This window comes from Azospirillum sp. Sh1, from assembly GCF_008365135.1.
GTDB lineage: Bacteria > Pseudomonadota > Alphaproteobacteria > Azospirillales > Azospirillaceae > Azospirillum > Azospirillum oryzae.
Window position 1 is genome coordinate 1 of record NZ_VTTK01000038.1, and the last position, 57,671, is coordinate 57,671.

General features: G+C 68.1%; 47 protein-coding genes (1 of these 47 running past the window's edge). 21 read left to right on the forward strand and 26 right to left on the reverse strand.

The genetic code is table 11. The features are described 5' to 3' along the window. Positions 1-229: 229 nt before the first annotated feature. Both FZ029_RS26920 and FZ029_RS26925 read right to left on the reverse strand, forming a co-directional pair. On the reverse strand, positions 230-1,156 hold the full coding sequence (locus FZ029_RS26920) for a dihydrodipicolinate synthase family protein (RefSeq protein WP_149272746.1): 927 nt from the start codon (positions 1,154-1,156) through the stop codon (positions 230-232). Between the two features lie 35 nt (positions 1,157-1,191). After that, positions 1,192-2,073 (reverse strand): SMP-30/gluconolactonase/LRE family protein, encoded by an 882-nt coding sequence (locus FZ029_RS26925; protein WP_149272747.1) that lies wholly within the window; start codon positions 2,071-2,073, stop codon positions 1,192-1,194. A gap of 103 nt (positions 2,074-2,176) precedes the next feature. Between FZ029_RS26925 and FZ029_RS26930 the strand changes: the two genes are divergently transcribed. The 8 genes from FZ029_RS26930 (at position 2,177) to FZ029_RS26965 (ending at position 14,116) form a co-directional block, all read left to right on the forward strand. Then, positions 2,177-3,253: a LysR family transcriptional regulator gene (locus tag FZ029_RS26930; protein WP_247892521.1), complete on the forward strand. Its 1,077-nt coding sequence runs from the start codon at positions 2,177-2,179 to the stop codon at positions 3,251-3,253. Between the two features lie 165 nt (positions 3,254-3,418). Beyond that, positions 3,419-4,507 carry a multiple monosaccharide ABC transporter substrate-binding protein gene (gene chvE, locus FZ029_RS26935; RefSeq protein ID WP_149272749.1) on the forward strand — a complete coding sequence of 363 codons (1,089 nt, stop codon included), beginning with the start codon at positions 3,419-3,421 and terminating at the stop codon, positions 4,505-4,507. Between the two features lie 85 nt (positions 4,508-4,592). Next, entirely contained in the window at positions 4,593-6,188 is a 1,596-nt protein-coding gene (gene mmsA, locus FZ029_RS26940; protein ID WP_149272750.1) for a multiple monosaccharide ABC transporter ATP-binding protein, read from the forward strand. After that, entirely contained in the window at positions 6,185-7,384 is a 1,200-nt protein-coding gene (gene mmsB / locus FZ029_RS26945; RefSeq protein ID WP_149272751.1) for a multiple monosaccharide ABC transporter permease, read from the forward strand. The genes mmsA and mmsB overlap by 4 nt, the downstream gene beginning before the upstream one ends. 29 nt (positions 7,385-7,413) lie before the next feature. Then, complete coding sequence (locus FZ029_RS26950; protein WP_149272752.1) at positions 7,414-8,352, forward strand: Gfo/Idh/MocA family oxidoreductase; 939 nt, start codon at positions 7,414-7,416, stop codon at positions 8,350-8,352. A 39-nt stretch (positions 8,353-8,391) separates the two neighbouring features. After that, on the forward strand, positions 8,392-10,413 hold the full coding sequence (locus tag FZ029_RS26955; protein ID WP_149272753.1) for a methyl-accepting chemotaxis protein: 2,022 nt from the start codon (positions 8,392-8,394) through the stop codon (positions 10,411-10,413). A gap of 78 nt (positions 10,414-10,491) precedes the next feature. Continuing rightward, complete coding sequence (locus tag FZ029_RS26960; RefSeq protein WP_149272754.1) at positions 10,492-12,318, forward strand: IlvD/Edd family dehydratase; 1,827 nt, start codon at positions 10,492-10,494, stop codon at positions 12,316-12,318. A gap of 277 nt (positions 12,319-12,595) precedes the next feature. Then, entirely contained in the window at positions 12,596-14,116 is a 1,521-nt protein-coding gene (locus FZ029_RS26965) for a ribonuclease J (protein WP_247892522.1), read from the forward strand. A 95-nt stretch (positions 14,117-14,211) separates the two neighbouring features. Here the strand turns inward: FZ029_RS26965 and FZ029_RS26970 are convergent, their stop codons facing one another. The 3 genes from FZ029_RS26970 to FZ029_RS26980 all read right to left on the reverse strand — a co-directional run bounded on the left by FZ029_RS26970 (position 14,212) and on the right by FZ029_RS26980 (position 18,193). Then, the gene (locus tag FZ029_RS26970) at positions 14,212-16,017 is read right to left on the reverse strand and encodes a carbon starvation protein A (RefSeq protein WP_149272755.1); all 1,806 of its coding nucleotides are present in this window, start codon (positions 16,015-16,017) and stop codon (positions 14,212-14,214) included. 184 nt (positions 16,018-16,201) lie between these two features. Further along, positions 16,202-16,963, reverse strand: a complete 762-nt coding sequence (locus tag FZ029_RS26975) for an SDR family oxidoreductase (protein ID WP_149272756.1) — start codon at positions 16,961-16,963, stop codon at positions 16,202-16,204. Between the two features lie 30 nt (positions 16,964-16,993). Continuing rightward, positions 16,994-18,193, reverse strand: coding sequence for an MFS transporter (locus FZ029_RS26980; protein WP_149272757.1), 1,200 nt, complete (start codon positions 18,191-18,193; stop codon positions 16,994-16,996). A 161-nt stretch (positions 18,194-18,354) separates the two neighbouring features. Between FZ029_RS26980 and FZ029_RS26985 the strand changes: the two genes are divergently transcribed. Both FZ029_RS26985 and FZ029_RS26990 read left to right on the forward strand, forming a co-directional pair. Beyond that, on the forward strand, positions 18,355-19,251 hold the full coding sequence (locus FZ029_RS26985) for a LysR substrate-binding domain-containing protein (protein WP_149272758.1): 897 nt from the start codon (positions 18,355-18,357) through the stop codon (positions 19,249-19,251). 143 nt (positions 19,252-19,394) lie between these two features. After that, positions 19,395-19,589 (forward strand): YbdD/YjiX family protein, encoded by a 195-nt coding sequence (locus FZ029_RS26990; protein ID WP_149272759.1) that lies wholly within the window; start codon positions 19,395-19,397, stop codon positions 19,587-19,589. Here the strand turns inward: FZ029_RS26990 and FZ029_RS26995 are convergent. Further along, a complete protein-coding gene (locus tag FZ029_RS26995; protein WP_149272760.1) occupies positions 19,537-20,484 on the reverse strand; it encodes a YihY/virulence factor BrkB family protein in 948 nt (315 codons plus the stop codon). The genes FZ029_RS26990 and FZ029_RS26995 overlap by 53 nt on opposite strands. Before the next feature lie 168 nt (positions 20,485-20,652). Between FZ029_RS26995 and FZ029_RS27000 the strand changes: the two genes are divergently transcribed. After that, the gene (locus FZ029_RS27000; protein ID WP_247892523.1) at positions 20,653-21,378 is read left to right on the forward strand and encodes an aspartate/glutamate racemase family protein; all 726 of its coding nucleotides are present in this window, start codon (positions 20,653-20,655) and stop codon (positions 21,376-21,378) included. Here FZ029_RS27000 and btsR read toward each other — a convergent pair. The 4 genes from btsR to FZ029_RS27020 all read right to left on the reverse strand — a co-directional run bounded on the left by btsR (position 21,353) and on the right by FZ029_RS27020 (position 26,612). Continuing rightward, a complete protein-coding gene (btsR, locus tag FZ029_RS27005; protein ID WP_149201483.1) occupies positions 21,353-22,069 on the reverse strand; it encodes a two-component system response regulator BtsR in 717 nt (238 codons plus the stop codon). The genes FZ029_RS27000 and btsR overlap by 26 nt on opposite strands. 8 nt (positions 22,070-22,077) lie before the next feature. Beyond that, positions 22,078-23,775, reverse strand: a complete 1,698-nt coding sequence (locus tag FZ029_RS27010; protein ID WP_149272761.1) for a sensor histidine kinase — start codon at positions 23,773-23,775, stop codon at positions 22,078-22,080. Positions 23,776-24,160: 385 nt separating this feature from the next. Further along, the gene (locus tag FZ029_RS27015; RefSeq protein WP_149272762.1) at positions 24,161-24,958 is read right to left on the reverse strand and encodes a polysaccharide deacetylase family protein; all 798 of its coding nucleotides are present in this window, start codon (positions 24,956-24,958) and stop codon (positions 24,161-24,163) included. 133 nt (positions 24,959-25,091) lie between these two features. Beyond that, positions 25,092-26,612, reverse strand: coding sequence for a malonyl-CoA synthase (locus tag FZ029_RS27020; RefSeq protein WP_149272763.1), 1,521 nt, complete (start codon positions 26,610-26,612; stop codon positions 25,092-25,094). 341 nt (positions 26,613-26,953) lie between these two features. Between FZ029_RS27020 and FZ029_RS27025 the strand changes: the two genes are divergently transcribed. Then, complete coding sequence (locus tag FZ029_RS27025) at positions 26,954-29,953, forward strand: LodA/GoxA family CTQ-dependent oxidase (RefSeq protein WP_149272764.1); 3,000 nt, start codon at positions 26,954-26,956, stop codon at positions 29,951-29,953. Then, complete coding sequence (locus FZ029_RS27030) at positions 29,950-31,089, forward strand: NAD(P)/FAD-dependent oxidoreductase (protein ID WP_149272765.1); 1,140 nt, start codon at positions 29,950-29,952, stop codon at positions 31,087-31,089. Before FZ029_RS27025 ends, FZ029_RS27030 begins: the two co-directional genes overlap by 4 nt. A 159-nt stretch (positions 31,090-31,248) precedes the next feature. Here the strand turns inward: FZ029_RS27030 and FZ029_RS27035 are convergent, their stop codons facing one another. Then, a complete protein-coding gene (locus tag FZ029_RS27035; RefSeq protein ID WP_149272766.1) occupies positions 31,249-32,148 on the reverse strand; it encodes a LysR family transcriptional regulator in 900 nt (299 codons plus the stop codon). 103 nt (positions 32,149-32,251) lie between these two features. Here FZ029_RS27035 and FZ029_RS27040 point away from each other — a divergent pair, with 103 nt between their 5' ends. Beyond that, positions 32,252-33,685 carry an aldehyde dehydrogenase family protein gene (locus tag FZ029_RS27040; protein ID WP_149272767.1) on the forward strand — a complete coding sequence of 478 codons (1,434 nt, stop codon included), beginning with the start codon at positions 32,252-32,254 and terminating at the stop codon, positions 33,683-33,685. Here the strand turns inward: FZ029_RS27040 and FZ029_RS27045 are convergent. Together FZ029_RS27045 and FZ029_RS27050 are read right to left on the reverse strand one after the other, a co-directional pair. Then, the gene (locus FZ029_RS27045) at positions 33,682-34,605 is read right to left on the reverse strand and encodes a ParB/RepB/Spo0J family partition protein (RefSeq protein WP_149272768.1); all 924 of its coding nucleotides are present in this window, start codon (positions 34,603-34,605) and stop codon (positions 33,682-33,684) included. The genes FZ029_RS27040 and FZ029_RS27045 overlap by 4 nt on opposite strands. Beyond that, positions 34,595-35,608, reverse strand: coding sequence for an AAA family ATPase (locus FZ029_RS27050; RefSeq protein ID WP_149272769.1), 1,014 nt, complete (start codon positions 35,606-35,608; stop codon positions 34,595-34,597). Before FZ029_RS27050 ends, FZ029_RS27045 begins: the two co-directional genes overlap by 11 nt. A 1,040-nt stretch (positions 35,609-36,648) precedes the next feature. Between FZ029_RS27050 and FZ029_RS27055 the strand changes: the two genes are divergently transcribed. Beyond that, positions 36,649-37,578, forward strand: coding sequence for a replication protein RepA (locus FZ029_RS27055; protein WP_109074722.1), 930 nt, complete (start codon positions 36,649-36,651; stop codon positions 37,576-37,578). A gap of 89 nt (positions 37,579-37,667) precedes the next feature. On the opposite strand, the gene FZ029_RS27060 is transcribed toward FZ029_RS27055, so the two are convergent. Then, positions 37,668-38,516, reverse strand: a complete 849-nt coding sequence (locus FZ029_RS27060) for a LysR family transcriptional regulator (RefSeq protein WP_149272770.1) — start codon at positions 38,514-38,516, stop codon at positions 37,668-37,670. Positions 38,517-38,630: 114 nt separating this feature from the next. Between FZ029_RS27060 and FZ029_RS27065 the strand changes: the two genes are divergently transcribed. Then, positions 38,631-39,638, forward strand: a complete 1,008-nt coding sequence (locus FZ029_RS27065; protein WP_211104230.1) for a zinc-dependent alcohol dehydrogenase family protein — start codon at positions 38,631-38,633, stop codon at positions 39,636-39,638. 354 nt (positions 39,639-39,992) lie between these two features. Here FZ029_RS27065 and FZ029_RS27070 read toward each other — a convergent pair whose 3' ends face one another. Further along, positions 39,993-41,183: an HPP family protein gene (locus tag FZ029_RS27070; protein ID WP_149272771.1), complete on the reverse strand. Its 1,191-nt coding sequence runs from the start codon at positions 41,181-41,183 to the stop codon at positions 39,993-39,995. A gap of 163 nt (positions 41,184-41,346) precedes the next feature. On the opposite strand from FZ029_RS27070, the gene soxR reads away from it, so the two are divergent. Together soxR and FZ029_RS27080 are read left to right on the forward strand one after the other, a co-directional pair. Further along, on the forward strand, positions 41,347-41,802 hold the full coding sequence (soxR, locus tag FZ029_RS27075) for a redox-sensitive transcriptional activator SoxR (RefSeq protein WP_149272772.1): 456 nt from the start codon (positions 41,347-41,349) through the stop codon (positions 41,800-41,802). A gap of 138 nt (positions 41,803-41,940) precedes the next feature. Then, complete coding sequence (locus FZ029_RS27080; RefSeq protein WP_188052066.1) at positions 41,941-43,116, forward strand: D-alanyl-D-alanine carboxypeptidase family protein; 1,176 nt, start codon at positions 41,941-41,943, stop codon at positions 43,114-43,116. A gap of 45 nt (positions 43,117-43,161) precedes the next feature. Here FZ029_RS27080 and FZ029_RS27085 read toward each other — a convergent pair whose 3' ends face one another. The 7 genes from FZ029_RS27085 to FZ029_RS27115 are packed head-to-tail and all read right to left on the reverse strand — an operon-like array spanning position 43,162 to position 49,045. Beyond that, on the reverse strand, positions 43,162-43,899 hold the full coding sequence (locus FZ029_RS27085; protein WP_149272774.1) for a fumarylacetoacetate hydrolase family protein: 738 nt from the start codon (positions 43,897-43,899) through the stop codon (positions 43,162-43,164). Next, on the reverse strand, positions 43,896-45,035 hold the full coding sequence (locus FZ029_RS27090; protein ID WP_149272775.1) for a LacI family DNA-binding transcriptional regulator: 1,140 nt from the start codon (positions 45,033-45,035) through the stop codon (positions 43,896-43,898). The genes FZ029_RS27085 and FZ029_RS27090 overlap by 4 nt, the downstream gene beginning before the upstream one ends. Before the next feature lie 12 nt (positions 45,036-45,047). Beyond that, positions 45,048-45,986, reverse strand: coding sequence for a 2-hydroxyacid dehydrogenase (locus FZ029_RS27095; protein WP_149272776.1), 939 nt, complete (start codon positions 45,984-45,986; stop codon positions 45,048-45,050). Positions 45,987-46,016: 30 nt separating this feature from the next. Continuing rightward, the gene (locus FZ029_RS27100; RefSeq protein ID WP_188052067.1) at positions 46,017-46,805 is read right to left on the reverse strand and encodes an amino acid ABC transporter ATP-binding protein; all 789 of its coding nucleotides are present in this window, start codon (positions 46,803-46,805) and stop codon (positions 46,017-46,019) included. Between the two features lie 37 nt (positions 46,806-46,842). Then, positions 46,843-47,652: a transporter substrate-binding domain-containing protein gene (locus FZ029_RS27105; protein WP_149272777.1), complete on the reverse strand. Its 810-nt coding sequence runs from the start codon at positions 47,650-47,652 to the stop codon at positions 46,843-46,845. A 35-nt stretch (positions 47,653-47,687) separates the two neighbouring features. Beyond that, entirely contained in the window at positions 47,688-48,341 is a 654-nt protein-coding gene (locus tag FZ029_RS27110; RefSeq protein WP_149201460.1) for an amino acid ABC transporter permease, read from the reverse strand. A 29-nt stretch (positions 48,342-48,370) separates the two neighbouring features. Next, positions 48,371-49,045: an amino acid ABC transporter permease gene (locus FZ029_RS27115; RefSeq protein WP_149201461.1), complete on the reverse strand. Its 675-nt coding sequence runs from the start codon at positions 49,043-49,045 to the stop codon at positions 48,371-48,373. A 312-nt stretch (positions 49,046-49,357) separates the two neighbouring features. Between FZ029_RS27115 and FZ029_RS27125 the strand changes: the two genes are divergently transcribed. Further along, positions 49,358-50,842 carry an MFS transporter gene (locus tag FZ029_RS27125; RefSeq protein WP_149272778.1) on the forward strand — a complete coding sequence of 495 codons (1,485 nt, stop codon included), beginning with the start codon at positions 49,358-49,360 and terminating at the stop codon, positions 50,840-50,842. Between the two features lie 13 nt (positions 50,843-50,855). On the opposite strand, the gene FZ029_RS27130 is transcribed toward FZ029_RS27125, so the two are convergent. Genes FZ029_RS27130 through FZ029_RS27140 form a run of 3 tightly spaced genes read right to left on the reverse strand, consistent with a single transcriptional unit; the run spans position 50,856 to position 52,274 of the window. Continuing rightward, positions 50,856-51,254: a type II toxin-antitoxin system VapC family toxin gene (locus FZ029_RS27130; RefSeq protein WP_149272779.1), complete on the reverse strand. Its 399-nt coding sequence runs from the start codon at positions 51,252-51,254 to the stop codon at positions 50,856-50,858. Further along, positions 51,254-51,505, reverse strand: a complete 252-nt coding sequence (locus FZ029_RS27135; RefSeq protein ID WP_149272780.1) for an antitoxin — start codon at positions 51,503-51,505, stop codon at positions 51,254-51,256. The genes FZ029_RS27130 and FZ029_RS27135 overlap by 1 nt, the downstream gene beginning before the upstream one ends. Positions 51,506-51,557: 52 nt before the next feature. Then, complete coding sequence (locus tag FZ029_RS27140) at positions 51,558-52,274, reverse strand: TetR/AcrR family transcriptional regulator (protein ID WP_247892524.1); 717 nt, start codon at positions 52,272-52,274, stop codon at positions 51,558-51,560. 369 nt (positions 52,275-52,643) lie between these two features. Here FZ029_RS27140 and FZ029_RS27150 point away from each other — a divergent pair, with 369 nt between their 5' ends. Both FZ029_RS27150 and FZ029_RS27155 read left to right on the forward strand, forming a co-directional pair. Continuing rightward, positions 52,644-53,846 (forward strand): efflux RND transporter periplasmic adaptor subunit, encoded by a 1,203-nt coding sequence (locus FZ029_RS27150; protein WP_149272781.1) that lies wholly within the window; start codon positions 52,644-52,646, stop codon positions 53,844-53,846. A 31-nt stretch (positions 53,847-53,877) separates the two neighbouring features. Further along, entirely contained in the window at positions 53,878-57,021 is a 3,144-nt protein-coding gene (locus tag FZ029_RS27155) for an efflux RND transporter permease subunit (protein ID WP_149272782.1), read from the forward strand. Between the two features lie 143 nt (positions 57,022-57,164). Here the strand turns inward: FZ029_RS27155 and FZ029_RS27160 are convergent, their stop codons facing one another. Continuing rightward, positions 57,165-57,671: the 3' portion of a PAS domain-containing protein gene (locus FZ029_RS27160; protein WP_149272783.1), read on the reverse strand. 2,262 nt of this gene lie beyond the right edge of the window; 507 of the gene's 2,769 nt are visible here — the last part of the coding sequence; its start codon lies beyond the right edge, outside the window — the gene reads right to left on this strand; its stop codon occupies positions 57,165-57,167.

Sequence of the window (57,671 nt, forward strand, 5' to 3'; positions counted from 1 at the left end):
ACCCGCCCTGGCCGCCGCGGTGGGCGCTGGCGCCGATCAGCATCTCGCCGGTGATGGTCATGTGGGGTCTCCTTTTTGGAGGGCGTTTTGCCCCCTCCCTAACCCTCCCCCACCTTCGGTGGGAGAGGGGACTGCCGCCGCTTCGGCATTCAAGCCACGCCACCGAGCATCCCGCCCCCTCTCCCGCGAAGCGGGGGAGGGATGGGGAGGGGGCACCCGTTACGACGACCTAACGCCCCCAGCGCAGTACCAGCGGATCGAGCCGCCGCGCCGCGTCCAGCAGCCCTTCGCGGCTCATCGGATGCGGATTGGCCGTCGGGTGGCGCATCGCGTCGGACGTGATGATGCCGCCCTCCTTCATCAGGATCTTCGCGGTGGCGATGCCGCACTGGCGGTTCTCGTGGTTGATCAGCGGCAGCCAGCGCCCATAGGCCGCCACCGCCGCCTCGCGGTCCCCCGCCAGATAGGGATCGACGATCTGCCGGATGCCGTCGGGATAGCCGCCGCCGGTCATCGCCCCGGTCGCACCGGCGTCGAGGTCGGCCAGCAGCGTGATCGCCTCCTCGCCGTCCCACGGGCCTTCGATGGCGTCGCCGCCCAGTTCGATCAGCGTGCGCAGCTTTGCCGCCGCCTGCGGCACCTCGATCTTGAAGTAGGAGACGTTGGCGATCTCCCGCGCCATCCGCGCCAGCAGTGGCGCGGACAGCGAGGTGCCGCTGACCGGCGCGTCCTGGATCATGATCGGGATGTCGATGGCGTCCGACACCCGCTGGAAGAACTCGACGATGCCGGCCTCCGGCACCCGGATGGTGGCGCCATGATAGGGCGGCATCACCATCACCATGGCGGCCCCCAGATCCTGGGCGCGGCGGCTGCGGTCGGCGCAGGCGCGGGTGCTGAAATGGGTGGTGGTGACGATCACCGGCACCCGGCCGGCGACATGGGCCAGCATCGTCTCCATCAGCACCGTGCGCTCGTCGTCGGTCAGCACGAACTGTTCGGAGAAGTTGGCGAGGATGCACAGGCCGGTGGAGCCGGCGTCGATCATGAAGTCGACGCAGCGCTTCTGACCGTCGAGGTCCAGCTCTCCCGCTTCGGTGAAGATGGTGGGGACGACGGGGAAGACGCCGCGATAGGGGCGTGCGCTGGGCGGCATGGCGAAAGTATCCTTCATCGAAATCCAGTCGGCGGTCAGCGCGAGGCGGGTCCGAACCCGCAAGCCGGCAGGCCGCGCACGCCGGGGTCGCACTCGAAAAGCGCGCCGGCCAGCGGTTCCTCGTCCCGGCCATGCGCCGCGGTGGTGATGAACATCCGGTCCAGATCGGGACCGGCGAAGACGCAGGAGGTGACGCGGGACACCGGCAGCGCGATGGCGCGATCCAGCGCCCCGTCGGGGCGGAAGCGGCTGACGCGCGCGCCGTCCCAATGGGCGATCCACAGCCCGCCCTCGGCATCGCAGGTCATGCCGTCGGGATAGCCGTCGGCCTCGGCGAAGCGGATGTGGACGCGCTTGCCCGACAGGCCGCCGTCGGCGCCGATGTCGAAGGCGTAGACCGTCCGCGCCGCGCTGTCGGTGTGGTAGATCGTCCGCCCGTCCGGTGACAGCGCCGGCCCGTTGGCGACGGTGTAGCCCTCATCGACCCGCGTGATCGAGCCGTCGCCGTCGATGCGGTAGAAGCTGCCGGCCGGCGCCTCCTCCGCATCGTCCATGCTGCCGACCCACAGCCGGCCGTCGCGGTCGGCCTTGCCGTCGTTCAGGCGGTTGCCCGGCATGTCCGGCTCGATCCGCGCGATCTCCTCGGCAACCGTCGCCTGCCCCGGCTCCAGCCGCAGCCGGACCACCCGGCGCGAGCGCAAGCCCACGATGAAGCCGTCGCCGTCGGCGCTCTCGACCAGCCAGCAGGCGGCGTCATCCAGTTCCCACCCCGCTTGCGAACCATCAGACAGGCCGTGGCGCAGAATGCGGGAGCCGCGGATATCGACGAAATAGACGGCATCCTGCCGCGGGGACCAGAGCGGACCTTCCCCCAGCAGCGCCCGAGCCTGCCAGACGCACCGCGCTTCCTGCGCCATACCGCTCGACCCCCCTCACCCTGGCGGACCGCCTTTCGCCGGCGGCCATTTCAAAATTTGTTGACGGCCCAAACGATAAGGGGCCACTTGATAATCGTCCAATATGAAGATCGGCGTTTGCGATATCAAATGTCGTATCCCGACATCCCCTATCCCGGCGCCGCTGCCCCACCGGAGGCATACCCCCTTGACCCCGCAACGCTTTTCACCGAACTGGTTCCAGAAGGCGCGGCTGAAGCTGCGCCATCTCCAGCTGTTCGCGGCGCTCGACGAACACCGCAACCTGCACCGCGCCGCCGCCAGCCTGAACATGTCGCAGCCCGCCGCCTCCAAACTGCTGGGCGACCTGGAGGAAACGCTGGGGATCGAGCTGTTCGACCGCCATGGCCGCGGCATCGAGCCGAACTGGTACGGCAGCCTCATGATCCGCCACGCCCGGATGATCCTCAGCGAGCTGCAGGAGACGGGGGAGGAGCTGAACGCCCTGCTCGCCGGCCACAGCGGCCGGGTCTCCATCGGCACGGTGATGGCCCCGGCGGTGGAACTGGTGGTGCCGGTCATCAGCAGCCTGACCCGTGAGCATCCCAACCTGAAGGTCGCGGTGGCGGTGGAGACCAGCGACGTGCTGGCCGACCGTGTCCACCAGGGAGTGATGGATTTCGCCATCGGCCGCCTGCCCGGCCATTTCGACCCCACCGCCTTCGAATATCAGGAGATCAGCAGCGAGGAGCTGTGCTTCATCTGCCGCGAGGGCAACCCCCTTCTGCAACTGGGCCGTCCGCTGACCGCCGCCGACCTGTCCGACGCCACCTGGATCCTGCAGCCCGTCGGCACGCTGCTGCGCGACCGGGTGGAGGCGCTGTTCCGGGCCGAAGGCGCCCGGCTGCCGCACCGGGTGATCGAAAGCGCCTCTCCCGTCATCTCGATGGCGATGGTGGCGGAAACCGAGTCGATCACCGTCTTCGCCCGCGCGCTCGCCCAGGTGTTCTCGCCCAGCGGCTGCTGCGCCATCATGCCCTTCCACAAGCGTTTCAGCGTCGAGCCCTACGGCATCTTCTGGCTGAAGGACCGGCCGCTGTCGCCGGGTGCCCGCACCGTGCTGTCGGCGGTGCGCGCGGCGTCGGAACTGAAGATGCGCCTCGTCGCCGCAGCCTCTCCCACCACTGCCGCTGCACAGTGACGAGCGATATCGAAATGCATATCGATTTGCCGAATAATCATATTTGACAGTTATGGGAAAAGGGAGGATTGCTAGGGACACCAACCATCGCGTCCAACGCCATCCGCGCCACAGAACGCGGGGGCGGCGTATCGCGTGCCGTAGTAACGGGGAGGATTCCGGTCCATGTCGTCTGCCAAGCGCACTTCCTTCAGCTCCAAACTGGCCGGCCTCGCCGTCGGCCTGATCGTCGTCGCCGGCGCCGCCGTCCCGGCCATGGCCCAGGACAAGCCGACCGTCGGCATCGCCATGCCGACCAAGTCGTCGGCGCGCTGGATCGACGACGGCAACAACATGGTCAAGTATTTCCAGGAGAAGGGATACAAGACCGACCTGCAATATGCAGAGGACGACATCCCCAACCAGCTCGCCCAGATCGAGAACATGGTCACCAAGAACGACAAGGTTCTGGTGATCGCCGCCATCGACGGGACGACGCTGACCGACGTGCTGCAGAAGGCGGCGGAGCGCGGCGTGAAGGTCATCGCCTACGACCGCCTGATCCGCGGCTCGGCCAACGTCGATTACTACGCCACCTTCGACAATTTCCAGGTCGGCGTCCTCCAGGCCTCCTACATCGAGAAGGCGCTCGGCCTCAAGGAAGGCAAGGGTCCGTTCAACATCGAGCTGTTCGGCGGCTCGCCCGACGACAACAACGCCTACTTCTTCTACAATGGCGCCATGTCGGTGCTGCAGCCCTACATCGACAGCGGCAAGCTGAAGGTGGGCAGCGGCCAGGTCGGCATGGACAAGGTGTCCACCCTGCGCTGGGACGGCGCGGTCGCCCAGGCCCGCATGGACAATCTGCTGAGCGCCTATTACGGCAACAAGCGGGTCGACGCCGTGCTGTCGCCCTATGACGGCCTCAGCATCGGCATCATCTCGTCGCTGAAGGGTGTGGGCTACGGTTCGGCGGCGCAGCCGATGCCGGTCGTCACCGGCCAGGACGCCGAGGTGCAGTCGGTCAAGTCGATCCTGGCGGGCGAGCAGCGCTCCACCGTCTTCAAGGACACCCGCGAACTGGCGAAGGTCACGGTGGGCATGGTCGACGACCTGCTGGCCGGCCGTACCCCGCAGGTCAACGACACCAAGACCTACGACAACGGCAAGAAAATCGTCCCCTCCTATCTGCTGAAGCCGGTCAGCGTCGACGCCACGAACTGGAAGCAGGTCCTGGTCGACGGCGGCTACTACAAGGAATCGCAGATCAAGTGAGTGAACGGCGCGGGAGCGGGGCGCCATCCGGCATCCCCTCCCGCGCCTCGCCTTGCGGAAGGTCGGGCGGTCAGAGGTTTTATCCATGGACAGCATTCTTGAGATGCGCGGCATCACCAAGACGTTTCCGGGCGTCAAGGCTCTGGACAACGTCAACCTCTCGGTCCGCGAGGGGGAGATCCACGCGCTGATCGGCGAAAACGGCGCCGGAAAATCGACGCTGATGAAGGTGCTGAGCGGCGTCTACCCGCACGGCACCTACGAGGGCGAGATCCGCTTCCGCGGCCAGCCCTGCGCCTTTCGCGGCATCGCCGACAGCGAGAAGCTGGGCATCATCATCATCCATCAGGAGCTGGCGCTGGTTCCGCTGCTGTCGATCACCGAGAATCTGTTTCTCGGCAACGAGCAGGCGAAACGGGGCCGGATCGACTGGGTCGCCGCCACCGCCCGCGCGCGCGAACTGCTGCGCATGGTCGGGCTGACCGATTCGCCGGAGACGCTGATCACCGACATCGGCGTCGGCAAGCAGCAGCTGGTCGAGATCGCCAAGGCCCTGTCCAAGGAGGTCAAGCTGCTGATCCTGGACGAGCCGACCGCCAGCCTGAACGAGAGCGACAGCGACGCGCTGCTGGCCCTGCTGCTGCGCTTCAAGGAACAGGGCATCTCCTCCATCCTGATCTCGCACAAGCTGAACGAGATCGCCAAGGTCGCCGACCGCGTCACCATCCTGCGCGACGGCACCACGGTGGAGACGCTGGACTGCCACGACGCGCCGATCAGCCAGGACCGCATCATCAAGGGCATGGTCGGCCGCGACCTCGCCGACCGCTATCCGCGCCGCACCAGCAACCCCGGCAACATCCTGTTCGAGGTGAAGGGCTGGAGCGCCGACCACCCCATCCATGCCGGCCGCCGCGTCGTCAAGGACATCGACCTGCATGTCCGCCGGGGCGAGGTGGTGGGCATCGCCGGGCTGATGGGCGCCGGCCGCACCGAATTCGCCATGAGCCTGTTCGGCCGCTCCTACGGCCGCAACATCCGCGGCCAGGCCTTCCTCGACGGGCGCGAGATCGACGTGTCCACGATAGCCAAGGCGATGGGCAACGGCCTCGCCTATGCCACCGAGGACCGCAAGCATTACGGCCTCGTGCTGGACAACGACATCCGCCACAACGTGACGCTGGCCAATCTGAACGGCGTCGCCAAGCGCGGCGTCATCCACCACGAGCGCGAGATCGAGGTCGCCAACAACTTCCGCCGCCGCCTGCGCATCCGCTGTTCCGACGTGTTCCAGCAGACGGTCAATCTGTCCGGCGGCAACCAGCAGAAGGTCGTGCTCAGCAAATGGCTGTTCGCCGACCCGAAGGTGCTGATCCTGGACGAGCCGACCCGCGGCATCGACGTCGGCGCCAAATATGAAATCTACACCATCGTCAACCAGCTGGTGGCCGAAGGCCGCGGCGTCATCCTGATCTCCTCGGAACTGCCGGAGCTTCTGGGTGTCGCCGACCGCATCTATGTGATGAACGAAGGCGCCCTGGTCGCCGAGATGCCGGCGGCCGAGGCCAGCCAGGAAAAGATCATGCACGCCATCATGTCGTCCGCCTCGAAAGCCACGGCGGCGCGCGCCGCCGTCGCCGCTGCCGCCTTGAACAATGGTGCTTTGGAGTCCCTGCAATGAGCGCCGAACTGAACCTGCCGGCCGCGCCGCCGCGCCAGGCCTCGATGGCCAAGTTCCTGAAGAGCCACATGCGCGATTACGGCATGCTGATCTCGCTGCTGGCGATCGTGGCGTTCTTCCAATACATGACCAACGGCACGCTGCTGCAGCCGCTGAACCTGACCAACCTCGTGCTGCAGAACAGCTACATCGTCATCATGGCGCTGGGCATGCTGCTGGTGATCGTCGCCGGGCACATCGACCTGTCGGTCGGGTCCATCGTCGGCTTCATCGGCGCGCTGGCCGCCATCCTGATGGTGCAGTTCCACTGGCACTTCATCCCCACCGCCATCGTCAGCCTGATGGCGGGCGCCGCCATCGGCGCCGCCCAGGGCTACTGGGTCGCGTACTTCCGCATACCGTCCTTCATCGTGACGCTGGCCGGCATGCTGGTCTTCCGCGGCCTCAGCCTCGCGCTGCTGGCCGGCCAGTCGGTCGGTCCCTTCCCGGTGGAGTTCCAGCGCCTCAGCTCCGGCTTCATCCCGGACATCTTCGGCACCGAGGGCTTCCACACCACCACGATGGTGCTGTGCCTCGCCACCCCGGCCATCCTGATCGCCTTCAGCATCGCCGCCCGCATCCGCCGCCACCGCTTCGCCATCGAACAGGAACCGCTGGTCCTGTTCGTGCTGAAGAGCGCCGGGCTGTTCGCGGTGGTCGCCTACGTCGGCTGGCTGCTGTCCACCTACAAAGGCCTGCCGAACGTCCTCATCATCATGGCGCTGCTGATCGGCATCTACGCCTTCGTCACCCGCGACACCACGATCGGCCGGCGCATCTATGCGCTGGGCGGCAACGAGAAGGCGGCCAAGCTGTCGGGCATCGACACCCGCCGCCTGTCCTTCTACACCTTCGTCAACATGGGCGTGCTGGCCGCACTCGCCGGCCTGATCTTCGCCGCCCGCCTCAACACCGCCACGCCGAAGGCCGGCGTCTCGTTCGAGCTGGACGTGATCGCCGCCTGCTTCATCGGCGGCGCCTCGGCCTCTGGCGGCGTCGGCCGGGTAACCGGTGCGGTGATCGGCGCCTTCATCATGGGCGTGATGAACAACGGCATGTCGATCGTCGGCATCGGCATCGACTGGCAGCAGGTCATCAAGGGCCTGGTCCTCCTCGCCGCCGTCTGCTTCGACGTCTACAACAAGGGCAAGGCCTGAGGCTTTCCGCCCCGACCGGACTTACCGCCATGACGCTTCCCACCCTCGGTCTCGTCGGCTTGGGCAAGATCGCCCGCGACCAGCACATCCCGGCGATTGCCGCCACCGGCCTGTTCGATCTCGCCGCCGTGGTCAGCCCGGACGGCGTCGGCACCGAAGGAGTTCCGACCTTCCGCTCCCAGGCGGAAATGCTGGCGGCCCTGCCCGGCCTCGACGCCGTGGCGCTCTGCACCCCGCCCGCCGTCCGCCACGGCCTGACGGTGGAAGCCCTGCGCGCCGGCAAGCATGTGCTGATCGAGAAGCCCCCCGCCGCCACCCTGTCGGAGCTTCACGATCTGGTGGCGGAGGCCGACACCGCCCGCCGTACCCTGTTCACCGCCTGGCATTCGCAGTTCAACCCGGCGGTGGAGGAAACCCGCCGCCGGCTGGCGGATGCCACCATCAGCAGCGTCGCCATCACCTGGAAGGAGGATGTTCGGCGGTGGCATCCGGGCCAGGACTGGATCTTCGCGGCCGGCGGATTCGGCGTCTTCGATCCCGGCATCAACGCCCTGTCGATCCTGACCGACATCCTGCCCGCCCCGGTCTTCGTCCGCGCCGCCGACCTCCACGTCCCGGCCAACCGCGACACGCCGATCGCCGCGACGTTGGAGATGGGTGCGGCCCCCGGATCCCGCATCGGCCGCGTCACCGCCGACTTCGACTTCCTCCAGCAGGGCGAGCAGACCTGGTCCATCGTCATCGACACGGCCGACGGACGTCTCGACCTCACCCACGGCGGCACCCGCCTGCTGGTGGACGGCGTCCCAGTGCTGGCCGAGCCCGATACCGAATACCAGCGCATCTATCGCCACTTCCACCGGTTGATCGGCGATGGGGCGAGCGACGTCGACGCCCGTCCGCTGTCTCTGGTCGCCGACGCCTGCATGGTCGGGCGCTGGCACCGCACCGACTCCTTCGACTGGTAGAAGGCCCCGGGAGAGGGTCCGGCAACAGGGAGGTCCCGCATGTCCATCGCCACCCGTGTGCAAATCGGCACCCGCATCGGCCACCGGATCACCGCCGGCAGCGCCGGAATCCTGCTGTTCCTCGCCGCCGTCGCCGGGGTGGGCATCAACGCCCTGTCGGAGACGGAGACGGTGGTGCGCCGCAACGGCGTGCTGGCGGAGCAGGTGGTCGATCTCGGCCGCATGCAGACGCTGATGCTGGACATGCGCCTGAAGACCACAGCCTTCCTGCTGAACGGCCGCGACGATGACGCCGATGCCGTCGCCTCGCTGGCGGCGGAGGCCGCGAACCTCGCCGCCGCCGTCGACCAGCGCCTGTCCGGCAGCGGCGACACGGCTTCAGTGCAACAGATGAAGGCGCGCGTCGCCCAATATGGCGACAGCTTCGCCGCCGTTCGCGCCGCCCACGCCCAGCGCAGCGAGGCGGTGGCCGAGGTGGCGAAGTACGGGTCGAAGCTGCAGACCATGCTCAGCACCATCCTGACCAACGCCAAAGGCAGCGGCAATGTCGACGCCCTGAACCTCGCCGCCCAGGCGGCGATGCATGTCCAGGCCGCCCGCACGGTCGCCGCCCGCTTCCAGGGGGAGGGCACCGCCGGCCTCGCCACCGCCACCCGGACGGAGCTGAAGACCGCCGCCCAGAATGGCGACACCATGGCGAAGACGCTGACCGACCCGGCCCTGCGCGGGCTGGTCGCGGCCTTCCTCAAGACGCTCGACGGCTATGCCGCCGGCTTCGACCGGCTGGTGGAGACGACGCAGCGCCGCGACGCCCTGGTGAACGACACGCTGACCCCGCTCGGCACCGCCATCGGCGAGCAGGCGCGGACCCTGACCGACCAGGGCGTCGCCGACGAACAGCAGCTGCGCGCCGACACCACCGCCGACATCGCCGGCTATCGCCGGGCGATGGCCGTCGCGTCGGCCGCCGGCCTGATCCTCGGCCTTGCCGCCGCGGTGCTGATCGCCCGCAGCCTGTCGCGCCCGGTGGTCGCCATGACCGACGCCATGACCCGTCTGGCCGGCGGCGACCGCTCCGTCGCCATCCCCGGCCTCGACCGCCGCGACGAGATCGGCGGCATGGCCAAGGCGGTGCAGGTCTTCCAGGCCGGCCTGATCGAGGCAGACCGCATGGCCGCCGACAAGGCCGCCGAGCATGAGGCCCGCGTCCGCCGCGGCGAACGCATCGACCGCCTGACCCAGGAGTTCGAGCGGATGGTGGAAAGCACGCTGGGCCGCGTCGCCAGCGCAGCATCCCAGCTGCAATCCACCGCCCACTCCATCCAATCGACGACCGACGAGACCAGCCGTCTGGCCGGCGACGCCGTCCGCAGCTCCGGCGAGACCACCGGCAGCGTCGAGACGGTGGCCGCCGCCGCCGAGGAACTCGCCGTCTCCATCGCCGCCATCAGCCAGCATGTCGCCCACAGCGCCCAGGTGACCGAGCAGGCCGTCGGCATCGCCCGCATCACCGACGAGACGGTGCGCAGCCTGACCGGCGTCGCCCGCCAGATCGGCGACGTGGTGCAGCTGATCGGCTCCATCGCCGCCCAGACCAACCTGCTGGCGCTGAACGCCACCATCGAGGCGGCACGGGCCGGCGAGGCCGGGCGCGGCTTCGCCGTGGTGGCGAACGAGGTCAAGAGCCTCGCCGCCCAGACGGCCAAGGCGACCGAAGAGATCGAGACCCAGATCGCCGCCGTCCAGCGCGTCAGCAGCGAGGCGGCCGGCGCCATCACCGAGATCACCAAGGTGATCGGCGAGGTCAACGAGGTCTCCACCACCATCGCCAGCGCCATCGGCGAGCAGCGGGCGGCGACCCAGGAAATCAGCGGCAGCATCCAGCTCGCCGCCCGCGGCACCCAGGATGTGCGCGACACCATCACCGGCGTGACCCACGCCTTCCAGGCCACCAGCGACGCCTCGCGTCAGGTCAAATCCGCCGCCGACGGCCTGTCCGGCGAGGCCGACGACCTGCGCGGCTGCGTGTCGCGCTTCCTGGCCGACATGCGCGCGGCCTGACGCCGCCCTTACGAGACGCAACCATAACTCCGGCGCCGGGCCGTCCGGTCCGCGCCCCAACCTGAAACCGGTGTCGATATGTCCGAGACGAAGCCCCCCTTCCCCCCCAGCGCCAACGGTTCAGAGCGTCGCCTGCGGTCGCGCGCGTGGTTCGACAACCCCGCCAACCCCGACATGACCGCGCTCTATCTGGAGCGTTACCTGAACTTCGGCCTGACGCGGGAGGAGTTGCAGTCCGGCGCCCCGATCATCGGCATCGCCCAGACCGGCTCCGACCTCAGCCCCTGCAACCGCCACCATCTGGTGCTGGCCGAACGCCTGCGCGAGGGCATCCGCACCGCCGGCGGCATCGCCATCGAGTTCCCCGTCCACCCGATCCAGGAAACCGGCAAGCGGCCGACCGCCTCCATCGACCGCAACCTTGCCTATCTCGGCCTCGTCGAGGTGCTGCATGGCTATCCGCTCGACGGCGTGGTGCTGACCATCGGCTGCGACAAGACCACGCCGGCCTGCCTGATGGCGGCGGCAACCGTCAACATCCCGGCCATCGCCCTGTCGGTCGGCCCGATGCTGAACGGCTGGTTCCGCGGCGAGCGCACCGGGTCGGGCACCATCGTGTGGAAGGCCCGCCAGATGATGGCGGCCGGCGAGATCGACTATCAGGGCTTCATCGAGCTGGTGGCCTCCTCGGCTCCCTCGACCGGCTACTGCAACACGATGGGCACCGCCTCCACCATGAATTCACTGGCGGAGGTGCTGGGCATGCAGCTTCCGGGCTCCGCCGCCATTCCCGCGCCCTACCGCGAGCGCCAGCAGGCCGCCTACGAGACCGGCAAGCGCATCGTCGAGATGGTGCGCCAGGACATCAAGCCGTCGGACATCCTGACCCGCGACGCTTTCCTGAACGCCATCGTCGTCAACTCCGCCATCGGCGGCTCGACCAACGCGCCGATCCACATCAACGCCATCGCCAAGCACATCGGCGTGCCGCTGACGGTGGACGACTGGCAGACCCATGGCCTGGACATTCCGCTGTTGGTCAACCTCCAGCCCGCCGGCGAATATCTGGGCGAGGACTTCCACCGTGCCGGCGGCGTGCCGGCCGTCGTCGCCCAGCTGATGACCAAGGGCCTGATCCGCGAGGACGCCCCCAACGTCAACGGCCGCACCATCGGCGAGAACTGCCGCGACACCGAGATCCTCGACACCCGCGTCATCCACCCGATCGACGACCCGCTGAAGATCAACGCCGGCTTCGTCGTTCTGCGCGGCAACCTGTTCAACGCCGCCATCATGAAGACCAGCGTGATCTCCGACGAGTTCCGCGAGCGCTACCTGTCCAACCCGAAGGACCCGGAAGCCTTCGAGGCCAAGGTCGTCGTCTTCGACGGTCCGGAGGACTACCACCACCGCATCGACGACCCGTCGCTGGGCATCGACGCCTACACCATCCTGGTCATCCGCGGCGCCGGCCCCATCGGCTACCCCGGCGCGGCGGAGGTGGTGAACATGCGTCCCCCCGCCGATCTCATCAAGCAGGGCATCCATTCCCTGCCCTGCATCGGCGACGGCCGCCAGTCGGGCACGTCCGGCTCCCCCTCGATCCTCAACGCCGCCCCGGAAGCGGCGGCCGGCGGCAACCTCGGCCTGCTGCGCACCGGCGACCGCGTTCGGATCGACCTGCGCCGCGGCAGCGCCGACATCCTGATCTCCGAAGCCGAACTGGCCGACCGCAAGGCCGCTCTGGAGGCCGCCGGCGGCTACCCCGCCCCGCCGTCGCAGACCCCGTGGCAGGAAATCCAGCGCGGCATCGTCGACCAGCTGGACGAGGGCATGGTCCTGAAGCCTGCGGTCAAGTACCAGCGCGTGGCGCAGACGATGGGGATTCCGCGCGACAACCATTGACGGAATGCCGGGGGCGCCAGCGTGCGCCCCCTCCCCTCCTCCCCCACGCATCCCAGCAATGTCCCACCAATTCGTGTGACTTTTCACGCGCGCCCTTGACGTACGCCTCGCTTTGCCCACATAAGCCTTCACGAAACATTCGATCCCAGCCGTCCGACGGCCGCCGCCAAGGCGCCTCCGGCCGGGTCCTTCCCACCCCCGAGATCCGCATCGACGAGCGATGCACGCCCGTCCGGCAGCGTCGAATGCCGGCTTATGTGAGACGTACGACAGAGGCATGACGTTTGATTCAAAGCGGCGCCGGATGGCGCCGAACAACCGCGCACGCAACCGCAACCCGCGTCCGCGTGACGACTTCGAAGGCTCCCGCCCGGCGACCATTCCGGTCCATGGCGGCGGCCCCACCGGCCCGGTTCCGGGCAAGGACGAGATCCTGTTCCTTCCGCTGGGCGGCTGTTCCCGCATCGGCATGAACATGGCGCTCTACGGCCACGCCGGCAAATGGCTGATCGTTGACGCCGGCGTCGCCTTCATGGGCGACGAGGCGCCGGGCATCGACAGCCTGATGGCCGATCCGGCCTTCATCGAAGAACGGATGCAGGACGTCGTCGGCCTCGTGGTGACCCACGCCCACGAGGACCATATCGGCGCGATCCACCATCTGTGGCCGCGCCTGCGCTGCCCGATCTATGCCAGCCCCTTCGCCTCCCACATCATCCGGGACCGGCTGAAGGAAAAGGGCGCCCACCGCGCCGCCAAGGTGCAGACCTTCGAGATCGGCGACACGCTGACCATCGGTCCCTTCCGGATCGAGACCATCGCCGTCACCCATTCGATCCCCGAACCGATGTCGCTGGCGATCCGCACGGCGGCCGGCACGGTCCTGCACACCGGCGACTGGAAGTTCGATCCCAACCCGCTGGTCGGCCGCAGCACCGATTTCGCCGCGCTGAAGCGCCTGGGCGACGAAGGGCTGCTCGCCATGATGTGCGACAGCACCAACGCCGACGTTCCCGGCTCCACCGGGTCCGAGGCCGACGCCCGCGCCGGCCTGATCGGCGCCTTCGCCGGCCGTTCCGGCGCCATCGCGGTGACCGGCTTCGCCTCCAACGTCGCCCGCATGACCGCGGTGGCGGAAGCGGCGGCGGCGGTCGGGCGCAAGGTGGTTCTGGTCGGCCGCTCCATGCTGCGCATGGAAAAGGCGGCTCAGGCCTGCGGCTATCTCGACCATGTGCCGGACTTCATGGATGTCCGCGAGGCCTCCTGGACCCCGCGCGACCACCTCGTGTTCCTGTGCACCGGCAGCCAGGGCGAGGAGCGGGCGGCGCTCAGCCGTCTGGCCCGCAACGAGCACCGCGAGCTGTGGCTGGAAGAGGGCGACACCGTCATCTTCTCCGCCCGCGCCATCCCCGGCAACGAGGAGGCCCTGGCCGAAATCCACGAGCATCTGCGCGGCATGGGCGTTGAGATCGTCACGCCGGCCGATGCGCCGGTCCATGTCTCCGGCCATCCGAAGCGCGACGACCTCGCCCGCATGTATGGTCTGGTCCGCCCGCGCTTCGCCGTGCCGGTCCATGGCACCATCGAGCATATGGAAGCCCACGCCCGCCTCGCCCGTTCCTGCGGCGTCGAACGCGCCCTGGTTCCGGAAGACGGCGACATCCTGCGCATCGCCAAGGAAGGCACCCGCGTCATCGGCCGCATCGAGCCGAAGCGCCTCGCCAACACCGGGCGTGACCTGATCCCCTGGATCCCGCCGGTGGCGGTGGATGCGGAGGAAGAGCGCGTCGCGGCCTGACCGCAACCCGCCTTCCCTTTCCAGACGGACAAAAGCGAACGGGCCATGTGGAACACTCCACATGGCCCGTTCGCTGTTTCAAGACACCCGAACCGTCATTCGGCCGGGGTGGCAACCATCGGAACCTCGATGGCGCGGGCCTGCAGCAGTTCCTTCCACTTCCGGAACGCGGCGATCAGGATGATGAAGCCCAGCACCAGCATGATGATCGAGATGCCGGCGTTGAAGGGGTTGTAGCCCTTGGCCGCCTTGTTCAGATAGACGTTGGCGATCATCCAGTAGCCGGCGACATTCACCGTGACGAACAGATAGGCCAGCGGGACCAGGCAGGTCAGCATGTAGATCCGCTTCTGGGCCAGCCGCAGGATGATGGTGGCGCCGATGATCAGGCCGACCGAGGCCATCAGCTGGTTCGACACGCCGAACAGGGCCCAGACCGAGTTGATGTCGCCCGAGGTCAGCAGATACCCCCAGGCCACGCAGGCGATGACGCTGGCGATGATCGAACCGGGGACCCAGTCCAGCCGCTTCATCGGGGCATAGATGTCGCCCAGCAGGTCCTGGATCAGGTAACGGGCGACGCGGGTGCCGCTGTCCACGGCGGTCAGGATGAACACCGCCTCGAACATCACGACGAACTGGAAGAAGTAGGAGGCGAGGCTGTTGAACCACGGAACGCGGGTGAAGATCTCGGTCATGCCGACCGCCAGGGTCACCGCACCGCCGGTCCGGCCATAGAGGTCGAGACCGATTTCCTGGCTCAGACGCGGCAGGTCCACGACATTCATGCCCAGGGCCTTGAAGGCGGCCGGCGCGGAGTTGATGGCGAAGTAGTCGGCCGGATGCAGCGAGGTGGCGGCGATCAGCGCCATGACGCCGACCAGGCATTCAGCCAGCATGCCGCCGAAGGCCACCGGACGGATGTCGCTCCATTTGTCGATCAGCTTGGGCGTGGTGCCCGACCCGATGAAGGCATGGAAGCCGGAGATGGCGCCGCAGGCGATGGTGATCGAGATGAAGGGCCAGACCGGGCCGTTCAGCACCGGGCCGCCACCATGGATGAAGTCGGTCAGGGCGGGGAAGCGGATTTCCGGGTTGATGAAGACGACGCCGACGACCAGCGCGCCGAACACGCCGACCTTCATGAAGCTGGACAGGTAACCGCGCGGGGTCAGCAGCAGCCACACCGGCAGCGCCGTGGCGAAGAAGGCATAGACCGGCAGGATGACGGCGACCGTCTCGGCGTGCAGCGTCAGCCACTCGCCCAGCAGCGTGCCCTGGATGTAGGGGCCGGCGAAGACCGAGGCGGCGATGGCGGCGATGCCGACCTGGGTGGCGCCCTTGGACGAGCCGGTGATCTTCTCGTAGAGGCCCAGCGCGATGGCGATCGGGATCGTCATGAACACCGCGAAGGCGCCCCAGGCGTTGCGTTCCAGCGCATGGACGACGACCATCGACAGGCCGGCCATGGTGATGGTGATGATGAACAGCATCGCCAGACCGGTGCACCAGCCGGCGACCGGGCCGAGTTCGGCCTTGGCGACTTCCGACAGCGACTGTCCCTTGTGCTTCATCGAGGCGAACAGCACGACGGTGTCGTGCACCGCGCCGCCGATGACGCAGCCGATCAGCAGCCACAGGAAGCTCGGCAGATAGCCGAACTGGGCGGCCAGCACCGGGCCGACCAGCGGGCCGGCGGCGGCGATGGCGGCGAAATGCTGCCCGGCATTCACCCACTTCTTGGTGGGCACATAGTTTCGGCCGTCCGCCAGCATGTGGGACGGGGTGACTTCCGAATCGTCGGCACGGAGAACCTTGCGCACGAAGAACACGCCGTAGAAGCGGTAGCAGAGCGCAAGAATGCAGAGTGTCGCGATCACAAAGGTTAGGGCGTGATCCATGACGGCTCTCCTGAGAAAGGATATGCCGCCGGTGTACGCCCGCCGCGGAGCCCCGTGTGGTGGAATGCCGCGAGCGGCAGCCGGGAGGTGCTAAGCGGCAGCCGGCAGGGGGCGAGCGGCGGCGCTCAAGCCGCCCCAATGCGCCCGCGCGAACGGTCGGGAGTCGCGCCCGCCCCGCCCACGCTCACTTGCCGCCGGTGACGTCCAGGAAGGTGCCGGTGATGAAGGAGGCCTCGGCGCTCGCCAGCCACAGGATCGCCCGCGCGACCTCCTCGGGCTGGCCGCCTCTTCCCATCGGGATCGACTCCTTGACGCGATCCACCCGCCCCGGCTCCCCGCCGCTCGCATGCATGTCGGTGTAGATGTGTCCGGGGCGGATGCAGTTGACGCGGATGCCGTCCCGCGCGACCTCCTTGGCGAAGCCGATGGTGAAGGTCTCCAGGGCGCCCTTGGAGGCGGCATAGTCGACATATTCGTTCGGGCTGCCGAGCCGGGCCGATGCCGACGAGATGTTGATGACCACGCCGCCCCGCCCGTCGTGGCGATGCGACATGCGCTTGGCCGCCTGCTGCGCGCAGAGGATCGGGCCGATCGCGTTGACCGCGAAGATGCGCTGCATCCGCTCGAAGCCGAGATCCTCGGTCCGGCACTGCCGCGCGAGCACCGCGGCATTGTTGACCAGCACGTCGATCCGGCCGAACTCCCGGTCGATTGCGCTGAACAGCGCGGCGACCTGGGCCGGATCGGCGCTGTCGGCGCGCATCGCCAACGCCCGGCGACCCAAGGCTTCGACATCCGCCACCACGGCACGGGCGGCGGTCTCGTCGGAGACGAAGCTGATCGCGACATCATAGCCCTGGGCGGCGGCAAGCCTTGCGGTCGCGGCGCCGACGCCACGCCCCCCGCCCGTTATCAGAATCAGCGGTGCTTGAGAGTCGGTGGTCATCGAGATGAACTCCATGTGGTGGCTGGACGGTCACGCGGAACGCGGCAGGCCGGGCTTCCCATGCGGTTCTACGGCGGCGGCGCCCAGATGGGGCCTCAGCATCAGGACGAGCGGGACGATCAGGGCGGCGGTCGCCGCCGAGGCCAGCACGCCGGTCGTCTGGCTGCTGTGGTCGGCGATTGCGCCGTAGAGGATCGGAGCCAGACCGCCGGACCCGATGACGCTGGTGTAGAAGACCGCGAAGGCCCGGCCGGTATCGCCGTTGGAAAGCTCCGGCACGGTGCCGTAGAGCACCGACGAGGTGCCGTTGAGCACGATGCCGAGCAGCGGCAGCAGGACGAGCGTCGGCGTCAGTGAGGTGAGCAGCGTCGCCGCGATCAGCACGGCCGTGGCGGCTTCGGTCACCATGACGCTGCCGACGACCCCCAGCCGCTCCCCGAGCAGGCCGCATGACGCCTTTCCCAGCGCGCCGCCGATGAACAGCAGGGCCAGCGCCAGTCCGACCGTCGCCGAATCCCCGCCCTGGCCATGGATGAGGAAGGGCAGAAACAGCAGATATCCCATGCGGGTCGCGGTATCGAGCGCGCCGATCACCGTCAGGATCCCGAAACCGCCGCGGCCTTGGCCCGAAGCCGTCCCCGTCTTGGCGGCCCTGGCGATGGGGGTCGCCGGCGCCAGCGGCAGCAGGGCGACCGACAGGACGAGTCCGATGGCCGCCATCAGCCCCAGCACCGGCTGCCAGCCGAAGGTCGGCAACAGCACCGCGACGAGCGCCGGCAGCGCCGCTTTGCCGAGATCGCCTGAAAAATTGTAGATGCCGAGCGGATGCCGCGATGCCGCGCCATAGCTGACGGTGACGAGCATCGAGCCGCAGGGGTGCTGGATGCTCGATCCGATGCCGGCCACGACGAGGCCGACGCACAGACCCGGCAAGCCGAACGGCAATGCCATGATCAGCAACCCCGCCGCCGCCAGGATTGTCGACAGGATCAGCGCCGCCCGCGGCGACAGGCCGCGAAGGGCCCGGTCGGCCGGGATTTGCAGTCCTCCCATCGTCCCGGAGTAAAGGGCGCGGATCATGGCAAGCATCGCATAGGAAAGGCCGAACTGCGCCTGCCATACCGGCAGGAAGACATAGAGGGCATCGGTGTACCCGTCATGCACCGCATGGGCAAGACACGCGCCCGTCAGGCTTTTCTTCTTCTCTGTCCACCAATGTCGCGGATTCATCTTCAATGGCTTTCCCGGAGGGACCACAGGCATTGCCCGGCTGGTCTCAATGGGAAGGAATGCTATACGTGTGAGATTTCAGCGACTAGTATGCTTTGAATCACGGATACCGTTCTTTTTTCTCACGGATTGCCCTCACGGATCGCCTTTAAGGACTGCCCATGCGCCGCCTTCCTCCCCTGAACGCCCTGCGCATCTTCGAGGTCGCCGCCCGCACCGGCAGCTATGCCGAGGCCGGGGCCGAACTCGGCCTCACCCATGGCGCGGTGAGCCGGCAGATCGCCGCGCTCGAAGGCTGGCTCGGGCAGAGGCTCTTCGTGAAGGACGGGCGCCGCATGGTCGCAACGCCGATGGCGAGGATCTTCGCCGCCGAGGTCGGCCTTTCCTTCGACCGTCTGGCCGTCGCGGCGGAAGCCTGCGGCCGGCCCGACGCCCGCCGCATCCTGCGGGTCAGCGCCCCGACCAGCTTCGCGATGCGCTGGCTGATCCCGCGGCTCGGCCGCTACCACGCCGACCATCCGCAGGTCGAAGTGGCGGTCACGACGGTTTCGACCGTGCTTGAGGAATTGCGCGGCGGCGTCGACGTGGCGATCCGGCGCGGCGCCGCGCGGGAGCATGTGTGGCCCCAGCATCGTGTCGTTCCGGTGCTGGACGATGTGGATACGCTGATCATGAGCCCGGCCCTGTTCGCGCAGCGGCCGATCAAGAGGCCCGCCGACATCGAGGGACACACCCTGCTGGCAAGCGAAACCCGTGCCGGCGATTGGGCGAATTGGCTTGAGGCGGCGGGGCTCCAGCATCTTGCCGGGCATCCCCGCCAGATATTCGATCACTTCTTCGTAACCCGTCAGGCGGTGGAGGATGGGCTTGGCATCGGGATCGGCCCGTTGCCGATGCTGGACATCGACGTCGCCAGCGGAAGGCTGATGACGCCGCTGCCGGAAATCCGCGTTCCGAGGACGGGGTACGTTGCCCTTGTTCCACGTCAGGCCGATGCCGGGAACCTGGTTGCCGGCTTCGTCGACTGGCTTGTCGGGGAGGCGCGGGGGCCGCGCTGACGGGCCGGGCATCGGGCCGCTCAAGCCCCGGAATGCGCCGCTCGGGCCGCCAAACCGCCGCTCGCCGGAAGCCGGCCCGGCGCGTACGGGAACGGCGCTATCGTGGGACGTCCCACAACGCCGGCCCCCGCCAGAGATCTCCGATGAACAGCTCCTGCCCCCGCACGCCCCTGCGCAAGGTCCTCGCCAACCTGCGTCGCCTGTTCAACGACGATTCCTATGACCGCTACCGCGAAGCCCAGGCCCGCCTCGCCCCGGAGGAGGAGCCGCTCGACGAGCGGTCCTTCAAGGCGCGGCAGATCCTGATGACTCTGGGACGCGGTTGCTGCGGGCGGTAGCCCCCTCCCCTACCCCAGGGCCGGCTTCGGGGTTCAGTCCGGGGAGCCGCGCCCGGCTGCCGCTGCGTTCCGAATAGGCACGGGTCAGTTCCGCCCCGAACAGGAAGATCACCGCCGAGTAATAGACCCACAGCAGGATCAGCACGAAGGACCCCGCCGCGCCATAGACCGTCACCACGCCGCTGGTGGCGATGTAGAAGCCGATCAGGAACTTGCCCACCGCGAAGAGGAAGGCGTTCACCGCCGCCCCCAGCCAGACATCGGCCCAGCGGATGTAGGTGTCGGGCAGGATGCGGTAAATCAGCGCGAACAGCCCGGTCAGCACCGTCCAGGACACCACCACGTCGAACAACCACAGCAGCGATGGCATCGCCGGCATATAGGCCGACGCCCAGCGGCCGGCTGCCGCCAGCGCCGCGCTGACCACCAGCGAGACGATCAGCAGGAAGCCGATGGCGCCGATCAGCGCCAATGCCTTCAATCTCACCCGCACCAGCCATGTGATGGTCGATTCCTGCGGCGCCGCCACCCGCCAGATGCGGTTCAGGCCGGCCTGCAGCTCGACGAAGACGGTGGTGGCGCCGACCAGAATGGTGCCGATGCCGATGACGCTGGCGACGATCCCGGTCTCCCGCTCTCCGGCCCGCGCGATCAGATCCTGCAGGGTCTGCCCGGCGTCGCGCCCGACCAGCGCGGTCAGCTGCTCGATCAAGGCGCCGCGCGCCGCTTCGTCACCGAACACCAGCCCGGCCAGCGCGATCACCAGGATCGCCAGCGGCGCCAGCGAGAAGATGGTGTAGAAGGCAATGGACGCCGCCATGCTCATCGCGTCGTCGTTCATCCAGCCATAGGCCGCATCGACCACGATCCCCCACCATCGCCGCAAACCGCCCATCGCCGACCTCCGTCCCGGATCATTCCCTCCGGTAACACCGGCGGCGGCCGTTCCATCCCGCCCTACCCGCTCCGCCGGCTGCCGTGATAGGAAGAAAGCGTCAGTGGCCGGACGGCAACTCACGGCTCTACCGACGTCCCAACCAATCCAAGGCAGGAGATCCGCCCGGTGTCGCAGAAGGTGATCGGCCTGATCGGGGGCATGAGCTGGGAAAGCTCCGCCGAATATTACCGCATCGTCAACGAAGGCGTCCGCGACCGGTTGGGCGGGCTGCGCTCGGCCCGCTGCCTGATGTGGTCCTTCGATTTCGCGGAGGTCGAGGCGTTGCAGCATGCCGGCCGCTGGGACGACGCCACCGCCCTGATGATCGACGCCGCACGCCGGCTGGAACGCGGCGGCGCCGATTTCCTGCTGATCTGCACCAACACAATGCACCGCATGGCGGCCGAGGTGCAGGCCGCCGTCGCCATCCCGCTGCTGCACATCGCCGACCCCACGGCGGCGCGCATCCGCGCTGCCGGCCACCGCCGCGTCGGCCTGCTCGGCACCGCCTTCACCATGGAACAGGACTTCTACAAGGGCCGGCTGGCCGACCGCCACGGTCTGGAGGTGCTGATCCCCGACGAGGCCGACCGCGCCACCGTCCACCGCATCATCTACGAGGAGCTGGTCCAGGGCCGGGTCGAGGCGGCTTCCCGCCAAGCCTATCGCGAGGTCATCGCCCGGCTGGTGGAGCGCGGGGCGGAGGCGGTCATCCTCGGCTGCACCGAGATCATGCTGCTGGTGAAGCCGGAGGACAGCGCCGTTCCCCTGTTCGACACCACCGCCATCCACGCCGAAGCGGCGGTGGAACTGGCCATCGCCGGCTTCACCCCATCCCCAGCCGCTCCTTGAGCGCGCCCAGGAAGCGCCTGCTGACCGGCACCGCGTGCCCGCCGGTGGTCTGGATTTCGGCCAGCCCACCGTCGACGAAGCGGATTTCCCGGATGCGGTCCGTATTGACCAGATGCTGGCGGTGGCAGCGGAACAGCGGGCTCTTTTCCTGGATGGTGTGGAGCGTCAGCTCGGTAAAGCGCTCCTGCCCGTCCTCCCCCACCACATAGACGCCGGCGGGACGGGAGACGACATACTCGACATCGGCCAGCTTCATCAGGGTGATGCGGTTGACCCCGGTGCAGGGGATATGGCGCAGCTCCGCCGCCCCCGGCAGAACGCCGACCTCCTGCGGGGCGCGCTGCCGGCGCAGGCGCTGCAGGGTCTTCTCCAGCCGCGCCGGATCGGCCGGCTTCAGCAGATAGTCGAAGGCATGTTCCTCGAACGCCTGGACGGCATACTCGTCATGCGCGGTCAGGAAGACGATGCGCGGCATCCTTTCAGGATCGAGCATGCCCAGCATCTCCAGCCCGCTGACCCGCGGCATCTGGATGTCGAGGAAGACCACGTCGGGCGCCTGCCGGTTGATGGCGCCGATGGCCTCGATGGCATTGGCGCATTCACCGACGATGCGGACGTCGGCGGCCTCCTCCAGCATGCGGCGCAGTTCCTCCCGCGCCAACGGTTCGTCATCGACGATCAGGACATTCATGGCGGCCGTCATGCGGGCACGGTTTCCTCAAGAGGCAGGCGCAGGGTGACGCGGGTGAAGGCATCGGGCTCGCAGGCGACCGAAACGCCGTAAGCCTCACCGTAGCGGTTGCGGATGCGGCGGTCGACGATGGTCATCCCCAGCCCGTCGCCTCCCGGCTTCGCCTCGTACAGCCCGGCATTGTCCTCCACCGACAGCAGCAGGTCGCCGCCTTCCCGCCGGGCCGCGATGCGCACCCGGCCATCGCCCAGAAGCTGCGCCGTGCCGTGCTTGATCGCGTTCTCCACCAGCGGCTGAAGCGAGAAGGCCGGCAGCCGGGCGTAACGCAGGTCCTCCGGCACCTCGATCTCCACCGCCAGCCGGCCGGTGAAGCGCGCCAGCTCGATCTGCAGATAGGCGCTGACATGTTCGACCTCGTCGGCCAGCGTCGCCATCTGGCTGGGGCGCTTCAGGTTCTTGCGGAAGAAGGTCGACAGGTTCTGCACCAGCTGCCGCGCCCGCTCCGGATCGTTGCGGATGACGGCGGAGATGGTGTTGAGCGCGTTGAACAGGAAATGCGGGTTCACCTGCGCATGCAGCAGCTTGATCTCCGACTGCGCCAGCAGCGCCTTCTGCTGTTCGTAGCGGCCCGCCAGGATCTGGTTGGACAGCAGCCGCGCCACGCCCTCCCCCAGCGTGCGGTTGATGGTGGAGAAGATCTTGGTGCGCGGCTCGTACAGCTTGATGGTGCCGATCACCCTGCCCTCCTCGCCCACCAGCGGGATGACCAGCGCCGCCCCCAGCCGGCAGGTTGGGCTGATCGAGCAGCGATAGGCCACCTCGTTGCCGTCGGCATAGATCACCTGATTGCTGGCGATGGCCTGATGGGTCTGCGGCGAGCTGATCGGCGTGCCGGGCAGATGGTGGTCGTCGCCGATGCCGATGAAGGCCAGCAGCTTTTCCCGGTCGGTGATGGCGACGGCGCCGACGCCGGTCTCCTCATAGATGATGCGGGCGACGCGGGTGCTGTTCTCACTGTTGAAGCCGCCGCGCAGCACGCCGTCGCAACGCGCGGCGATCTTCAACGCCTTGGCGGAAAAGGCGCTGGACTGCTTTTCATCCAGCACGCGGCGCTCCAGCAGGATGCGCATGAACAGCGCCGCGCCTGCTGTGTTGGCGATGATCATCGGGGCGGCCACCACCTCCACCAGATGCATCGCCGCCTCGAACGGCCGGGCCACCGCCAGGATGATGAGCATCTGCACCACCTCCGCCACGAAGGTGACGGCGCCGACGCGCAGCGGGTTGAACAGCGGCTCGATCCGGCCCTGCCGCACCATATGGCGGTGGACCAGCCCGCCGATCAGCCCCTCCGCCATGGTGGAGATGGCGCAGGCCAGCGCCGACATGCCGCCCAGCGAATAGCGGTGCAGACCGCCGGTCAGCCCGACCGCCAGCCCCACCGACGGCCCGCCGAAGATGCCGCCAAGCACCGCCCCGATGGCGCGGGTGTTGGCGATGCTGTCGTCGATGTGCAGACCGAAATAGGTCCCCATGATGCAGAAGATCGAGAAGATCGCGTAACAGGCCAGCTTGTGCGGCCAGCGCACCGTCACATGGGTCAGGGGCAGGAACAGCGGCGTGCGGCTCAGCAGATAGGCGATCACCAGATAGACGCACATCTGCTGAAGCAGCGAGAGGATCAGGGTGAAGGGCTCGACTGGCATGGCGTTAATCCCGACGGCGGCCTGACGATACCGGGGCCGCTCGCCGCCATCCTACACCGGCCGGGCGCCCCCGCCGATGGGACATCCTTGCATCCCTACGGTCACGGCATGCCAAGGTCTCCCAAGGTCGGGATCATCCCCTCTCCCCGGGGGGGCTATGACATTCACACATCTCAGCGTCACGTAAGACATTGGAATAAAGCAATTTTGTCGGCCGTCATTCCCGCGAAGGCGGGAATCCAGCCACATCCGCCGCTAATCTGCGGAGTTTCCTGGATCCCCGCCTTCGCGGGGATGACGCAAAGTTCCTTTTGTTCCAGAAGCTTAGGAATGCCTGGAATTGTGTGAATGCCATAGCCCCGGGGGGAGAGGGAGATTAGGGCACTCAGCGCCGCCGCGGTGCCGGGTGCAGCAACGCCATTTCCGGCGTCACCGATTGCCGCATCGCCGCATCCCATTCGCTCATGGTGACGAAGCGCAGCCCCCGCCTCTCCCCCTCCTCCAGGATCGCCGGCAGCGCCGCGACGGTCGCCGCCTTGGTGCTGTGCATCAGCACGACCGCGCCGGGCACCAGCCTGTCGGTGATGCGATGGCGGATCACGTCGGGGCCGCTGTCCTTCCAGTCCTGGCTGTCGGCGGTCCACAGCACCGTCGCCATGCCATGCCGGCGCGCCAGCGCCGCCAGCGCGTCGTCCACATCGCCGAAGGGCGGCCGGAACCAGGACGCCGTCACCCCGACCGACGCCAGCGCCCTCTCCGCCTGCGCCAGGTTCCACTCGCGCTCCGCCGGCTTCAGGTCGGTGGTCATCGGGTGGGTCTGGGTGTGGCTGCCGACCTCGTTGCCCGACGCAGCGACCAGCCGGGCGATGTCGTGATGCGCCGGGATCTTGGCGCCGATGTAGAAAAAGGTCGCCTTCGCCCCATGTGCCCGCAGGATGTCGAGGATGCGCGGATCATTGGCGTCCGGCCCGTCGTCGATGGTCAGCGCCACCACCCGCGCCTGCGGCAGGGTCCGGTCGACCTGATCGAGGTCGAGGTCGGATCCGGGGATCAGATGCTCCGTCACGAAGGGAGCGGCGCCATGGGTGGCGGCATAGCTGCGCTGCCCGGCCATGGCCGAAACGGGCAGGGCGAGCAGGGCCGCCGCCAGCGGCAGGACGGCACGGCGGAACAGGGTCATCATCGCGGGCGCACATGGATTAGCCGGCGCCGCGCCCCTCCCTTCGAAAGGGGTAGGGCGCGGCAGAAGGCCGAGCATTGCTCCCGCCGTGGACGGCGAACAAGCGATTTCTTGGGGACCTCGGCCGGAGTTCCCCTTACGCCCCGAAACGGCCCTTGTTCGCCTCGCGCAGCAGGTTCTTCTGCACCTTGCCCATGGCGTTGCGCGGCAGCTCGTCGACGAAGACCACCGCCTTCGGCACCTTGAAGTTCGCCAGTTGCTCCCTGCAGGCGCCGACCACCGCCGCCTCATCGACCGCAGCGCCCGGACGGCGCAGCACCACCGCCATCACCGCCTCGCCGAAATCCGGGTGGGGAATGCCGATCACCGCCGATTCCACCACGCCGTCGATACCGTCGATCACCGTCTCCACCTCCTTGGGGTAGACGTTGAAGCCGCCGGAGATCACCAGATCCTTGGCGCGGCCGATGATGTGGACATAGCCGCGCTCGTCGATCCGGCCGACATCGCCGGTGATGAACCAGCCGCCGGGGCGGATCTCCTGCGCCGTCTTCTCCGGCATGCGCCAATAGCCGGAAAACACGTTCGGCCCCTTAACCTCCAGCACGCCGATCCCGCCCTCCGCGACCGGCTCCCCCGTCTTCTCGTCGGCGACCCGCACCGACACCTCGGGCAGCGGGAAGCCGACGGTGCCGGGGATGCGGTCGCCGTCCAGCGGGTTGGAGGTCAGCATGCCGGTCTCCGTCATGCCGTAGCGTTCCAGAATGGCGTGGCCGGTGCGCTCCCGGAACTCCCGGTGGGTGTCGGCCAGCAGCGGGGCGGAGCCGGAGATGAACAGCCGCATATGCGCCGCCGCCTCCGGCGTCAGACGCGGGTCGGCCAGCAGGCGGGTGTAGAAGGTCGGCACCCCCATCATCACGGTCGCCCGCGGCAGCAGGCGGAACACGGCATCCGGATCGAACTTGCCGAGGAACAGCATGCCGGTGCCGTTCATCAGCACGCAGTTGGTGGCGACGAACAGGCCATGGGTGTGGAAGATCGGCAGGGCGTGCAGCAGCACGTCGTCCGGCCGGAAGCCCCAGATGCGGTGCAGGGTGGCGGCGTTGGACGACAGGTTGCGGTGGCTCATCATCGCCCCCTTCGACCGCCCGGTGGTGCCGGAGGTGTAGAGGATCGCCGCCAGATCGTCCGCGGTGCAGGCCACCGTGTCGAACTCCGGATCGAGCCCCGCCGCCCGTTCCGGCAGACTGCCGTCGCCGCCGGTGCCCAGCGTCAGCAGCGTGCCCACCCCGGCGCCCTTGGCGGTGTCGGCCAGTGCCGCCTCGTTGCCCGGCGTGCAGACGAAGACCTTCGGCTCCGCATCGCCCAGGAAATAGCCGACCTCCGCCCTGGTATAGGCGGTGTTCAGCGGCAGATAGGCGGCACCGGCCCGCAGGCAGGCGAGATAGAGGAAGACCGCCTCCGCCGACTTTTCCACCTGCACCGCCACCCGGTCGCCCTTGACGACGCCCAGCTCCGCCAGCAGCCGGGCATAACGGCCGCTGATCTCCATCAGGTCGCGGTAGCTGTAGCGGCGGCCGGACTCCAGCTCGATGAAGCTGCTGTCGGCGTCGGCGGGAAAGCGCGCGGCGGCGATGTCGAAGAAGTTGTCGCTCATTCTGGTCGGACCCCTGCGGAACGGATCGCCCATCATACACAGCGATGGGGCAGGGGAGCAGCGTAACGCGGGGATTGTGGGACGTCCCACATCCGCGCCTCCAGACCACCGACACGAACAGCCTCGAAAATTCTCAACTGCCGAAGCGCTCCGTCAACACTGACTCTCCCAAATACGAAAATTGTGCGCCAGTCTGATTATTTCCGGTGGAAACCCTTCAAGTGCTCGCGTAAGCACGAGTCACGACGCGGGAAAATAAGAAAACGAACACAACTTTCCGCGCCCAAAAAATGCCCACCCCGCCCCGGCAGCGCCGCCGGACGATACAGGAGACGGAGCGAATGACGGACAAAGACCCCAACAAGAGTCCCCCCTGCTTCGACTGCGCGACCAACGCCACCCAGCGGCTGGACGAGATGTTCATCGCCATGGGCCAGATGAAGCGCATCGCGCTGGGCCAGAAGCCGGCGGAACGCGCGGTGTTCCGCAAGCTGCACGGGGCCGCCCATGGCCGTCTGGTGATGGATCCCAACCGGCCCGAGGCGCTTCGCGTCGGTGTCTTCGCCAGGGATGAACTGCCGGCCTGGATGCGTTTCTCAAGCGACACCAGCCCGACGTCGCCGGATCTGGGCTCGACGCTCGGCATCGGGCTGAAGGTCTGGGGCGTCGACGGGATCAACGCGCTGGGCGAGACGGGCGACGTCGCCGACTTCATCATGCAGAACTTTCCCGTCTTCTTCGTCGACAACGCGGAGGAGATGTGCGAGTTCACCTATGCCGGCACGGTCCTGAAGGACTATCCCGGCTATCTCGCAAAGCACCCGAAGACCAACGGTATCCTCGACGCCATGTCGGCCCAGGTCGACGGCAGCGTGCTGACCACCCAGTACTGGGCGATCTTGCCCTTTGCCTTCGGCCCCGACCATTACGCCAAATACTCGCTGGTGCCGGAAACGCCGCCGCCCGGCCATCCGGCGGTCAACGTGCCGACCGACGACAAGAACTATCTCGCCACCGACCTCGCCAACCGGCTGCTGGAGAACGAGTACCGCTTCACCTTCATGGTGCAGGTGGTGCCGAAAAGCGCCGGCTATCCGCTGGACAAGGCGACGGAGAAATGGTCGACCGACAAGTACCCCTACCAGCCGGTGGCGACGCTGGTCCTGCCGAAACAGGATGTCTGCGCCCGTGGCCAGGCGGAGTATGGGCAGGAGTTGGCCTTCAACATCTGGCGCACGCCGGTGGAGCAGGCGCCGCAGGGCAGCATCGCCGCGGTGCGCAAGGTGGTCTACAACCACGGCGCCGACGTCCGCCATCAGGCCAACGGCCAGCCGCTGCAGCAGCCGACGCAGCCGCGCGACCAGGCGCCGCCGTTGCCGAAGGACGACTGCATCGTCAAGGCGGTGATCTACCCGCCCATCGGCATCGCCCGCATCGGCAATGCGCCGGAGGGCTATGTCGTCGGCCCCGAGGTGCCCAATCCCAAGCCGCTGATGGCCGGCGACGACCCGGCGCGGAATCCCTACCGTGACGCCGAAGGCCGGCTTCTGCCGCAGGCGGCACGCTTCCGCATCTATGGCGTCAACGCCATGGGCCGGATCGTCCGCGAACTGACCGCCGCCGACAGCGGCGCCGACATCACCTGGAAGGTCCATCTCTCCAATCAGAAGTCGGCCTGGTATGCCTTCCAGCTGGCGCTCGACATCCCGGAAGCGGCGTCCGCCGACCCCACGACGCTGCGCAACCCGACCGTCGCCGACCGTCAGGCGCTGGTGCTGGATGCCGGGGAAGAGAAGATCCACGCCGGCCACGGCAAGCAGAGCCGCAAGCTGGTCGCCGGAAAGTTCATGCACCAGGGCGAGCCGGTCTATCTCGGCCGCATGTGGTGCGAGGAGGGCGACCACCGCCTGCTGGTCACCGGCGGGCGCGGCTTCTCCTCCTCCTACAACGGCACCAAGGCGATCACCTTCGGCAACAACGAGGGCTGGCACGACGACACCTCGGACGGTCCGGTCGATGCCGTCGTCAAGCTGAACGGCAGGGAGCTGCCGGTCACCCCCGCCTGGATCGTGGTCGCCCCGCCCAACTACGGGCCGCAGCGCAAGTCGGTGCGCACCATGTGGGACCTGATGCGCGACGTGGCGATCCAGGCAGGAACCCTGCCCAAGCCGGCCCGCCCGTCCTTCACCCACGACATCTATCCGGTGTTCGAGCGGATGACCGGGCTGCAATGGGTCAATGCCGGCTTCGCCGCCGGGTTCGGCTGGAACTCCGCCAACGACTTCACCAAGCCGGAGTGGATCGCGCGGCTCAGCGACCGCAGCCTCGCCAACCAGGAAACCCGGCGGGTGCTGAAGAACTCCTTCCGCCACGATGCGGTGGACAGCTGGTCGCCGATGCCCTGGCCCTGGGTCTATGGCGACGCGATGAACATCCCGCCCGCCGAGACGCCGCGCCAGTACACCTCGCTGACCAAGACGCAGCTGGAATTCCTCGACCAGTGGGTCGCCGGCGATTTCGACGACGATTGGGGCAAGGTCCCGGTCTACACCGACTTCGATCAGGTGCCGCTGGACGAGCAGGGCGACGTGCTGACCCGCGCCGCACTGGACTTCTGCCTCGCCGACGCCTTCCATCCCGGCTGCGAGATGACGTGGCCGGTGCGCGCCGCCACCATGTATATGGAGCCGTTCCGCTTCGCCCACGCGCCGAAGGGCTGGGTCGAGCCGGGCATGGGCGCCATCCTGTCCAGCGACACCGTGACCATTCCCAACGGCCCGCTCTATGGCCAGCTTCCCGGCGGCATCACCCGCTGGATGGCGGTGCCGTGGCAGACCGACACCGGCAGCTGCCGCTCCGGCTACGATCCCGCCTACGACCCCAACGTCCCGACCTTCTGGCCGGCCCGCGTGCCCAACGAGGTGCTGACCCGCGAGAACTACCGGATCGTGATGGACGCCGCCCAGCCGGCCCAGGTGCGTCTGGCCGCCTTCGCCAACCGCGCCGCCTGGGTGGCGCCGCTGGGCACCACCAGCTACACCGACCAGATCAACAACATGATCCATCACTTCGACCATCTCGGCGTGGTCGAGGTCAATCCCGGCCCGACCGATCCGGAAGGCACCAGGCTGTTCCCGCCGCTGATCGAGGTGGAGGACCAGCACATCCCGATCCCCGACGTGGACGATACCGTCGACACCAAGGCGGTTCGCGCCGCCCACCGCACGATGTCCGGCAAGCCGCCTGCCCCGTCGGGCGGCGGGGCCGGGCTGCGGGCGACCCAGCCGGTCGACCTCAGCCGGATCGACAAGGTCCGCCGCTTCCCGCGCGGGCTGCGGTGACGACACCCGTCGAGGCGGATGCGGTCGTGGTCGGGGCAGGCCCCGCCGGGACCGCTTTCGCCCTCAACCTCGCGCCGCTGCACCGGGTGCTGGTGCTGGACCGGCGGGCAGGCCCCGCCATCCGCATCGGCGAATCGCTGGCCCCGGCGGCGCGCCGCCTGCTGGCCGACATGGGGCTGTGGGAGGCCTTCCTCGCCGAAGGCCATTCCCCCTGCCATGGCGGCCGGTCGGTCTGGGGCGGGCCGCTGCCGGTCGAGGCCGACAGTCTGCGCGACCTCGACGGGCCGGGCTGGCATCTCGACCGCGGCCGTTTCGACGGCTGGCTGCGCCGGGTGGCCGCCTCACGCGGTGCCGCCCTGCTGGTCCCGGCCCAGACGCTGTCGGTGGACAGGGCAGGGCAGGGCTGGCTGCTGGAGGTGGAGACCGCCGGCCGCCGCATTCCCGTCCATGCCCGCCTGCTGGTCGATGCCGGCGGGCGCGGCTCGCCGCTGGCCAAGCGCTTCGGCGCCCTGCGGGCGGTGTCGGACCGGCTGGTCTGCGGCTGGGTCCATGGCTTCGATGCCCCCGGCCGGCAGTCCGGCCTGACCTGGATCGAGGCGGAGCCGGACGGCTGGTGGTACAGCGCCCCGCTGCCCGCCGGCCGCCGGGTGGTGGCCTTCCACACCGACGCCGACCTGCCCGCAGCGGCGGATGCCCGCGACACGGCATCGCTGCTGCGCCGGTTGTCCACCTGTTCCGTCCTTTCAGACTCGTTGCGCGCCTGCGGTTTCGAAGCGGACGGGCAGGGGGAGGGGAGGGGCGGTTTCTGCGCCGCCCACAGCAGCAGCCTGTCCCCGGCGTCGGGCGAGGGCTGGCTGGCGGTCGGCGACGCCGCGCTGGGCTTCGACCCGCTGTCGTCGCAGGGCATCTTCAACGCGCTCTACACCGGCTTGGCCGCCGCCGAAGCCGCCGACCGCCACCTGTCCGGCGATCCCGGCGCGCTGCCCGGCTACGCCGCCGGCCTCGCTCCGATCCACGACGCCTACCATGCCCATCTCAGCGCCTGGTACGGCCTGGAACGCCGATGGCAGGATCGCCCTTTCTGGAGCCGGCGCCTGGCACTCCCCCTCTCCCCCCCGGGGAGAGGGTCGGGGTGAGGGGGATGCATTTCGAGGATCTTTTCGGCTGTGCCGAACCCCCTCATCCTAACCTTCTCCCCACCTTCGGCGGACCTATGGTCCGCCTGTCGCGTCAGCGCAAACGAAGTTTGCGCGAGAGCGGGGGAGAAGGAATTGTGGGACGTCCCACATCGCCCCCTACCGTCCACCCCCAATCTCCCGCACCAGATCGACCAGCGCCCGTAGCCCCGGCGGCAAATGGCGCCGGCCCGAATAGTAAAGGCACAAGCCCGGAAACGGCTGGGTCCACGCCTCCAGCACGCGCAGCAGGCGGCCGGCGGCGATGTCGTCGGCGACATGCCACTCCGCCAGATACCCGATCCCCATCCCCGCCCGCACGGCGTCGAGCATCAGGTCCGGATCGTCCAGGATCAGCGGCCCGCTGCCGTCGATGGCGACCGTCTCGCCATGGCGCTCGAACTCCCAGCGGTAAAGGGCGCCGCTCGGCAGGCGGCTGCGGATGCAGCGGTGCGCGGCGAGGTCGGCCGGCGTGACCGGCAGGGCGCGGCCGGCGAAATACTCCGGCGTGCCGACCACCGCGAAGCGCAGCTCGGGACCGAGCGGGATGGCGATCATGTCCTGCGGCACCTGCTCCGCCAGCCGCACCCCGGCATCGAATCCCTCCAGCACGATGTCGACCAGCTTGCCTTCGGTGACGATGTCCACCGTCATCTCGGGATAACGGCGCAGATACTCCAGGATGACCGGTTTCATGATCATCCGCGCGGCGCCGGCCGAACTGTTGATGCGCAGCGTCCCCGTCGGCACCGCCCGATGGTCGCCCAGCCGGTCGAACGCGGCACGGATGTCGCGCAGGGCAGGGGCGGTGTCGGCGACGAACTGCTCCCCCGCCTGGGTCAGCGCGACGCTGCGCGTCGTCCGGTGGAACAGCCGCACCCCCAACCGCTCCTCCAGCGCCGCGATGGCGTGGCTGAGCGCCGAGCGCGACATCCCCAGCTCGGCCGCCGCGGCCCGGAAGCCGCGATGACGGGCGACCGCCTGCACGGCCTCAAGCTCCGCCAGTCCAGTGAGCACCATTGTCCCGATCCGTTCACCGATTCATGCGGGATTGTCCATCTTATCACCCGATAGACCGCATGCCACCTGGATGGGCAGCCAACGGCCAATCCGGGAGACCACCATGCACACCATCGACACCATCTATATGGACGGCCGCTTCGTCACTCCGCACGGCACGGAACTGTTTGACCTGCACAACCCGGCGACCGGTGCCGTCACCGGCCGCGTCCGCCTTGCCGACGAGGAGGATGCCCGCGCGGCCATCGCCGCCGCCAAGCGCGCCTTGCCCGCCTTCTCCCGCACCGGCAAGGCGGAGCGGATCGCCATGCTGCACCGGTTGGCCGATGCCGTCGCCGCCCGGCGCGACGACCTTCTCGACGCCGTGATCGGGGAGTACGGCGCTCCGGCCTCGCGCGCCGACTTTATGGTCGATCATCCGGTGAACGCCCTCCGCGAAACCGCCGAACTGCTGGCCGACTATCCCTTCCTCCGCCGGATGGGCACGGCCGAGGTCAGCATGGAGCCGCTCGGCGTCGCCGGGCTCATCACGCCGTGGAACAGCAATGCCGGCTTCATCTGCGGCAAGCTCGCCACCGCCATCGCCGCCGGCTGCACCGCGGTGATCAAGCCCAGCGAGATGAGCGCCCGCCAGACCCGGATCGTGACCGAGGCGCTGCATGCCGCCGGCTTGGCCCCCGGCCTGTTCAACATCGTCACCGGCCGCGGCGACCGGGTGGGGGCGACGATCTCCAGCCACCCCGATGTCGCCAAGATCTCATTCACCGGATCCACCGCCACCGGCAAGGCGATTCTGCGCTCCGCCGCCGACACGCTGAAGCGGGTGACGCTGGAGTTGGGCGGAAAGTCGCCGACGATCATCCTCGACGACGCCGACCTGTCCCAGGCGATCCCGCTGGCGATCAACGCCGCTTTCATGAACAGCGGCCAAGCCTGCATCGCCGGCACCCGCCTGCTTGTCCCGCGCAGCCGCCTCGCCGAGGTCGAAGCGCTGGCCAAGGCGGCGGTCGAGGCGGTGCGCGCCGGCGACCCGCGCGATTCCACGACAACGGTCGGCCCGATGGTCAGCCGGACCCAGTGGGAGCGGGTGCAGCGCTACATCCGCATCGGGGTGGAGGAGGGCGCCGTCCTGCTGGCCGGCGGAGAAGGCCGGCCGGACGGGCAACCGGAATTTTCCGGGGGCTGGTTCGTGCGGCCGACCCTGTTCACCGCCGTCCGCAACGACATGACCATCGCGCGGGAGGAGATCTTCGGCCCCGTACTCTCCATCCTCCCCTATGACGACGAGGAGCAGGCCATCGCCATCGCCAACGACAGCATCTACGGCCTCCAGGCCTATGTGCTGTCGGGCGACACGGCGCGTGCCCGCCGCGTGGCGGAGCGCATTGTCGCCGGCCGCGTGCTGATCAACAGCCTGACCCACGACCCGAAGGCGCCGTTCGGCGGCTTCAAGCAGTCCGGCATCGGCCGCGAATATGGCAGCTTCGGCCTGGATGCCTTCCTGGAACCCAAGGCGCTGCTGGGGGAGGGCGTCTAGGCGCCCGCTTCCCCATCCAGGATGGCGTCGATCTCCGCCCGCAACCGCATCAGACGGTCGCGGTTGTCGGGGTCGAGGTAGCGGCGCCGTTCGCGCACCACGGCCACATCGCGCAGGATGCGCTTCACGCTGGCCTGCAAGGTCCGCATCGCTTCCTTGGCATCCGGCTCCTGGGGCGTCTCCGGCGGCGAAGCGTCTTCCACGGCGCCCCCGCTGGCATGGTCGCGCTTGGCCTGCCGCACCGCCTTGACGCTGGCGCCCTCCTTGGCGCGTTCCCACAGCCGGGCATGCAGTTCGGCCGGGGCGGCGGCGATCTCGATCATCACCGAACGGGAGACATGGGCGAAGCGCGTCGCATACTCCTCCCGCATCTCGGCCGGCAGGCCCATGATCGCCAGCAGCTTGGTCACGTCGGTGCGGTCGCGCCCGACCACGGCGGCCAGCTCGTCATGGGTGTAGCCGTGCTTGTCGATCAGCCGGGCCAGCGCCGCCGCATATTCCACCGCGTTCAGGTCGACGCGCTGGACATTGTCGATCAGCCCGATCTCGTCCGGATCGCCGGAGGTCAGGATGGCGAAGACCGTCTTGCGGCCCAGCATCTCGTGGGCGCGCACCCGGCGCTCGCCGCCGATCAGCAGATACTCGCCCTGGGGCAGGGGACGGACCAGGATCGGGTTCTGCAACCCGTGCCGCTCGATGGACGATGCCAGGCTGCGCAGCTCCGCCTCGTCGAAATGGCGGCGCGGCTGGTCGGGGTTGCGGTGGACGCGGGCGAGGTCAAGCTCCACCACATGCGGAAAGCCGGCCGAGGTGCCGAACAGCCGGTCGCTGCCCACCGTCAGCCCACCCGCCATCGCGCCCGCCGGCTCCGCCGCGCTGCCCAGCAGTTCGCGGGTCTTGCGTTCGAACTTACGCGACATGCGGCAGCTCCCGGTTCTGGGCATAGGCGCGGATCTGGCGCGCCACCTCGCGGAAGGTTTCGGCCCCCGGCGCTTTCGGATCGCCGGCCAGCGTGATCATGCCGGCGGCGGCGGCCTTGCCATAGACGGTGGCGCGCGGGATGGGGGCGAAGACCGGCACCTGACCGGCGTAGGATTCCATCAGCTCCTGCAGGGTGGCGCGGTCCTGGGTCAGCCGGTCGTTGTACATGGTCGGGATGATGCCGGCGATGCGCAAGGACGGGTTCACCCGGCGGCGGATGCGGCCGATGGTGTCGACCAGCCGCTTGACGCCCAGCAGGGCCAGCGCCTCCGTCTGCACCGGCACCACCACCAGCTCCGCCGCCGACAGCGCATTGGCGGTGACCAGCCCCAGGTTGGGGGCGCAGTCCATCACCACGAAATCATAGGCGTGGCGCACCTCGTCCAGCTTCTCCCGCAGGATCAGCCCGCCGGTGGAATCGGCCGCCAGCTCCACGTCGGCATCGGCCAGCGACAGTCCGGCCGGGACCAGATCCAGCCCGCGCTCCGCCGTCGGCATGATGACCGAGGTCAGCGGCTCTTCCGAGCGCAGCACATAATAGAGTGTCTTGCGCTGCTGCTCCAAAGCGACGATGGCGGCGTTGCCGATGCCGACATGGACGGTGGCGTTGCTCTGCGAATCGCAGTCGATCAGCAGCACCCGCGCCCCGCCTTCCGTCAGGGCATAGGCGAGGTTGACGGCGGTGGCGGTCTTGCCGACGCCGCCCTTCTGGTTGGCGACCGCCAGATAGGTTGCGGAGCGGGGCCGCTCGTCCGCCTTGTTGCGGGTCAGGAAATCGACCAGCTGCTGCGGGATGCGCTCCGCCCCGCTTTCCCAGCGGCTGATCCGCGCCTTGGTATAGCTGCGGCCGAGCTGCGCGTTCAGCCACTCGGCGAACTGCGTCTGGTTCTCGCCGCGGCGCTCGCGCAGTTGGCGCATGTCGTCGCCCCCGATCGACAGCATTCCGATAACTCCCCTCAACTCCGGCGGCCCACAGATGCGGCCGCGCGGAGTCTGAGCAAGTTGCCGGAACTTTGTCAATGGAGCCTACGCGGAGTTGCCACAACAACCCTGCCGCCCTCAGTCGGGTCGTAGTCGCGGTTCCCGCCCGTCCGCCGATGCCGACATCGCGTTCCGCGCCATATCGCCCCCTCCGCCCGGCCCACCCCAGGGCAAGACAGCTCCGCCGCCGCCGGCCGGTTCCCCGGCAGCGGGACGCCTGAACCTTGGTGACGCCCCGACGGCGACATGGGCCGCCCTGATTTGAACTTTGGTGACGCCCCTGGCCGAACCGACTCGGCAAGACTCCTGAACTTTGGTGACGCCGGGCGGTTCAGCGGCGGTTCTGGGCTTTGAACTTTGGTGACGCCACCAGCCCCGAATCGACTCGACCGGCGGTTTGAACTTTGGTGACGCCCGGACAGTGCGGACCGATGATGGGTGTCGGGGCAAGCCTCCGCTCAGGTCCGCGTCCTTCCCGCGAAGGCGGGAATCCAGCCAATTCAGCGACTTATCCGGGACGTTTCCTGGTTCCCCGCCTTCGCGGGGATGACGGAGTGATGACGGAGGGCCGACAACTCTCCCGGCAGACCGTGCGATGCCGGTAATGGCACGGCTCCAATCTGCTGGAATCCTTGAACTTTGGTGACGCCCCGCAAGCGCCGCCACCCGAATCCGACCCCGAATCGACAGGTCCGGCGTCACCAAGGTTCAAACTGCCAAGCGATCGGCAGACCCGATTCGTCCACAGCCACGCGGTTTTTCCCCATGAACTCTGGTGACGCCATCCTTGAACTGTGGTGACGCGACTCGGACTTATCCCCTGAACCTTGGTGACGAATCTAATAGTTGGTTCCAAATAGCTTCCAATTAGCCTGCGTCACCAAGGTTCAAATTGCCTTCGGCGCGATCCGGGGTGTTGTATCTGGCAGGTTCGGTCACCGGCCCGTCACATGACGCTCGGCCACAGCACCGGCACCGGTGGCCAAAAGCGGGAGGTCGTCATGGGCAGCATTCATCGTTTGATCGAGACTCACGGACGCGACGGCGCGCTGGCCCTCGTTTCGGACGAGGAACGGCCCCTGATCGACATCGCCGCTGCCGTCCAGGCGGCGGAAAACGGCAAGCTCGGCATCACCTATGCCGGATTCTGCCAGACGGCGCTGCCCCACCGCCAGCTTCCCGACGACCAGCATTGGGAACGGCCGGGCCACAAGGTCAAGCTGGTGATCCAGCCCGGCGTGATCGAGGACCGCAACGGCGTCACCCGCCGAATCGGCGTCCCCTATGGCAGCCGGGCGCGCATGATCCTGCTCTATCTGCAGACCCGCGCCATCCAGACCGGCAATCCGGAGGTGGAGCTGGGCGGTTCCATGCATGACTGGCTGAAACGCATGGACATTCCGATCTGCGGCAAGGCCTATCGCGACGTGGAGGATCAGGCGGCCCGTCTGTCCGCCTGCCATCTGACCTTCTTCACCGACGCCGACGGTGGCCGGCGGCAGAGCAAGGAATCGATCGTCGCCGACGCCATCCAGCTGCGCCGGCCCGACGACCGCCAGGGAACCCTGTTCACCGAGACGGTGCGGCTCAGCGACAGCTTCTTCAAGGCGTTGCGCGAACACCCGGTCCCGGTCGCGGAAGAGGCGCTGAAGGCGATCAGCGGCAAGTCGATGGCGCTCGATGTCTATATCTGGCTGGCCTACCGCCTGCATTCGCTGGACAAGCCGACGCCGATCACCTGGGCGGCCCTGCACGGCCAGTTCGGCGCCGGCTATGCCCTGGTGCGCCAGTTCAAGACCAAGTTCATCCCGAATCTGAAATACGCCATGGCCGCCTATCCCGACGCCCGCGTCGAGGAAGCCGCCGAGGGCCTGATCCTCTACCCGTCGCGACCGCCGATCAACGAGCGGGTGATGGCGCGCATCGCCTGATGTCCTGCGGACTCCCGGCGCTGAACTTTGGTGACGCCGGTCCCGCAGATTCCTGAACTCTGGTGACGCTGCGTATCGCAGGTCGGCGGTCACGAAAAGCGTTCTATCACCAGATCCATCAGGGCGCGCAGGCGGGCCAGCCGGCGGAGATCCTGGTGATAGCCGACCCAGACATCGCGTCCGGGCGGCGGCTCGCCAAGGTCGATGACCTGCAACCTGTCCAGGGCATCGCCGATGGGGCGCGGCAGAACCGCCAATCCGACGCCGTAGGCGGCCATGGCGGCCTGGACGTCACGGTTGTTGCTGCGAAACGCGATGCGGGCGTTCGGCAGCATCCGCCGCAGCCATGCGACATCCGGCATGCCGCCGAAGGCGGCGTCCATCGTGACCAGCGCGCAATCCGTGCCGTCACCGACCTTCGGCGGCGGGCTGCCGACGATCCCGTACAGGGCGTAGTCGATCCGGGTCAGCTTGCGCTGCACCACTTCCGGCTCGTCGAACGGACGGATGCGGAACACGAGGTCGGCCTCGCGCCTGGAGAGGCTCAGCAACCGCGCTTCGGTCAGCAATTCCACCGTCACACCGGGGTGGCGCCGCGTGAACTCGTGGATGACCGGGGTCAGCATGTGAAGGCCGAACCAGTCGGAGGACGACAGCCGCAGGCTGCCCTCCAGCCGTCCGCCTTTGCCGGCCAGTTCGCGCTCCAGCGCAAGGCTTTCCTCTTCCATGCGCTCGGCATGGCGCAGCACGGCCGCCCCTTCGTCGGTCAGCACGAAACCGTCGCTGGTTCGCTGGAACAGCGTGTGCCCCACCGCCTCTTCCAGCGCGCGCAGACGCCGCCCCATGGTCGGCTGGGTCTGTCCGATCCGCCGTGCCGCCGCGCCGAGCGTGCCCTCGCGGGCGATCGCCAGGAAAATCCGAAGGTCGCTCCACTCCATGCCCGATCATACATAAATGAATGGAGTTCAAACAGTATCGTTATTTTTCAAACAACCGCGTTGGGGACATCCTTCGGGACATCACCACGATGCACCCCAACGAGGAGCAAGGCCATGTCCCAGGATCAAAACAACACGATGCGCGCGCTGGTGCTGGACGCGTACGACGCCCCGTTCCGGCTGACCGAGGTGGCGCGGCCGGTGGCCGGTCCCGGTCAGGTGCTGGTCCGCATCGCCGCAAGCGGCGTCAACCCGCTGGACACCAAGATCCGGGCCGGCGCCGCCACCCATGCGAAACATCCGCTGCCCGCCATCCTCGGCATCGATCTGGCGGGCGAGGTCGTCGCCGTCGGTCCCGGCGTCACCACCTTCAAGCCCGGCGATCAGGTCTATGGCATGACCGGCGGCGTCGGTGGCCGGCAGGGCTCGCTGGCGGAATACGCCGCGGTCGAGGCCGACCTGCTCGCGCACAAGCCGGCGAACCTGACGATGCGCGAAGCCGCCGCGCTGCCGCTGATCACCATCACGGCCTGGGAAGGTCTGGTCGACCGCGCCAATGTGCAACCCGGACAGACGGTTCTGGTCCAGGGCGGCGCCGGCGGCGTGGGCCATGTGGCGGTGCAGATCGCCCGCGCGTTCGGCGCGGCCGTCTGGGCGACGGAGTCCGCGGGAAAATTGGCGCTCGTCGAACGGCTGGGCGCCACCGCCATCGATTACCGGGCCGAGACGGTCGAAGCCTATGTCGCCCGCCACACCGGGGGCCGTGGTTTCGATCTGGTCTATGACACCGCCGGCGGGCCGGTGCTCGATGCCTCGTTCCAGGCGGTGCGGCGTTTCGGCCATGTGGTCAGCTGCCTGGGCTGGGGCACGCATGCGCTGGCGCCGCTGTCGTTCCGTGCCGCGACCTATTCCGGCGTCTTCACCCTGCTGCCCATGCTGACGGGGGAAGGAATGGCGAACCATGGCGAAATCCTGCGCCGCGCCGCCGCCCTGGTCGAAGCCGGCAAGCTGCTGCCCCGTCTCGATCCGCGGCGCTTCCCGCTGGAGCAGGCCGACGAAGCGCACACCGCCGTGACCGACGGCAGTGCTGGCGGCAAGATCGTCGTCGACATCGCGTTCTGACCGCACCGATCTTCAACTCCGGGCGGACGTCACCAAAGTTCAAGGAAAGTCGTTGGTGACAGCGGACCTGCGGCGGCGATTTTCCCATCGCCGCTTATCCGCCCGCCCTCTCCGTGGTAGGACTATGAACCTATAGCCGGCCATGGAGGGTGCATCATGTCCAGCCCGTCGCAGATCTCCGGCTCCAACCGGTTTTGGTCGGGATGCCAACGGGTTGCCGGCCGCGTCATCCACGTGTTCAGCCCGGATGGAACAGGTGAACAGCTCCCCGGATCCTGTTTCACGGTGTTTCAAACGTCCCATTCCCCCTTCGCCCCAGGGTCGGCGAAGGGAGGGGACTCGCTTCCCGAAGCGTTACGCCCGACCCGCCGCCACGTCGCGCAGATAGCCGCGCGGCAGGGCGTCGTTCAGCCCATCTACCCCGGTCTGCACCGCACGGGCGAGCGCGGTGCGGGCCAGCACCACCAGCAGGTCGGTCTGGGTGATCATGCCCAGCACCCGGCGGTTCTGGTCGACGATCACCACGTCATGGGTGCGGCCGTCGGACAGGCGGCCGAGCAGGCGGAAGACCGGCGTGTCGGGCAGCTCGGTCGCCGCCGGCGCCATCACCGCGGCGACGCGCGATCCGTGATGGACGGCGTCGCCATGCGACAGCTGCTCGTGCCCGACGATGCCGACCACCATGTTCTGCCCATCCACCACCGGCAGCGTGCGGAAGCCATGCTCCAGCAGCCGGGCGCGCGCCACCTGCGGGTGGGTGTCCGGCGTCACCGTGACCACGTCGCGCGACATGATCTCCCGGCAGGTGATGTCGGCATGCAGCCGCTCCAGCGCGTGCAGCTCGGCATTGACCAGCAGGGCGCCCAGGTCGTCGCGGCTGACGTCCAGCGTCTCGGCCAGCGTGCGAAGCGCAACATCGACGTCGCCTTGGGTCAGGCCGGGCCGCAGCTGTGCCGGCGGATCGTTGGTGCGGTGGGTGTTGACCGCCTTGTGCGGATAGCGGTGGCCGGACAGCCGGTGGAACATCAGCCCGGCGGTCAGCAGCAGGATGGAATTCACCGCTACGGGGAAGAAGGCGAACTTGATCCCCATCTCCGTCACCGCCGGCCCGCCCAGCACCGCGGTCAGCGCGGCGGCGCCGCCGGGCGGATGCAGGCAGCGGGTCAGCGACATGGTGGCGATGGCCAGCGCCACCGCGGCGGCCCCGGCCAGCATCGGGTCGGGAATGACGCTGGCGACCAGCACGCCGACGATGGCCGACAAGGTGTTGCCGCCGATGATCGACCAGGGCTGGGCCAGCGGACTGGCCGGCACGGCGAACAGCAGCACCGCCGACGCCCCCATCGGCGCCACCAGCACCGGCGCGCTGGACATGAAGGTCAGCATGTTGCGGCAGAGCAGCCCGGTCGCGGCGATGCCCAGCAGCGCGCCGCAGCAGGCGATCATCCGGTCGCGCAACGTGGCGCCCGGCAGGATCGGCCGGAACACCAACTCACCCAATCCTGCCAAGCGGTGCCGCAAGGCGGCAAGCTTTCCCCTGGTCATACGGTCCCCATTCCCCGGTCTAAACTGCTGATCACCCATTCGGCACTTTGCCCATTCCGGCGGCAAAGTCCGCCGACCCTAAAACCTCAACAGAACTTGAGGTCAAGCGGAAAAGCCGTCAGACTGGCGGGATGGAGGGTTGCAGGAGAGGGGAGGGACCGGAATGCTGTCGCCGGAGGAGTACGACAAGGAGTTGACGGTGGGGGAGGTGGCGCGCCGCTCCGGCGTGGCGGTTTCGACCATCCATTTCTACGAGGCGCAGGGGCTGATCCGCAGCTGGCGAAATCCCGGCAACCAGCGCCGCTTTTCCCGCGACGTGCTGCGGCGGGTGGCGGTCATCAAGGTGGCGCAACGGCTCGGCATCTCGCTCGCCTCCATCGCCGACGCGCTGAACGCCCTGCCGCAGGACCGCTCCCCCACCACTGCCGACTGGCGCCGCATGTCGGAACGCTGGCGGACGGAACTGGACGACCGCATCGCCAAGCTGACCAAGCTGCGCGACAATCTGGACAGCTGCATCGGCTGCGGCTGCCTGTCGATCCGCGAATGCCCCCTGCGCAACCCTTGGGACGAGCTTGGCGACGCCGGCGCCGGCCCGCGGCTGCTCGACCCGGCCTGACCTTGGGCCCGCCTGACCTTGGGCTTGTCCCACATTAAAATTGCGGCCCATACGAAAATAAGGGGTGAAGACGGCGCGGCGATGGTCCATGGAATCGGCCGTCGAAAGAGCCATCCGTCACCTCAGAGGATCCACAGGGTGATCGTCGCCAATCCGCCCCGTATCGCAGTCCGTTCCGCCGCACCGCTCCGTCGTCTGGCTGCCTGCCTGTCGCTTGCCGCCGCTTTTCTGGCTTCGGCCCCCGCCGCCGCGCTGACCCCGCCGGATACGGCGGCCAGGCAGGCCTATCTGGTCGATCTGACCAGCGGAGAGGTGCTGCTGGACAAGGACGGCGAGACCCGCATGGCGCCATCGTCGATGACCAAGATGATGACGGCCTATCTCACCTACGACGCCCTGGTCCATGGCCGGACGACGCTGGACACCGGCTTCCCGGTCAGCCAGACCGCCTGGAAGATGGGCGGCTCGCGCATGTTCCTGAAGCTGGGCAGTCAGGTGCGGGTGGAGGATCTGTTGCGCGGGCTGCTGGTCGACAGCGGCAACGACGCCGCCGTGGCATTGGCGGAGGGGCTGGCCGGCAGTGAATCCGCCTTCGCCGCGCTGATGAACGCCAAGGCGCGCGAGCTGGGAATGACCGACACCCACTTCATGAACGCCAGCGGCTGGCCCGATCCGGGCCACTACACCACCGCCCGCGATCTGGCGACCCTCGCCACCCACCTGATCCGCGACTTCCCGCAATTCTACCATTACGAGTCGGAACGGACCTTCACCTGGAACGGCATCCGCCAGGGCAACCGCAATCCGCTGCTCTACCACCCCGTCAGCGTCGACGGCATCAAGACCGGCCACACCGAGGTCGGCGGCTACGGCCTGACCGCCTCGGGCGAGCGCAACGGGCGCCGTCTGGTGTTGGTGGTCAACGGCCTGACCAGCGCGCAGGCCCGCAACGACGAGCCGACGCGGCTGCTCGACTGGGCCTGGAACAGCTTCAAGCTCTACCCCCTGCTGCACAAGGGCGAGCTGGTCGAACAGGCGCCGGTGTGGATGGGGGCGGAGGACAGCGTGCCGGTGACGGTCGCCGACGACGTGACGGTGACCATGGCGCCGGCCGACCGCAACAGCCTGCATGTCGTCGCCACCCTGGCCGAGCCGCTGCCCAGCCCGGTCCACCGCGGCGATGTCGTCGGCAAGCTCCGCATCGACTATGACGGCGCCGTCCGCCGGACGGTGGATCTGGTCGCCGGCGCCGACGTCCCGGCCTCCAGCGGTCTCACCGCTCTCGGCCAGCGGCTGGGGTATCTTCTTCCGTGAGGTGCCTTGCGGGGCCGGCGTGATGGCCGGCCCCGCGCGCAGCTCTCAATCCACCTTCAGCGTGATGGTGCCCATGGTGCCGTAGCGGGCGACCGACCGGCTGCCCGGCTCGACGAAGACGGTGCCGGTGCAGGATCCGGTGGTCACCACCTCGCCGGCATGCAGGCCGCCGAAGCTGCGGGTGCCGACATTGGCCATCCACACCAGCAGCCGGACCGGATCGCCGGCGCTGTTGCCGCCGACGACATCGACCTTGGTCTCGCCATCGACCTCCAGCGTCACCGTCTCCGTCAGCGGGTCGAGCGAGCGCCAGTCGGCGATGGCCGGCCCGACGATCAGGGCGCCGTGGTTGAACTGGTCGGCCATGTGGCTCAGCCGGTCCTGGCTGCCGAACCCGGCGAAGCGGGTGTCGACGATCTCCCAGGCGGGATGGACCGAGGCGACGGCGTCCAGAACCTCTTCCCGGCTGTAGGGCTGCTCGCGCACCGGCAGGTCGCGGGCGAAGCGGTAGGCGATCTCCGCCTCCACCCCGATGACCTGGAAAAGATTGGCCGGCAGGTGATCGGTGCCTTCGAAGACGGTGGCGGCGTTGATCGGCGCACGGAAGGGCTCGGCGTCCGGCGTCACGGCGCCGACCTTCCAGGCGGTGACGGGCCCCAGGCGGCGGGCGACGGCATCCTGGATCTCATAGGCCTCCGCTTCGGTCGCGGGGCGGTTGTCCAGCCCGGTCAGCCACTGGCGGGTCTCGCGCGCGGCGATCAGGGCCTCGACGGTATCGGTCATGACAGGTCTCTGTGGTGGAGGATGGGAGAGAGGGCGCCGCCCAGGGAGTCGCTGGGGGCGCCGCAGGATTGGCGGACCACGAGCCGGCTGGGCAGAATGATCCGCTCGGGCGGGCCTTGCGGGTCGGCGATGCGGCGCAGCAGCAGGCGGGCGGCCTCCTGCCCGATCTGCCTTGCGGAGGTGGCGACGGTGGTCAGCGCCGGCCGGCTGAGCGCGGCCTCCGGCACGTCGTCGAAGCCGGTGACGGCCAGATCGCGCCCGGCCCTGAGTCCGCGCGCCTCCAGCCCCAGCATCAGCCCGAGCGCCACCACGTCGTTGTAGCACAGCGCCGCCGTCGGGGCCGCCGTCCGGGCCTGCGGCCGATTCAGCAGATGATCAGCCATCTCAGCACCCGACCGCCGGGTCAGCGGGCAGCGCAGCACCAGATCGTCGGCCAGCCCGTGCCGCCGCATCGCCGCGGTGAAGCCGGCATGCCGCGCCGCGTAGGCCGAATGGTCCAGCGTCCCGCCCACGAAGGCGATCCGCCGGTGACCCAGCGAGATGAGATGCTCGGTCACCGTCTCCATGCCCGCCTGGTAATCCACGCCGGCATAGTCGCGTTCCTGATCCGAGACGAAGCGCAGGGCCTGCACGCAGGGCAGCCGCCAGCGGTCCAGCCGGTCCAGCAGCTCCGCCTGCGTGCCGGCGGCGGGGCAGAGGATCACCCCGTCGACATTGTGCTCCCGCATCCGCTGCAGGAAGCGGTCCTGGCGCTCCGGCTGCTCGGCGGTGTTGGCGATGAAGGCGACGAAGCCTTCGGTGTCCAGCACGTCGTCCACCCCCGCCGTCAACTCGGCATAGAAGGGGTTGTTCAGTTCGCAGACCAGCAGCCCGACCGTGTGGGTGCGGGCTGCGCGCAGATTGGCGGCGCCGCGGTTGTAGATGTAGCCCAGCGCCACCATGGCGGCCTGGACCCGCTCCCGCGTTTCCGCCGCCACCAGAGGACTGCCGCGCAGCACCAGCGACACCGTCGAGCGTGACACCCCGGCATGGCCGGCGACCTCCGTCAGGGTGACGCTTTCAGGCTTGCTGCCGGCAGGTTTGCTACTGGCCGGCTTGCTGCTGCCCGGTTTGCTGCTATCGCGCGGCTTGGCCACGGCGGCGGTGCCTCACACCACGGCGGTCGGCAGCGACCGGCCGGCGAAGAAGGCTTCCAGATTGTCCAGCACCAACTGGCCCATCGCCATGCGCGTCTCCACCGTGGCGCTGGCCTGATGCGGCTGGAGGACGACGTTGTCGAGGCCGTAGAAGCCCTCCGGCACGTTCGGTTCGTCGGCGAAGACGTCCAGCGCGGCGCCGCCGATCCGCCCCTCGGTCAAGGCGGCCAGCAATTCCGGCTCGTCCACCACGCTGCCGCGGGCGACGTTGACCAGCAGCCCGTCCGGCCCCAGAGCGTCGAGCACGGCGCGGCCGACCATGTTGCGGGCGTCCGCCCCGGCCGAGGCGGCGACGATCAGGATGTCGCTCTCCCGCGCCAGTTCGACCGGCGAGGCGACGAAGCGGTAGGACACGCCGTCGCGCGGCTTGCGGTTGGTGTAGGCGATGGTCATGCCGAAGGCCTCGGCGCGCTTGGCGATGGCCTCGCCGATGCGGCCCAGCCCCAGCACGCCCAGCCGCTTGCCGCTGACCTTGCGGGCGAGCGGCAGCTTGCCCTTCGGCCACTGCCCGGCGCGGACGAAGCGATCGCCCACCATCATCCGGCGCGAGGCGGCGATCATCAGCCCGATGGCGAGGTCGGCGACGTCGTCGGTCAGCACGTCCGGCGTGTTGGTGACGCGCACGCCGCGGCCGCGGGCATGCTCCAGATCGACCGCGTCGGTGCCGACACCGTTGATGGCGATGATCCCGACATTGGGCAGCGCCTCGACCACCGCCTTCTTCACGCCGGTCCCGCCGCCGGTGACGATGGCGCGCACCCGGTCGGCGACCTCGGCGATCAGGCGGTCGCGGTCAGGTGCGGCGGACAGGCGGTGGACGGTGTAGGCCGAATCCAGAGCCTGCTCGATGGCGGGCATCATGGGTTCGACCAGCAGGATTTCGGGCTTCATCGCAATTCGTCCTTGGTGGAGGAAAATTCCTCAGTGGGCCAGGATCTGGCCGAGGAAGCTTCGGGTCCGCTCCGATTTCGGATCGGTGAAGAACGCCTCCGGCGTGTTCTGCTCGACGATCTCGCCGCGGTCCATGAAGATCACGCGGTGGGCCACCGATTTGGCGAACCCCATCTCGTGCGTCACGCACAGCATGGTCATGCCGTCTTCGGCCAATCCGATCATGGTGTCCAGCACCTCCTTCACCATCTCCGGATCCAGCGCGGAGGTCGGCTCGTCGAACAGCATCACCTTCGGGTTCATGCACAGCGACCGCGCGATGGCGACGCGCTGCTGCTGGCCGCCCGACAGCTGGCCCGGATATTTGTCGGCCTGTTCGGGGATGCGGACCCGCTCCAGATAGCGGATGGCTGTGGCCTTCGCCTCGGCTTTGGTCGTGCCGCGCACCTTCATCGGCGCCAGCATGCAGTTCTCCAGCACGGTCAGGTGCGGGAACAGGTTGAAGCTCTGGAACACCATGCCGACTTCGCGGCGGACGGTGTCGAGCTGGCGGTGATGCGGCCCAAGCTCGACCCCGTTGACGGTGATCCGGCCCTTCTGGTGGCGTTCCAGCTGGTTGATGCAGCGGATCAGGGTCGATTTGCCCGAACCGGACGGGCCGCAGATGACGATGCGCTCGCCCCGGTGGACCTCCAGGTCGATGTCCTTCAGCACCTGGAAATGATCGTACCATTTCTGGACGCCTTCCATGCGGATGACGACATCCGGGCTCATCGCAGGCGCGACGCCGTCGCGCGTCGGCTCAGACGCCATTGTCATGGTCGTAACCTCCACCGGGGATTGCGCTTCAATTGCCTTAGGACTTGCTGGCGGTGACCGCCGCCGGCAGGTCGGTGCCCAGCCACTTCTGATGGATGGCGTTCAGCTCGCCGTTCTTCTTCACGGTCTCGAGGAAGCCGTTGACCCAGCCCATCAGCTTGTCCTGGCCCTGGCGAAGGGCGATGCCCTGCACCTGGCTCTTCAGGACGAACTTCATCTCGTAATTGGCCTGGGGCGCCATCGTCTTGATCTGCTGCGCCACCACGTTGCTGACGCCCAGCGCGTCGACCTGGCCGGACAGCAGGGCCTGCACGGCGCTGGCGTCGTCGTCGAAGCGCATGATGCGGGCATCCTTCGGCGCCACCGCGCTCAGCGACTGGTCCTGCGTGCTGGCGCGGGCGACGCCGATGCTCTTGCCCGACAGGTCCTCCGCCTTCTTGACCGGCGACTTCTGCGGGGCGAGCAGCCCGATCTCGATGGCCGCATAGGGCTCGGAGAAGGCGACCTGCTTGGCGCGTTCCGGCGTGACGCCGAGCGAGGCGACCAGCACGTCGACCTTGCCGGTCAGCAGATAGGGGATGCGGTTCGGCCCGGTCACCGGCACGATGTCGACCGGCACGCCCATGTGCTTGGCCATCAGCTTGGCGACGTCGGCGTCGTAGCCGTCGGGCTTGCCCGCGCTGTCGGTGATGCCGAAGGGCGGGAAATCGACCAGCATGCCGATGGTCAGCTTGCCCTTGCCCTTGATCTCCTCGACGCTCTGGGCGTGCGCCGTGGCGGTCAGGCCGACTGCGGCGGTCAAGAGAGCGCCGGCGACGACGAGACGGCGGGTGACGGTGAAGGCCATGGGTGTTTCCTCCGAGTGCGGGTGTTTTTGAGGCTTTAGCGGGAAGGCGCGGCGTAGCGGGCTTCCAGACGCTGACTCAACAGCGACAGCGGCCAGCACAGCGCGAAATAGATCGCGGCGACGATGCTGAAGACCAGGAAGGGCTGGAAGGTGGCGTTGTTGACGATCTGCCCGGCGCGGGTCAGCTCGACGAAGCCGATGATGGCGGCCAGCGAGGTGCCCTTGATGACCTGGACCAGATATCCCACGGTCGGCGGCACCGCGACCTTCACCGCCTGCGGCAGGACCACATAGCGCATGAGGCCGGGATAGCGCAGGCCGAGCGACCGCGCCGCCTCCCACTGGCCGCGCGGCACCGACTGGATGCAGCCGCGCCAGATCTCGCCCAGGAAGGCGCTGGTGTTCAGCGTCAGCCCGACCGCCGCGGCGACCCACGGGCTCATGTCGATGCCGATCACGGTGGCGCCGAAGAAGACCAGGAACAGCTGCATCAGCAGCGGCGTGCCCTGGAAGACCTGGATGTAGCCGGTCGCCAGCAAGCGTAGCGGCTTCACGTCGGACGTGCGGCCCAGCGCCACGAACAGCCCGACGATGCCGCCGCCGATGAAGGCGATGACCGACAGCATCAGCGTCCATTGCACGGCGCTGAGCAGGAACAGGAATTCGTTGTATCCAAAGGCGCGGATCATCGGTCAGTCCCCTTCAGCGCCGGTCGCCCTTAGCGACGATCAATGGTATAGGCGAAGGCCAGCCGGTAGATGCCGGCGAACAGCGCCGAGAACATCAGCGCCAGCACCAGATAGATGCCGGTCACCACGATGTAGATCTCGAAGCTGCGGAAGGTCTGCGACTGGATGTTGTTGGCGACCGACGTTAGCTCGTCGGCGGAGATGGCGGACACCACGCTGGAGCTGAGCATCAGCAGGATGAACTGGCTGGTCAGTGCCGGATAGACCGTGCGCAGCGCCGGCTTCAGCACGACATAGCGGAAGACCTGCAGCGGCCGCAGGCCCAACGCCAGCCCGGCCTCGATCTGGCCCTTGTGGATGGATTCGATGCCGGCGCGGATGATCTCGGTGGCATAGGCGCCGACGTTGACGACCATCGCGATCAGCGCCGCCACATCCGGCGACAGCCTGAGGCCGATGCTCGGCAGCCCGAAGAAGATCAGGAAGATCTGCACCAGGAAGGGCGTGTTGCGGATAACCTCGATATAGGCGTTGATCAGCCAGCGCACCGGCTTCGGCCCGGAGGTCTTGCCGAGGGCGCAGGCGATGGCGATCACCAGGCCGATGGCCATGGCGCCGAACGACAGCCTGACCGTCAGCCAGGCGCCGTCGAGCAGGTAATCCCACGACGCGAACACCGCGTCGAATTGAAAATCGTAGGTCACGGGCGTTCCTCCGCATCCGCGTCGCGCCGCCCTTCAAGGCCGGCGTCGCGCGGATTGCCTTTGTCCGCTTGGGCTGTCGTCCGGGGAATTCTCACCCGGATCGCCGGGACGCCGCGACGACGACGGTCCCGCTCTCTCAGTGTTCGTACACGGTAATTGGATCGATCCAAAAGCGCAACGGGAAATGAGGAGTGTCGTGATAATTCGTGTTCCAGACATTTGATTGGGTCCCGCATGTGCGGAAACCTTCCAGCGGCGCAGGGCGTTTCACCGGAACGCCGCCCAACCGCCAGCCTCGAGGAGCCCTCTGACATGACCGCAGGAACCAGCGCCGTCAGGAGCACCGCCGCGGTGAGCAGCCTCGTCCCCGCCCGGATGGACCGGCTGCCCTGGGCACGCTTCCACTGGATGGTGGTGGTCGGGCTGGGCGTCAGCTGGATCCTGGACGGCATCGAAATCCAGTTGATCTCCGCCTCCGGCTACAAGGAAAGCTTGGGCATGTCGAGCGCGGAGGTCGGGTTCGCCGGCACCATCTATCTGATGGGGCAGGTGGTGGGCGCGCTGGTCTTCGGCCGGCTGACCGACCGCTGGGGGCGCAAGAAGCTGTTCATCACCACGCTGGCGCTCTACCTGATCGCGTCGGGTATCGCCGGCTTCGCCTGGACGCCCTGGTTCCTCTATGTCTGGCGCTTCATCGCCGGGATGGGCATCGGCGGTGAATATGCCGCCGTCAACTCCGCCATTGACGAGTTGATCCCCGCGCGCTTCCGCGGCCGGGTCGACATCGCCGTCAACGGCACCTATTGGGGCGGGGCGATGATCGGCGCGGTCGGCAGCGTCTTTCTGCTCGACCATTCGCTGGTCCCGGAAAATCTCGGCTGGCGCATCGCCTTCTTCATCGGCCCGCTGTTGGGCCTCATCATCATCTACCTGCGCCGGCACATCCCGGAAAGCCCGCGCTGGATGGTTACCCACGGCATGGAGGACGAGGCGGAGCGCATCGTCGACGACATCGAGGCCAGCGTGCGCGCGCAGGGCAAGGCGCTGGCACCGGTTGATTCCAAGCGCGCCATGCACATCATTCCGGAAGACCATGTGTCCTGGGCACAGCTGGTCGACGTGTTCTTCCGGCAATACCCGTCGCGCACCTTCCTGGGCGTGACGATGATGGTGACGCAGTCCTTCCTCTACAACGCGATCTTCTTCACCTATGCGCTGGTTCTGCAGAACTTCTATCACCTCGATCCGTCGCGGACGGCGCTCTATTTCTTCCCCTTCGCCGCCGGCAACCTGATCGGGCCGCTGCTGTTGGGGCCGCTGTTCGACACGGTGGGGCGGCGGCGGATGATCTTCGGCACCTACTTGCTGGCGGGCGTGGTGCTGCTGGTCTCGGCCTTCCTGTTCCGGCAGGGGGTGCTGACGGCGAACACGCACACGATCTTCTGGTGCGTCTCCTTCTTCTTCGCGTCGGCCGGCGCCTCGTCCGCCTATCTGACGGTCAGCGAGATCTTCCCGCTGGAGGTCCGGGCGCAGGCCATCTCCTATTTCTTCGCCATCGCCCAAGTGGTCGGCTCCACCGGGCCGCTGCTGTTCGGCTGGCTGGTGGGCGAGGGGACGGAGCGCGACCCGCTGTTCTGGGGCTATGTGGTCGGATCGGTGGTGATGATCTTCGGCGGGGTGGTCGCCCTGGTCTATGGCGTCGACGCCGAAGGCAAGGGGCTGGAGGACATCGCCGAACCGCTGACCAAGGCCGACCGCCACCGTAGGGTAGGGGAGGCGGCGGCGGAGCCGATCTAGCGGCGCTGAGTCGTCATTCCAGCCAGTTTTCGACCGAAAGGCCGCGAACGCGCTGGAATTCCCGCAGATTCGCCGTCACCAGGATGGTGTCGAGCGCGCGGGCATGGGCGGCGATCAACAGATCGTTGCCGCCGATGGGATGGCCGGCAGCCTCCAGTTCAGCCCGAATGCTGCCATACTCGGCATCGGCCGGCAGGTCGAAGGGAAGCGCGGTCACATCCGACAGCAGTTCCTCGACCCGCCGGGACAGCTTCGCCGACCCCTTCTTGGCTGCACCGTACCGCAGTTCCGCCGCCACCACGATGCTGGTGCAGATCGCATCCTCCCCGACACGTCGCACATGCCCAGCGATCTTACCCGATGGGTTCCTGATAAGGTCGCTCATCGCATTGGTGTCGAGCATGTAAAGCATCAAAAGATGTCCTTGGGAGCAACAGGCGCGTCCTTGATGTCCGGGAATTCCTCGTCCAGCGGCTCCCAGCTTTCAAGCAATGCCAGAAGCCCCTTCTTCCGGACGGGTTCGATGATCAACCGATCACCGTCGCGACTGATGTACACCGACTCCCCGGGCAATTCGAATTCCACAGGAATGCGGACGGCCTGGCTGCGGTTGTTGCGGAACAGGCGGACTTCCTTGCGCTGCGGCGCTGCTGATTGTGGCATGCCACGGCCCTCCATGTATATGCCGGATACATATGCCACAAAGGGGGCGAGGTCAATCGCGGGCCGCCTCCGCCACGCGGGCGCCGTTCAGGAACAGCCGCACCGCCTGCCGGACATAGCGGTCGAGGTCGGGAATTGCTGGCGCGCGTTGCGGCAGGATCAGGCGGCGGACCAGCAGGTTGCCGGTGACCATGCCCAGGAAGGCCTGGGCGGCGGCGGCCGGATCGTCGATGTGCAGGTCGCCGCGATCCGACAGAAGTTGCAGGTAATCGGCCAGCCGGCCGATGGCGTTCTCCGGTCCGATGCGGAAGAAGGCCTCGGCGATGTCGGGGACGCGGTCGCCCTCCGCGATCAGGATGCGGACGGTGGCGGTCGTCTCCTCGTTCAGCAAGGCCTTGACCAGATGCAGGGCGAAGGCGGTCAGCCCGGCTTCCGGCGTCATGTGCTCGTCGCCTTGCGCGGGGGCGAGGCCGGAGAGGATCATGGCGTTGTCCTCTTCCATGATGGCGCGGAACAGCCCCTCCTTGTCGCCGAAATGCTCGTATAGCGTGGCGCGGGAGCCGCCGGCGACGGCGATGATGTCGCTCAGCGTCGTCTTCTCGAACCCCTTCTCGACGAACAGCCGCCGTGCCGCCGTCAGGATCGCCTGCCGGCGCGCCATGCCGCGCGGCCCACAGGTGGCCGGCCCGCAAGGGGGGCCGGCAGCGGGTGCGGGTGTGGAGGCGGTGGTCGACAAAGGCTCGATCCGGTCGTTCCGGCTGCTGGTCATTTTGCGTTTCCCTCCGGCGCATCGGCTTCGGCCGGTTTCATTTCTGGTCCGGCCACCCGTCGCGTGCGCCGATGCGGAAGCTCTGCCCCGGATCACCGTCCGGTGCGACTTGTAAGAAGGACGCAGGGGCTCCCGCGGGGGATTCCGCAGTGGCTTCCTGTTTGTCCGTCGAGGGTGACTTCCCATGTTCCAGCCCCATATCGGGCATCTGCGGAACCCTCTTGCGCGGTGCAGCATTCTGAATGTATCGTCTGGTACAGTGTACTGTATGAGACAGTACTAAGCAACGGGGATGTGCCGGACCTCCTGACTCCGCAGCGTAGCAGGGAGACGGGTCCGCCGACGCGCGGCGCCGAGACGAGGAAAGAGATGTCCAGATCCAATCCATTCATGACGCTGGCCGCGGCGGCCTGCCTGATCGCGCTGCTCGCCGGCTGCAACCAGCAGAAGCAGGCGTCCGGCCAGCCCCAGGGCGGCGGTCCGCCGGAGGTGTCGGTCCTCACCATCGAGCCTCAGCGACTGACCGTGACCACCGAGCTTCCGGGCCGTACCGCCGCCTACCGGATCGCCGAAATCCGGCCGCAGGTCAGCGGCATCGTGCTGAAGCGCCTGTTCCGCGAGGGCAGCGAGGTGAAGGCGGGCGACCAGCTCTATCAGATCGACCCCGCCACCTACGAGGCGTCGCTGGCGAGCGCCCAGGCCGATGTCCAGAAGGCGGAGGCGAACCTGCAGGCCGCCCGCAACAAGGCGTCGCGCTATGGCGATCTGGTGAAGAACAGCGTGGTCAGCAAGCAGGACTTCGACGACGTCCAGGCCTCGCTGAAGCAGAACGAGGCGCAGGTCGCCGCCGCCAAGGCCGCCTACAACCTCGCCAGCATCAACCTGAACTACACCAAGGTGTTCGCCCCCATCTCCGGCCGCATCGGCAAGTCGGCGGTGACGGAGGGCGCACTGGTCACCTCCAACCAGGCGACGGCCTTGGCCACCATCCAGCAGTTCGACCCGATCTATGTCGACGTGACGCAGACCGCCTCGCAGCTGATGAAGCTGCGCGAGGATATGGCGACCGGCCGCATCCGCCCGGCCGAGCCCGGCAAGATCCCGGTGACGCTGTTCCTGAACAGCAACGGCAGCGGCGACGACACCGCCTATCCGGCGAAGGGCGAGCTGCAATTCGCCGACGTCACGGTGGATGCCGGCACCAGCTCGGTCCAGCTGCGCGCGGTCTTCCCCAACCCGAACAAGGAGCTGCTTCCGGGCCTGTTCGTCCGCGCCCGCGTCGAGCAGGGGGTGGCCGAGAACGCCATCACCGTGCCGCAGGCCGCGGTCGCCCGCGGGCCGGACGGCTCCGCCCGCGTCTGGGTGGTGGGGGCCGACAACAAGGCGACCCCGCGCACCATCAAGACCGAACGCGCGGTCGGCAATGTCTGGCTGGTGTCGGACGGGCTGGCCGTCGGCGAACGCGTGGTGGTCGAGGGCCTGCAGAAGGTCAAGCCGGGTGCCGAGGTGAAGCCGGTGCCCGCCCAGAACGCCCTCGCATCGTTGCCGGAAAAGGCCGCTTCGGCCCGCTGATCCCAGGATCCCGTCCGCAGGATACCGTCACATGTCAAAATTCTTCATCGACCGGCCGGTCTTCGCCTGGGTCATCGCCATCGTCATCATGATGGCGGGCGCGCTGGCGATCCTGCGGCTGCCCGTCGAGCAATATCCGAAGATCGCGCCGCCGACGGTGTCGATCACCGCAAGCTATCCCGGCGCCTCGGCCAAGACGCTGGAGGACACGGTCACCCAGGTCATCGAACAGAAGATGACCGGGCTCGACCATTTCCGCTACATGTCCTCCAACAGCGACTCCTCCGGCAACGTCACCATCACCCTGACCTTCGAGCCGGAGGCCAACCCCGACATCGCCCAGGTCCAGGTCCAGAACAAGCTGCAGCTGGCGACGCCGCTGCTGCCGCAGGAGGTCCAGCAGCGCGGCATCCAGGTGTCGAAGGCCGGCAACGACTTCCTGCTGGTGGTCGGTTTCGTGTCCAGCGACGGGCGCCTCAGCCAGGGCGACATCGCCGACTACGTCACCTCCAACCTCCAGGACACGCTGAGCCGCGTCGAAGGCGTCGGCGACATCACCGTCTTCGGGCCGCAGCATGCCATGCGCATCTGGCTGGACCCCGACGCGCTGAACAACTTCGCGCTGACCACCACCGACGTCTCCAACGCGATCAAGACCCAGAACGCCCAGGTCTCCGCCGGCCAGCTCGGCGGCGCCCCGGCGGTGCAGGGCCAGCAGATCAACGCCACCATCACCGCCCAGTCGCGGCTCCAGACGCCGGAGCAGTTCGGCGCCATCCTGCTGCGCGTGAACCCCGACGGATCCCAGGTGCGGCTGCGCGACGTGGCCCGGATCGAGATCGGGTCGGAGACCTACGAGATCAACGCCGCCTACAACGGCAAGCCTGCGGCCGGCGTCGGCATCAAGCTGGCGACCGGGGCCAACGCCCTGAACACCGCCGCCGCGGTCAAGGCGCGGGTGGCGGAGCTTCAGCCCTTCTTCCCGGCCGGCATCGAGGTCATCTACCCCTACGACACGACGCCCTTCGTCCAGCTGTCGATCCACGAGGTGATCAAGACCCTGTTCGAGGCGATCGTCCTCGTCTTCGTCGTGATGTACCTGTTCCTGCAGAACTTCCGCGCGACGCTGATCCCGACCATCGCGGTGCCGGTGGTGCTGCTCGGCACTTTCGGGGTGCTGTCGGCCTTCGGCTTCTCCATCAACGTGCTGACGATGTTCGGCATGGTGCTGGCGATCGGCCTGCTGGTGGACGACGCCATCGTCGTGGTCGAGAATGTCGAGCGCGTGATGAGCGAGGAGGGGCTTTCCCCGCGCGAGGCGACGCGCAAGTCGATGGACCAGATCACCGGCGCGCTGGTCGGCATCGCCCTGGTCCTGTCGGCGGTGTTCGTGCCGATGGCGTTCTTCGGCGGGTCGGCCGGCGCCATCTACCGCCAGTTCTCGCTGACCATCGTCTCGGCGATGGCGCTGTCGGTGCTGGTCGCCCTGGTGCTGACGCCGGCGCTCTGCGCCACCATCCTGAAGCCGGTCACGGTTGGCCATGGCCACGCCCGCGGCGGCTTCTTCGGCCTGTTCAACCGCGGCTTCGATGCCGGCAGCCGGGTCTATGTCCGCGGCGTGCGCGGGGCGGTGAACCGGCTGGGCCGCTATTTCATCGCCTATCTGCTGATCCTCGGCGGGCTGGGCTACCTGTTCCTGCAGATGCCGTCCTCCTTCCTGCCGACGGAGGACCGCGGCCAGCTGTTCGTGCTGTGGTCGGCGCCGCCGAACGCCAGCTCCCAGCGCACCGCCGAGACCGCCAAGGCCGTCACCGCCTATTTCCTGGAACAGGAGAAGGACAGTGTCGAAGGCCTGTTCACCATCGTCGGCTTCAACTTCTCCGGTCGCGGCCAGAATGCCGGCATGGCCTTCGTCCGGCTGAAGGACTGGAGCGAGCGCACCCTGCCGTCGCAGAAGCCGCAGGCCATCGCCGGCCGGGTGATGGGGGCGATGTCGAAGCTGAAGGACGCGGTCGTCTTCTCCTTCCTGCCGCCGTCGGTTCCGGGCCTCGGCAACGCTACCGGCTTCGACCTTCAATTGGTCGACCGCGGGGGGCTGGGTCATGACCGGCTGATGCAGGCGCGCAACCAGCTGCTCGGCATGGCGGCGCAGAACCCCAAGCTGGTCGGCGTCCGCCCCAACGGGCTGGAGGACACCCCGCAGTTCAAGCTGGACATCGACCGCGAGAAGGCGAGCGCGCTCGGCCTGTCGCTCAGCGACATCAACACGACGCTGTCGGCGGCCTGGGGCTCGTCCTATGTCAACGACTTCATCGACCAGGGCCGGGTGAAGAAGGTCTATCTCCAGGCCGACGCGCCCTACCGCATGCAGCCCAGCGACATCGACCGCTGGTACGTGCGCAATTCCAGCGGCCAGATGGTCCCCTTCTCCGCCTTCACGACGGCGCAGTGGATCTACGGCTCGCCCAAGCTGGAGCGCTACAACGGCTCCTCGTCGCTGAACATCCAGGGATCGGCGGCGCCGGGCATCAGCTCGGGCGAGGCGATGGCCGAGATGGAGGCGATGATGCAGAAGCTGCCGCAGGGCATCGGCTACGAGTGGACCGGGCTTTCCTACGAGGAGCGGCTCAGCGGCTCGCAGGCGCCGGCGCTCTACGCCCTGTCGATGATCATCGTCTTCCTCTGCTTGGCCGCCCTCTATGAAAGCTGGTCGGTGCCGGTGTCGGTCATCATGGTGGTGCCGCTGGGCGTCATCGGCGCCGTCATCGCGGCGACGCTGCGCGGCCTGCCGAGCGACGTCTATTTCCAGGTCGGCCTGCTGACCACCATCGGCCTGTCGGCGAAGAACGCCATCCTGATCGTGGAGTTCGCCAAGGCGCTGTACGACCAGGGCATGGAGCTGAAGGAGGCGGCGGCGGAGGCCTGCCGTCAGCGCCTGCGCCCGATCATCATGACCTCGATGGCCTTCATCCTCGGCGTGCTGCCGCTGGCGATCAGCACCGGCGCCGGGTCGGAGAGCCAGAACGCCATCGGCGTCGGCGTGATGGGCGGCATGATCTCCGCCACCGTGCTGGCGGTTCTGTTCGTGCCGGTCTTCTTCGTCGCCGTCTACCGCCTGTTCGTCCGCCGCCGCCCCGGCCACGGCGCCATGCCGCAGCCGGTGGCGGGGGATTGAACGGCGCCTTTCTCTCACCCCCGCGAATATCCCCCTCTCCCCCCCGGGGAGAGGGTCGGGGTGAGGGGGATGCATGACGTGGATTTTGTGTGGATCGGGGAGTGCGCGATACTTGATGGTCCTCGCCGCGCGTCCCCCTCACCCTAACCCTCTCCCCGGGGGGGAGAGGGAATCCCAGCATCCGTCAGCAGCGTGTCCAGCACCTCGACCAGACGGTCGATGCGGTAGGGTTTCGGCAGCACCATCACCCCGGTGGCGCGGGCGACATCCTCGCTGTAGCCGGTCGCCAGCACGACGGGCAGGTCCGGCCGGAGCCGTCGCGCGGTGCGGGCCAGATCGACGCCGCTCATGGTGCCGGGCATCACCACGTCGCTGAACAGCAGATCGAAACCGCCGGCCTCCAGCAGGGGCAGCGCCTCGTCGGCGGTGGCGGTGCGGGTGATGGTGAAGCCGGCATCCTCCAATGCCGTCGCGACGGTCAGCGCCACGATGGGGTCGTCCTCCACCACCAGCACATGGCCGCCGACGCGGGTGGCGCCGGTCTCCGCCATCGCCGGTTCGGCCGCCGTCGCCGGAACGGTGCCGGAACGGCGGATCAGCAGGCCGACGGTGGTGCCGCGCCCCTCCTCGCTCTCGATCCAGGCGGTTCC

Excerpts from the sequence above, each read along its gene's own strand:
- soxR (WP_149272772.1), top strand. The coding sequence starts at position 41,347 with ATGCTGTCGCCGGAGGAGTACGACAAGGAGTTGACGGTGGGGGAGGTG.
- FZ029_RS26950 (WP_149272752.1), top strand. The coding sequence starts at position 7,414 with ATGACGCTTCCCACCCTCGGTCTCGTCGGCTTGGGCAAGATCGCCCGC.
- FZ029_RS26925 (WP_149272747.1), bottom strand. The coding sequence starts at position 2,073 with ATGGCGCAGGAAGCGCGGTGCGTCTGGCAGGCTCGGGCGCTGCTGGGG.
- FZ029_RS27035 (WP_149272766.1), bottom strand. The coding sequence starts at position 32,148 with ATGGTGCTCACTGGACTGGCGGAGCTTGAGGCCGTGCAGGCGGTCGCC.
- FZ029_RS27045 (WP_149272768.1), bottom strand. The coding sequence starts at position 34,605 with ATGTCGCGTAAGTTCGAACGCAAGACCCGCGAACTGCTGGGCAGCGCG.
- FZ029_RS27050 (WP_149272769.1), bottom strand. The coding sequence starts at position 35,608 with ATGCTGTCGATCGGGGGCGACGACATGCGCCAACTGCGCGAGCGCCGC.
- FZ029_RS27135 (WP_149272780.1), bottom strand. The coding sequence starts at position 51,505 with ATGCCACAATCAGCAGCGCCGCAGCGCAAGGAAGTCCGCCTGTTCCGC.
- FZ029_RS27105 (WP_149272777.1), bottom strand. The coding sequence starts at position 47,652 with ATGGCCTTCACCGTCACCCGCCGTCTCGTCGTCGCCGGCGCTCTCTTG.
- FZ029_RS26980 (WP_149272757.1), bottom strand. The coding sequence starts at position 18,193 with ATGAATCCGCGACATTGGTGGACAGAGAAGAAGAAAAGCCTGACGGGC.
- FZ029_RS27070 (WP_149272771.1), bottom strand. The coding sequence starts at position 41,183 with ATGACCAGGGGAAAGCTTGCCGCCTTGCGGCACCGCTTGGCAGGATTG.
- FZ029_RS26995 (WP_149272760.1), bottom strand. The coding sequence starts at position 20,484 with ATGGGCGGTTTGCGGCGATGGTGGGGGATCGTGGTCGATGCGGCCTAT.
- FZ029_RS27110 (WP_149201460.1), bottom strand. The coding sequence starts at position 48,341 with ATGATCCGCGCCTTTGGATACAACGAATTCCTGTTCCTGCTCAGCGCC.
- FZ029_RS26960 (WP_149272754.1), top strand. The coding sequence starts at position 10,492 with ATGTCCGAGACGAAGCCCCCCTTCCCCCCCAGCGCCAACGGTTCAGAG.
- FZ029_RS27130 (WP_149272779.1), bottom strand. The coding sequence starts at position 51,254 with ATGCTTTACATGCTCGACACCAATGCGATGAGCGACCTTATCAGGAAC.
- btsR (WP_149201483.1), bottom strand. The coding sequence starts at position 22,069 with ATGAATGTCCTGATCGTCGATGACGAACCGTTGGCGCGGGAGGAACTG.
- FZ029_RS27060 (WP_149272770.1), bottom strand. The coding sequence starts at position 38,516 with ATGGAGTGGAGCGACCTTCGGATTTTCCTGGCGATCGCCCGCGAGGGC.
- FZ029_RS27015 (WP_149272762.1), bottom strand. The coding sequence starts at position 24,958 with ATGATGACCCTGTTCCGCCGTGCCGTCCTGCCGCTGGCGGCGGCCCTG.
- FZ029_RS27155 (WP_149272782.1), top strand. The coding sequence starts at position 53,878 with ATGTCAAAATTCTTCATCGACCGGCCGGTCTTCGCCTGGGTCATCGCC.
- FZ029_RS27065 (WP_211104230.1), top strand. The coding sequence starts at position 38,631 with ATGTCCCAGGATCAAAACAACACGATGCGCGCGCTGGTGCTGGACGCG.
- mmsB (WP_149272751.1), top strand. The coding sequence starts at position 6,185 with ATGAGCGCCGAACTGAACCTGCCGGCCGCGCCGCCGCGCCAGGCCTCG.
- FZ029_RS26920 (WP_149272746.1), bottom strand. The coding sequence starts at position 1,156 with ATGCCGCCCAGCGCACGCCCCTATCGCGGCGTCTTCCCCGTCGTCCCC.
- FZ029_RS26955 (WP_149272753.1), top strand. The coding sequence starts at position 8,392 with ATGTCCATCGCCACCCGTGTGCAAATCGGCACCCGCATCGGCCACCGG.
- FZ029_RS27150 (WP_149272781.1), top strand. The coding sequence starts at position 52,644 with ATGTCCAGATCCAATCCATTCATGACGCTGGCCGCGGCGGCCTGCCTG.
- FZ029_RS27010 (WP_149272761.1), bottom strand. The coding sequence starts at position 23,775 with ATGCCAGTCGAGCCCTTCACCCTGATCCTCTCGCTGCTTCAGCAGATG.
- FZ029_RS26965 (WP_247892522.1), top strand. The coding sequence starts at position 12,596 with ATGACGTTTGATTCAAAGCGGCGCCGGATGGCGCCGAACAACCGCGCA.
- FZ029_RS26970 (WP_149272755.1), bottom strand. The coding sequence starts at position 16,017 with ATGGATCACGCCCTAACCTTTGTGATCGCGACACTCTGCATTCTTGCG.
- mmsA (WP_149272750.1), top strand. The coding sequence starts at position 4,593 with ATGGACAGCATTCTTGAGATGCGCGGCATCACCAAGACGTTTCCGGGC.
- FZ029_RS27095 (WP_149272776.1), bottom strand. The coding sequence starts at position 45,986 with ATGAAGCCCGAAATCCTGCTGGTCGAACCCATGATGCCCGCCATCGAG.
- FZ029_RS26975 (WP_149272756.1), bottom strand. The coding sequence starts at position 16,963 with ATGACCACCGACTCTCAAGCACCGCTGATTCTGATAACGGGCGGGGGG.
- FZ029_RS27125 (WP_149272778.1), top strand. The coding sequence starts at position 49,358 with ATGACCGCAGGAACCAGCGCCGTCAGGAGCACCGCCGCGGTGAGCAGC.
- chvE (WP_149272749.1), top strand. The coding sequence starts at position 3,419 with ATGTCGTCTGCCAAGCGCACTTCCTTCAGCTCCAAACTGGCCGGCCTC.
- FZ029_RS27100 (WP_188052067.1), bottom strand. The coding sequence starts at position 46,805 with ATGACAATGGCGTCTGAGCCGACGCGCGACGGCGTCGCGCCTGCGATG.
- FZ029_RS27025 (WP_149272764.1), top strand. The coding sequence starts at position 26,954 with ATGACGGACAAAGACCCCAACAAGAGTCCCCCCTGCTTCGACTGCGCG.
- FZ029_RS26990 (WP_149272759.1), top strand. The coding sequence starts at position 19,395 with ATGAACAGCTCCTGCCCCCGCACGCCCCTGCGCAAGGTCCTCGCCAAC.
- FZ029_RS27040 (WP_149272767.1), top strand. The coding sequence starts at position 32,252 with ATGCACACCATCGACACCATCTATATGGACGGCCGCTTCGTCACTCCG.
- FZ029_RS27085 (WP_149272774.1), bottom strand. The coding sequence starts at position 43,899 with ATGACCGATACCGTCGAGGCCCTGATCGCCGCGCGCGAGACCCGCCAG.
- FZ029_RS26985 (WP_149272758.1), top strand. The coding sequence starts at position 18,355 with ATGCGCCGCCTTCCTCCCCTGAACGCCCTGCGCATCTTCGAGGTCGCC.
- FZ029_RS27140 (WP_247892524.1), bottom strand. The coding sequence starts at position 52,274 with ATGACCAGCAGCCGGAACGACCGGATCGAGCCTTTGTCGACCACCGCC.
- FZ029_RS27020 (WP_149272763.1), bottom strand. The coding sequence starts at position 26,612 with ATGAGCGACAACTTCTTCGACATCGCCGCCGCGCGCTTTCCCGCCGAC.
- FZ029_RS26930 (WP_247892521.1), top strand. The coding sequence starts at position 2,177 with ATGAAGATCGGCGTTTGCGATATCAAATGTCGTATCCCGACATCCCCT.
- FZ029_RS27055 (WP_109074722.1), top strand. The coding sequence starts at position 36,649 with ATGGGCAGCATTCATCGTTTGATCGAGACTCACGGACGCGACGGCGCG.